Here is a 57,671-nt window from a genome sequence, read left to right on the forward strand (position 1 = left end):
GCTTTAGCGCGGTGGTCCCACCTGACCCCATGCCGAACTCAGAAGTGAAACGCCGTAGCGCCGATGGTAGTGTGGGGCCTCCCCATGCGAGAGTAGGGAACTGCCAGGCATCAAACTGCGATAACCCTGACCTCACGGTCAGGGTTTTTTGCATTGGTGCGTAAGGAAACCTGTTTCTCAGGACAGCACTCTGCATTTGTGCGTCACGAAACCCGCTTTAAATGGCAGTATTTTACATTTGTGCGCCGCAAACCCGCTTCTCTGGGCAGCATTCCGCACTTATGTGTCAGAAAGCCGCTTCTGATAGCGGTACTTTGCACTGGTGCGTCAGGAAATCTGCTTTCTGGGGCAGCACTTTGCATTTCTGCGCAAAAAACCGATGTTTGTATATAAGTTTTGCCGATGCTATCCGGGAGAGCAAAGATCCTGGCCACTAATAAAAGCGGCTCATCTGGCCGCATGCCAGAGCGTATAGCCAGTCGCAGCCCCCGCTATGTCCCAGCTAAAATCTTTCCAGCTCCAGCCCGAGCCGCCTTCACGACTATCATAAAGCTCTTTCGATGCGCCCAGGCTGACGGAAAACAGCAGGCCAAAACTGCCGCTGTGGCTTTCACGCCAGTTCTGACGTTCACCGTATTCGGCACCTGCAGCAGAAAGGAAAGCGGAGGAAAAAAAGTGTTCGGCCTTATCTTTGCCGGTCCAGCTGTCGTGCGCCAGGTGTGTACAGCCAGAACAGCACAGCAGAGGAAGGAGAAGAGAAAAAATGCGCATAAAAAAGCCCTGTCAGGTTAACAAGGCTTAGTATAGAAGTTACAGAATGCGGCTGATCAATCTGTCGATGCGAATACGCCGCAAACGACGGATTAGTTTTCTGACCTTAACCGGATAATCAGCAATACTTTCCAGATCGCGATAATGCTGCACGACGGTCGTATGCTCACGGATCAGACCCAGCTCTTTCTCTCGCTGAGCGGCCAGCTCCTGTAGAGGATCGTGAATGAGTACCGCATTTTCCAGATCCAGCCGCCATGCGCGAGGGTTCAGGTTGTTGCCGGTAATCAACATCCACTCGTCATCCACCCACATTCCTTTAAGGTGATAGCTGTTCTCGTCATCTTTCCACAGCCGCACGGTAAGCTGCCCGCTGCTGACATAGTATTGCAGACGACTCAGAAAACGACGCAGATTGATTTCATACAGGTAGGGAAGTGCGCCAATAATCTTAAATGGCTGATCCTGAGGAATATAGAAGTCGTTCGCTGTCTTATCGCCCACGATGATTTCGACTTCTTTTCCACGGCGCAGCAGCCAGATGATATTACGTACCAGGATAGCAGGCAGGTTGAAGTAAGGCGTACAGAGCGTTAACTTCTGCTCGGCACAGGGCATAAGATGATAAATTGTCTTATTAAGCAGGCTGCGCTTACCTAAACCAACCAGCGGCGTAACCGCCAGCTGCTCGTTATTGGCATCACCCGTAAAGTCATAGTCGAAGCCGCGTAGCTCCTGGCGGAACTGGCGCGTTTCGTTTTTGATTTCCGGGCTTTTAGGGCGCTCGCGCTGGTCGAGACGGTGAACGGCTTCGGCCTGTATCAGGTTAACATCGATCCAGTTCAGCAACGTATCAGCCAGCACGGGATTAGTAATCAGCTGATAACGATCGTAGCGGTATTTTTCATGCTGATGAAGATAGACATCATTCAGGCTCGCGCCGGTATAAAACAGCGTGTCATCAATGACCGAACCTTTAAGGTGCAGAACGCCCAGCGCCTCGCGCGTGTTGACCGGTACGCCGTAAACGGGGATAGCGATATCCGCGTTCTGCTCCGCCATTTCGCAATACCAGTCTGCATTAGTCGCGCTATGTGCGGCACCTATCCGGCCGCGCTGTGCGCGATGCCAGTCCACCAGTATTCTGATATCCAGCTCCGGGCGGAGACGTTTAGCCGCGTAAAGGGCGGAAAGAATGGAACGCCCGCCGTCATCGTTTTCCAGATAAAGGGCAACAATGCAGATACGCCGCGTCGCTGCCGCTATTTTTTCCAGCAGCGTTTGTCGAAAGTCCGCAGGCGAATACAGCGTGGTGAAATCAGCAACCGACTGAGACAGTTTTGGCAGTTGCGCAAGGTGCTGTTGGTGTTTGTTACGTTTGAATTTAGACAGCATCACAGTGCGTTTCTTCTCTGTTCATAGAATGGCCTTTTGCCATAAAATCATCACCATAACCGCTGATAGTATCAAAAGTTTGCCGCGCTGTGGGCAGTTTTACGTTTCCAGACATGATTAGCCTGTTTTCAGAGCCAGTGAAAGCGTGACGATGCCATCTTCAAGCTGAATATTAACGCTAAACCCGAGCTTACGCGCCAGCGCGATCATGCCCCGGTTGCCGGGCATGGTGATGCCGTTAAGCTGCTGCAGGCCGTGCTGGCGAGCGTAATCGATCATTTTTTCCAGTAACTCTCTTCCCAGTCCCTGTCCTTTAAGATCGGAGCGCACCAGTACGGAAAACTCTGCATCTGCGTTATCCGCGTCTGAAATAGCACGCGTCACGCCAACAATCTCCTGCTGCTGTGGACGAACTGCCACAATGGCCATTTCTCGATCGTAGTCGATTTGCGTCATGTTAGCCAAATCGTCATGGGTAAACTCGTTGATCTCACTGAAGTAGCGGTAGTAAAGATCTTCTTTCGTTACCCGGGTAATAAACTGCCGTAGCAGAGGCTCATCTTCAGGCAGAATCGGCCGGAACAGCAGCGACTCGCCGCTTTTTAACTTCACCGTCTCTTCCAGATGATGAGGGTAGGGGCGAATAGCCAGACGCGCTTCGGGGTCGCCATGAAAAGCGGCGAGCTGCATGGTGACATCGAGCAGAGAAAAGGTTTCTCCCGCCGCCAGCAGCGGATGAATATCCAGCCGCACGATCTCCGGGCAGTCTACGATCAGATTGGAAACCTGTACCAGTACCTGGCTGAGTCCGGCGATATCCAGCCCCGAAAGCGAGCCGCGGCTGCGGATCTTACCGTTTTTAATTGCCTGAATAATAAGATAGCGGGCAAGCGCCATATTTAGCGGCGGCAAAGCCATGGCGGCCTGCTGCTCCGTCAGCCATTCCGTGCCGCCTTCACCCAGCATGATGACCGGCCCAAAAACAGGGTCGTGCTCCACCACAATGCGCAGCTCTTGAGCGCCAGCGCGATTAGCCATACTTTGCACCAGCAAGCCGTCAATGCGCGCCTGCGGCAAGGTACGCTTAACCCGATCGATAATAGCTTCCGCTGCCTGCTGAACCTCACTGGCCGACCGTAAATAAAGCATCACGCCCTGAACATCAGACTTATGTGCGACATCGGGGGAACGCAGCTTCAACGCGACCGGATAGCCTGCCTGGCTGGCTATTTGCACCGCCTCGGCGCTATCGCTGGCTATCCATGTCGGCAGCGTGATTAAGCCGTAAGCCTGTAGAATACCGTGTACCTCATGCGTATCCAGTGTGGTAATGCCCTGCTCCAGCGCCTGACGGATAAGCTGATGGGCTTCTGCGGTATTAAGAGCCAGGTCAGCCGGTAGGGCGGGCGTCTCTCGCAGCTGCTTTTGATTGCGTCGATACGCTACCATGTGCATAAACGCCGTAGTAGCGCCTTCTGGCGTACGGTAGGTAGGGATACCCGCTTCGCTAAAATAGCGGCGAGCTTCAGGAGCTGAGAACTCGCCACACCAGTTAGTTAATAGCGCAATTTGCTTACCGCGTGGGTGATCAGCTACGGCGTCGATGACGCGCTGTGCCGTTAGCGTGGCAGGCGCAACGGCGCTTGGCGCATAAATCACTAACAGAGCATCAATATCATGGCTTGCCAGCAGAAGGGAGACCGCCTGATGATACCGTTCCACGGTAGCGTCATCTTTTAGATCCAGCGGATTACCAACACGGATCTCTTCCGGGAGCAGGCTTTGTAACGTTGCACGCAAATCTTCACTTAGCGTAGCCAGCTTGCCGCCACGCGCGTCGAGCGCATCCAGTGCCAGCGCGGCTGGTGCGGCGCCGTTGCTGATAATCATTAAACGCTCGCCACGCAGCGGCCGCATATAGCTCAATGTTTCTACGGCAGAAAAGAGCTCATGCGTATCCTGCACACGTAACAGGCCAGCCCGCTGGATAGCAGCATCCCATGCGCCGTCAAGGCCGCCTGTCCCCAATAGCTGACGGGCCTGGTGCGAACGACCGCTTTTAATCACCAGCACGGGTTTATTTCTGGCCGCGCTACGCGCCGCTGAAACAAAACGTCGGGCATCGCTTAACTGCTCCAGGCAAAGCAGAATGGCGCTGGTTTTACCGTCGCGCGCCAGAAAATCGAGCAGGTCATCCACATCAATATCCAGGCTATCGCCCAGCGCAATAAACCAGGAAAAACCCAGCTGCCGCTGCTGCGCCCAGTCCAGAATCGTATTGGAAACGGCGGCAGACTGGGAAATAAAAGCCAGCTTGCCTTTGCCAATGGGGACGGGAGAAAAGCTGGCATTCAGGCCTTGCCAGGGCGCAAGCAGTCCCAGGCTGTTGGGGCCAAGCAGACGGATCTGCCACTGGCTGGCGCAGGCTCTCAGCGCTTCACGCTGGCTGGCTGGCGAAGAGAGGATAATGCAGGCTTTACAGCCGCACTTACCCAGCGCTTCCAGCAGCAGAAGATTGTGACGACTGTGAGTGCAAATTACCGCCAGGTCAGGCGCAAAGGGCAAGCTGGCGACGTCAGGCCAGGCCATCACGCCGCAAACCGCTTTATATTTCGGCGTCACGGGAAGCACGGAGCCGCTGAAGCCGCCGCCCAGCAGATTACGCATCATCAAATAACCTGCTCGTTCGGGCCGGGGTGAAGCACCGATCACCGCAATGGATTGAGGTCGTAACAGCGCTTCCAGTCCTTGTTGGCTCATAGCGGGCTCCGGTAGAGAAAAATTGAGTTTACCTCCATCCGCCTGGCAGCGCTGTAGCGAAATTGTGATCGACCGCATAAAGCGGCGGGCTGAGCTTTTTCACCCGCTATAAAATCCTGTCTCTGGTCAGCGATAATTGTGGAGCAGTAATCATTCCCTGTAACTTAATTCACTACATTTGGCAGACTTTTTAAATGGCGCTTTACATCTAATTTTTAGCCTGGCCTGTTAATTATTGAAATTGTCTTTGGCTGAATGCCGGTTGATAATTATTCGTCAATTAAAATCAACGTTATTCTTGATAAGGATAACATCGATGATAATAAATACTTTCATAAAACAGGGCGCGCATCTGGCGGTAATAAAGGTAACAGAATGCAATTTATAAAAAGTAATAGCTTGCAGCTTAAGCAACAACAAGAAGCGGCTGAATATTTTAATGGATATAAAACGGTAAAATTAAATAAAACCTTACTGTGCATGCTCCTGTCTCTGGCTATTGCGCCTGCGTCAGGCTATGCCCACGTAAATAAAAAAATAAAAGCCCAGGTAAATAATTTATCTCAGCAAAACGATACGGTTAAAGGCAAGAGTGCCGGTGACGGACTGGTTACTCTACGCAGTGAGAGCATTGAAGAATACAGCACGATAAAAGAACGGTCTGCGGGTGATAGCCTTTGTCTTACCCTCAATGCAGACAATAAAAACGTAGCTTTTTCTACTTGCGAAAATACAACGCGTCAGCGCTGGAAAGTTTCCCCGCAAATGGTTGGTTATTTTAAAATTACCAGTCAGGCACTGGCTGGGGAAAGTACGGAATATTGCCTGGGGACGACCGGCACAACGCCAGCTATGATGGAATGCTCGGGCAGCGGTTATTCATCTTACCGAGCATGGCAGATTACGCCTCGCCAGATCGATAAGCAAACAGATTTATTCTATACGCTAAAAAACAAATATCGTGAAGATCTGGGGAAAAAGGAAGTTCTGGGACATTCTGCAAATCGCCTGGCAATGGTAAGCGAGAGCCAGACCAGTGCGTTTTCATGGCAATTGTCACTCCCGGATATGGTCCACACTCGTCCGGTAACGGGCGCGAAGAAAGTACTTGTCATACATAGCCATTACAGCGATCGGGCTGCTAATCCGCTGGAAAGAATGAAGCTGGCCGTATTTGGTACCGGGCACGATACCAGTTCGCTGGCCAGTGCGGTACGTATCGCTTCTCACGGTAAACTAACGCTAACAGGCGATGTCGTCAGCGATATTAACCTTGGCCCACGTCCGACAACCTGCTCCAGTAGCGTGGTTGAGCAGGCAAAAAAACTGGCAGAGAAAAAAGGCATCAATCTTAGCGGATACGATTACTTTTTTGTCGATCTTCCTTCATCCCCTTGTTCATGGTCAGGACTGGCGTCCATGCCGGGTAACTGGATCATAGGCAATAACAGTGGCGAAAAGCACTGGATGTGGCAGCACGAGTTCGGGCATAGCCTGGGCGCTCCGCACGCTACCTCGCTGGAAAACTGTAGCGTAGATGATCATGGCGTGGTGCAGCTTGACGATAAATGCAAAAGCACTGCAGCCAGCGACCCTTCTGATTCTATGAACGGCGGCGGCCGTCGGCTCTATCCGGCCCCTTACGCTTTATATACCGGCTGGCTAACCGCAGAACAGTTTCCGGCAATTAAAAATGATGGCGACTACACGCTGGCACCGCTTTTTAATAATGATAATAATATTAAAGGGTTAAGGGTTTTGCGCAGCAACGGCAGCTATCTGACGCTGGAATATCGTCAACCTTCCGAAGGTTTTGAGGACTGGGCGACAGACAGCCCGTTCGTTAACGGCGTGATTGTACGCATTGCCACATTTGGTAGCAAAGTTACTAATCAGCTGGTGGATACCACACCGGGCAGCGCTGGCGGAATGAGCGACGCACCGTTAATGCCGGGCAAATCAATTGATGATTTGCTTTCTGGTAAACGCATTACTCTGCTGAAAGTGGATGCTCAGGGCGCACACGTGCGGATCCAGAATATTGCCGATGCGGAAAATGAGGAAGACGTTGATCCGGTAGCCGTTGTGCCGCAGAACTTCACTGTTATTGCCCGTCAAAACGAAGCGACCATTCGCCTGTTGGACGGCAGTGCCAGTAAGGGTAAAGAGATGGTCTGGAAAAGCCTGACGGGTAACGGTGTTTTTGCCCTGCAGGAAGGTGAATCCGGCCCGGTTGTTCAGGAGAGCAAAGTAGCCATAGCCCGTGCTATTTTCCCGGCCGGAGAAACGGGAACGGCAAAGTATGAGCTGACGGCCACCGGCTCTCACGGAAAAACGGACAGCAAGACGGTTACCGTTACCGTGGTGCCAGCCGAAGCCACAATTACCGGTAAAAATAGCGTCGCGCATGGTCAGGTAGCCACCTTCAGCAGCGAAGGAAACTTTAAGCCGGATACCTGGCTATGGGTTCTTCGCCGCAATGGCGAAGCCGTAGAGCTTTCCCATCAGTCAACCTTTACTCTGGATACGCAGCACGTGGCTGCCGGTAGCTATCAGGTAGAGCTTGAAGCCTCCGCAAGCAACAGGCAGTACAGGGCGAACGCTATATTTTCTCTGGCTATCACAGAGGAGAAGCCGGATACGCCACCAGAGCCTGAAAAACCAGATGCGCCGACTTATCCAGCCTACGTCGAAGGTACGCCTTATAAAGCAGGCGACACCGTGACCGCGTCAGGCGGCGTCTACAGCTGTAAACCTCATCCTTACACCGGCTGGTGTGCCGGAGCCGCATGGGCTTACGCGCCGGGAACTGGTTCGCACTGGAGCGAGGCTTGGGACAAGGTAGGTTAATGCCATAAATCAGAAACGGGGCGGCCCTCATCAGGCCGCCCCGTTTTTTGACTGTCTGCGAATGGGCGATCAGAGAGACAAGGTTTTCTGCTGATGAACAGGATGGTGCGGCTTGCCGGCCAGATAGCGCTCGCGAAACAGATCGAAGTGTTGAAAAAGCGCGTTGCCTGCGGCGTTATCGCCCGCCTGTAACAACAGCTCTGCTGCAACCTCTGCCGTACAGTGCTGACCCTCGGCATGCGCCTCGCGGAGTTGGTAATTTGAAGGACGGCTAAGCGTCAGCGACATGACCGGCAGCGCGTCCAGCCAGGGACTTTTACGGAACATCTTCCGGGCTTCCGTCCAGGTGCCATCCAGCATAATAAACAGCGGTGGTTTGCCGCTTAACGGCGGCGTATTCAGCACCGGACGACCAGCGTCGGCGTAAGATTCTGGAAACACCACCAGCGGCTGGACGTCAGGATCGGTAACCGCCGCCAGCAGTCGCGGGTCGGGCTCGGTGCGCGACCAGCCAAACGCCAGGGTATCCGGCAGAATATCGGCGATCAGGCGCCCCGTATTGCTGGGCTTCATGGGTTCGCTGTCAAACATCACCAGACAAAAACGGCTACGCGCCGCCACAGGCTGTAGCGTGGCACACAGACAGTTCTTTTTTGGTAATAAGCAGCGCTGGCAGCGGGGAATTCGGTTGCCGCGAGCGAGAAAAGGGCGGGTGGCGCGGGCAAGGCGCTCGGCACGCAGGCGAAGAACGGCGTTTTCAGTCATCATACTTTGTCTGGGGAAAACGCCATTCTGGCAGAAAAACGGGTAAAACAGTAGGGCCGAACGGCCTTAAAGATTTTCGTCCAGCCATTCGTTGAACGGGGCTTTTGGCATGGCGCCGCTGAGCATATCCACCATCTGGCCCTGTTTGAAGATCATAATGGTTGGAATACTACGAATACGAAAACGCGCGCTGATCTCAGGCTCCGCTTCGGTATTCACCTTCACAAACCGCATTTTACCCGTGCGCTCGCCGGCAACGTCTTTAAATACTGGCGCAAAATTAACGCAGGGGCCGCACCAGGGCGCCCAGAAATCCACCACGACGGGCAGGTCGTCCTGCAAATATTTATCCAGCGTGGCGGTGGTGGCGTTAATGACTTCACCATTAAACAGCTCGCTGCCGCAGCGGCCGCATTTCGCATGGTCCGCAACTCGCTCCTGCGGCACGCGATTAGTTGCCTGGCATGAAGCACAAACCGTATTCATAGCTCTACCTCAGTTGGTGGTAAGTATTTACTTACCTTATTTCGGAAACGATAGCGATAATTATGGTCGTCCTGACGTTCGGCAACAAAGAGATTTGTTCAATGGGTATAATAGGTAAGGACTGACAGGCGGGCACGCAAACCAGGTTTTCTCGGAAGTTAATAGCTAAGCAGTGCCACATCAGGTAATCTGCGCGCTTCGCGCTCAGCCAGGTGGAGGGAAAATGAACGACGAATTTAAAGGTAAAAGCGGCAAAGTCAAAGTGATGTATGTCCGCGGCGAAGAAGAAGGCAGTAAGCGCGGGGAAAATCCCCGTACCGGGAAAGGCGGAGTGCGCCCAAAAGGCGATCGTCGTCCTTCACGAGACGCAGAAAGTAAGCCGCGTGGCGGGCGCGATCGCGACGTAGCACCAGGCGATTCACCGTGGCGCACCATTTCACGTGCGCCTTCAGCGGTTGATGATAAACCGGATCACGGCGGCATCAGCGGCAAGAGCTATATCGATCCGGAGCAGATCCGTCGTCAGCGTATGGAAGAAACGCGCGTGTATGGCGAGAACGCCTGTCAGGCGCTGTTCCAGAGTCGTCCGGACTGCATCGTGCGCGCCTGGTTTGTCCAGGGCGTGACGCCGCGCTTCCGTGACGCGCTGAAGTGGATGGCTGCTAACCGCAAAGCCTACCATGTAGTAGACGAAGCGGAGCTGGCGAAAGCGTCCGGTACCGAGCACCATGGTGGCGTCTGCTTCCTGATCAAAAAACGTTCCGGCATGCCGGTACGTGAATGGCTGGCCAAAGCACCGGCAAAAGATTGCGTGCTGGCGCTGGAAGATATCGGCAACCCGCATAACCTGGGCGGCATTATGCGCAGCTGTGCGCATTTTGGTGCGAAAGGTTTGCTGGTGCAGGATGCCTCACTGCTGGAATCCGGTGCGGCAGTCCGTACGGCGGAAGGCGGAGCGGAACACGTGCAGGCTATCAGCGATGAAAGCTTTGCGGCGGGTCTGAATGCGTTTCGTCGTGCGGGCTATACCATCGTGACCACCTCCAGCCATCAGGGCCAGCTGCTCTCAAACGTTGAGCTGCCGGCAAAAATGGTACTGGTGTTGGGGCAGGAAAGCGAAGGTTTGTCAGACAGCACGCTGGAGCAGGGCGATCTTAGCGTCTCAATTGGCGGAACCGGTAATGTTGAGAGCCTCAACGTTTCCGTGGCCACCGGCATTCTGCTTGCAGAATGGTGGCGTCAGAACGCTTAAGCCATAAAAACGGGCCATCGCGGCCCGTTTTTTTTATGCGTAAAATCAGTGAGCGCCGCCTCCGCCGCCACCTGAACTAAACGGTGGACGAGCAAACCACACCAGCACCAGCAAAAACAAAAAGACGCCTGCCGAAGCCCAGAAAATCTCATTAGCGGAAATAATCAGCCCCTGATTGGTAACCTGCTGCGCAATCCATGATGACGCCTGATCGTGGCTCATTCCCAGCTGCTGTAGCTTGCCGTACATCTCCTGCGAATTATGATTGTAAGCATTCACTGACTCTGTCAGCTGGTTGTGATGCATGGCTTCCCGATCTGTCCACATCGTCGTGGTGATCGACGTACCAATTGAACCCGCCAGCGTTCGCGTAAAGTTTGACAGGCTGGATGCCGCCGCCAGTCTTTCCGGCGGCAGGCCGGACAGCGTGATGGTCGTTAACGGCATAAAGAAGCAGGCCACGGCGAAGCCCTGAATAAACTGCGGCCAGGCCGATGCGCCAAAATCCATACCCGGCTCAAAGGTATAGGCTCGCCAGTAAAAGCAGATGGCATACATGATAAAGCTGAACGTCACCAGCTTGCGCATATCCAGCTTATGCGCGAAGCGTCCGATAATGGGCGAAAGGATAACAGGCAGTACGCCCACCGGCGCGGAAGCCAGCCCGGCCCAGGTCGCCGTATAGCCGTAGACCTCTTGCAGCAGCTGCGGCAACAGCACTATCGAGCCAAAATAGAGCATGTAGGCGAGACTGATGCACAGACAGCCAATGGTAAAGTTGCGCGACTTAAACAGCGACAGGTCAATAATCGGATGGTCGTCCGTCAACTCCCAGACCAGCAGCACCGCCAGCGCGACCACGGCCACAATGGTCAGAGTGACGATCTCCGGCGAACTGAACCAATCCAGCTCTTTACCCCGGTCCAGCATCATCTGCAGGCAGCCGATACCAACGATAAGCAGCACCAGCCCCACCGAATCGATAGGGCGGATCACCGTTGCCGTTTCCCGGTTGCGCAGCGTTTGCAGCGTCAGCATGACCACCGCAATACCGATAGGCACGTTGATAAAGAAAATCCAGCCCCAGTGGTAGTTATCGCTGATCCAGCCGCCCAGGATCGGGCCGCAAATCGGCGCGACAATCACCGTCATTGCCCAAAGCGACAGGGCGATACTGCGTTTTGCCGGCGGGTAATTGCTAAGCAGCAGGCTTTGCGACAGCGGAATTAACGGGCCGGCGACCACGCCCTGAATGATGCGGAAGAAAATCAGCATCCCCAGACTGTTGGACATTCCGCACAGCCAGGAAGCCACGGCAAAAGCCGCCGTAGCCCAGAGAAACAATTTTACCTCGCCGACGCGCTTAGCCAGCCAGCCGGTGACGGGAATCGAAATCGCGTTTGCCACGCCAAACGACGTAATTACCCAGGTGCCCTGAGAGTTAGACGCGCCCAGGTTACCGGCAATAGTCGGAATGGCGACGTTAGCGATGGTGGAATCCAGCACCTGCATAAAGGTTGCCAGCGACAGCGCAATGGTCATCAGGACCAGCGGCGTCCCTTCAAGCGGTTTTTGTGCCATAACGGCCTCAGCCTGCGTTCGCGTGAATAATGTCGGCAATCAGCCGGTTAACCGGAGCCAGATCCAGCGCCAGCGCGCTGCTTTCATAGGCCGGTTTACTGCGAACGCTGGTGGCCAGCACGCTGCCGTCTTTATGGGTGGTATCGATGTTAACCAAAGTAGAGAGACCAATACGCAGCGGATGACGGGCAACCTCATCGGCATTCAGTTCGATACGTACCGGCAAGCGCTGCACTACTTTAATCCAGTTACCCGTGGCGTTTTGCGCAGGTAACAAGGAAAACGCGCTGCCTGTCCCCATATCCAGTCCGACAACCTTGCCGTGGTAGACCACGTCATCGCCATAGATATCGCTGGTTACGGTGGCGGGCTGACCAATGCGAACGTCGGCCAGCTGCGTTTCTTTAAAGTTGGCGTCCACCCAGAGATTTTTCTCTGGCACCACAGCCAGCAGCGGCGTGGTCGTGGCAATCTGTGAACCAACCTGTACGCTGCGCTGGGCGACAAAGCCGTCAACCGGACTGACAATTTCGGTACGCTGTAAGGCCAGCCAGGCATCGCGTACTTCGGCCGCGTTCTGCTTGACCGCAGGCTGGTTTTCCAGCGAGGTATTTAAAATAGCGGCCTGATTAGCATTATACTGCTGCACCGCAACGTCCAGCTGAGCCTGAGCGGTAGCAACGGCATCACGCGCATGCTGTAAATCTTCGCGGCCAATCAGGTTAGCGGCACCTAACGGCTCGCGGCGCTTAAGGTCAGCCTGCGCCTGCGCCAGGGCCGTTTTTTGCAGTTCAATAGTCGCCTGATACTGCTTGCCGTTGATAATCAGCTGATGCGTCTGACGCACGCTGGTGGCCAGCGCGGTCTGCGCTTTTTCAAAAGCCTGTTCGGCGTCGGTCTTGTCCAGCGTGACCAGCACGTCGCCTTTGCGTACGCGATCGGTATTATCAAACCAGACTTTATTTACACTGCCGGAAACCTGGGCCATTACCTGCACCTGATTGCCCGCCACATAGGCGTCGTCAGTTTCCTGAAAATGGCGCAGCACCATAAACCAGTAAACCAGCCAGGCGATGCCGATTACCGCGAACACCACGGCCAGAATGATCAACGCGCCTTTGCGTTTTTTCTTGTTATTGGTGGACTGCTGCGTTTGTTGTGCTTCTGCACTCATGGTTTTCTCCACGTGTTTCCTGCCTGGTCTGTGCCGTTGACGGATTTGAAAATGCCAGCGGATTAGCGCTGGCATAAATTAGGTTGCGGCTAAAATAGCGATTAGCGGCGGAAGTTGCGTCGCACAATATGCTATTAGCTGGGCGTTTAGCGAGAAAGGGCGGTAAGCGCTTCTTCCTCGTCCATTCTGTCAAGACGACCCAGCAGCTTGCGGGTAATACCTTCCAGCTGGCTCTTTTCAGCAGAGCTAAGGGCAGACCAGAGCAGCTGCAGCGACTGGTGCTGAGGCGGCAGCAGCTGGCGCAAAAACTCATTACCCTTTTCGGTAAGATGCAAATGCAGGCAGCGGCGATCGTTATCGCTTTCGCGACGCTCAATCCAGCCACGCTTTTCCAGCTCGTCGGCAATGCGGGTCGCATTAGTACGGGACGAACCCAGCGCCGCGCTGAGTTCAGAAGGCTGAATACTATGATTTTCCTGCGCATCCAGCGTAATCAGCGCCATAAACAGCGTCTCGTTAATCCCCTGCGCCTTGAGCATTTTATTGCGGTTTTCCAGCAGTTTGCTCTGCATATGCATACAGAGCCGCGTCAGCATGATTTCCTGTAAAGGAAAATCTTTCTGGCGGTTGGCGCGGAAATTCAGCATCTGTTCAATGGGGGTAAACGAACTTTCCATCTGGGGGAACCTCATAAGTTGCAACTGGTATTGTAACAATGGCGGTCAGAATAATCCTGCCGGTTAATGCCGGGCTTGCCATCCGTAATGTCCAGGTCATTCCTTAACCCAGGGCGCTATGCGGTATCAAAACGGGATACCGTTTCAGGTTTTTTACCTGTAAAACCCAGCCTTTGAGGCAGGCAAAACGATCGGGCGCGGAGAGCATCAATTTATGCCAGCCATAACGCCGGGCGATCGCTGCAACCGGCAGCAGTGCCGCTCGCAATTTATTAACGAGCGCGCCTGATAGCGAAGCGCTCGTTTCGTAACAAGGCGTCTGATCCAGTTAGAAACTTAATAGTTTCATGAGAAAAAATAACCATTCTGAATAAGTACACTGCTAACCATACCAGACTGTGTAAACGCTTAACAGGCCAGCCGCGCTGAAAATGTTGCAATTTGTTGATGAATGGTTAAGGCACGTTAAGCTCGTAGCGCGATCCGCGCCACCAGTTCAACAGATTAAGTACGGTGATGAAAGCACCGACCGCGCAGACGCCGTGCCAGCCAGCGTGTTGATAAGCCGAAGCAGACAGCAGCGAACCGGCCGCGCCGCCAACAAAATAGCTGGTCATATAGCCTGCGGTCAGGCGGTTACGGGCTTCCGGCATGGCACGGTAAATCACGCTTTGGTTGGTAATATGCACGCCTTGAACCGCCAGATCTAACAGGATAATGCCGACGATCAGCGCCAGTAGCGAATGCGTGCCGGCAGCGGTAAAGGCCCACGAAACCAGCATGATCAGCAGGCCAACGGTAGTCGTCAGGCGTGCTTTGCCTTTGTCGGCCAGCGATCCCGCCTGGCGTGCTGCTAGCGCACCGGCCGCGCCGACCAGGCCCAACAGGCCAATCTGACCTTCCGAATAACCATAAGGCGGCGAAGCCAGCAGAAACGCCATTGAGGTCCACATGATGCTGAAGTTGGCGAAGGCCAGACAGCCGGTGATAGCACGGGTTCTGAGCATCGGCGTGGTGGAGTAGAGCGTAAAAATGGAACGTAGCAGCTGAGGATAGTTAAGCGGTACCGATTGCTTATAGCGGGGCAGATAGTGCCACAGCGCCAGCGCCATCAGCACCATCAATACGCTGGCGACCCAGAAAACGGTACGCCAGCCGCCCAGCTGCGCCAGCGCGCCAGCTACGGTACGGGCCAGCAAAATCCCCAGTAACAGGCCGCTCATGACCGTACCGACCACCTTGCCGCGTTTTTCCGGCGCGGCCAGCGTGGCGGCAAGCGGTACCAGGAGCTGCGCCACTACGGAAAACAGCCCGGTTAATGCCGTACCCAGCAGCATCATGGAGATATCCGTCGACAGTGCGGTAATCACCATACCGCCTGCGGCCAGCAGGCTCATCACGACAATCAGCGCTTTGCGCTCCAGCATATCGCCAAGCGGCACCAGCAGCAGTAATCCTGCGGCGTAACCCAACTGAGCGGTGGTAACGATAAAGCCGGCCTGGTTAATGGAAAGCTCAAAGGTACGTGCGATGGTTTCCAGTAATGGCTGCACATAGTAGTTACTGGCGACGGCAAGGCCTGTGGCGACAGACATCAGGGCGACAAGGGCGGAACTAAGACCGGGCTGAGGGGATTTCATGGTAATAATCAGAAATTTAAAAAGGATATCTGGATAGTAACCTGAAAAACTATTTTATTTACAGAATTATTTACAAAGCTAATCAGTTCAGAAAAATAGTGCGCTGGTGCAGCGGAGAGGAAACTTGCCTGCCAGAGGGAATCTGGCCAGACGATAAAAATGCAAAAAGCATTTTCCTTGATTGTGTAGCTCGCGCCATCCATGGCGCGGAGTACCTTACTTTTCTGGCCGTGCTTCCTGGCGCTTCAGGCGATGAGGTTATCCATCAGCAAAACGAGGCAACCCGCATCTACTTAACCGCCAGCGCATCCTTGATCCAGCCGTCGAACTGCGCCTGGTGCGCTTTAATCCAGCCGTCAACGTGCGCGTTAATATCCGCCTCGCTGGACTGGCCCTGATGCATACGCGCGTTCTGCGCATTGATATCGGCCAGCGGCAGCTTCATCTCGGCAAACAGTTTAGCCGCCGCCGGATTTTTCTCCGCCCAGGCTTTATTGGCCACAATGTGCATGCTGTTGACCGGGAAGCCATAGTTAGCGCCGTTAGGCAGTTTCGTATCCATATCTTTCTGGGTGCCCGGCATTGCCGAGAACGGCACCTGTAACCAGACCACATCGCGACCCGGTACCAGCGTGTCGCTGACCCAGTAAGGTGTCCAGGTGTAATAAAGAATCGGTTTGCCTTCTTTAAAGCGGGTAATGGTGTCGGCAATCATCGCCGAGTAGTTCCCCTGGTTATGTACTACCGTATTGCTCAGGCCATAGGCTTTGATCTGATGGTTGATAACCGCTTCGCAGCCCCAGCCGGGCGTGCAGCCGGTGAGATCCGCTTTACCGTCGTTATTGCTGTCAAAAAGCTTCGCCAGCTTGGGATCTTTAAGCTGATCGAGGCGGGTAATGTGGTATTTCTCAGCGGTTTTCTTATCGATCAGATAGCCCTGGGCTGCGCCCTGAACGTAGGTGCCCTGACGATAAAATTTTGCGTCGCCGCCCGCCGCTTTATACATATCGTCATGCAGCGGCTGCCAGTTAACGGCGGTAAAAGTCGCATCGCCGGACGCCAGCGAGGTATAGCCAACGTTGTAATCCACTTCGCTCGGCTGCTCCACGGTATAGCCCAGTTTTTCCAGCGCGCGGCTGACTAACAGCGTCTGGAAAGTTTCTTCTGTGATGGTGCTTTGAATGGGCTTAACGGTAATGCCTTTTCCCGGCAGATCGGCGGCAAAAGCCGGTAAGGCCAGCGTGGTGAAGGCGGCGGCTAACAGTGCTTTACGCATAGTCGTTCCTTATTTTTTTAAGAGGAAGCTGGCGGCGACGATACGCCGCCAGAAAAGAGTGTTATTTGCTAAAAGGACGAGTGAGCAGGCCCAGCGGGCCACTGGCATACCAGTGACGCGAGCCACGGCTGCGGCTGTCGCGGCCAACGGACTGCGTCAGGCGGTCAAGAATGATGGCGAGTATCACAATGCCCACGCCGCCGACGGTCGCCAGCCCCATATCCAGGCGGCCAATGCCGCGCAGCACCATCTGGCCAAGACCACCAACGGCGATCATTGAGGCGATAACCACCATCGACAGGGCCAGCATCAGCGTCTGGTTAACGCCCGCCATAATGGTTGGCATTGCCAGCGGCAGCTGCACTTTAAACAACATCTGACGCGGGCTGGCACCGAAGGATTCGGCGGCCTCGGTTAAATCCGCAGGAACCTGCTTAATGCCCAGGATCGTCAGGCGCACAATGGGCGGCAGGGCAAAAATGATGGTGACCACTACGCCCGGCACGTTGCCAATGCCAAACAGCATCACGATAGGCACCAGATAGACAAAGGCGGGCGTTGTTTGCATCGCATCCAGCAACGGGCGAATAAATTTCGCCGCCTTATCGCTGCGCGCCAGCCAGATGCCCAGCGGTAATCCGATTATCATGCAGAACAGCAGGGCGGTCAGTACCAGCGCCAGCGTCACCATCGCCTGAGACCAGGCACCGATAGCGCCAATAGCCACCAGCGAAACCAGCGTGGCCAGACCCATGCCAAAGCTGGAAATCTGCCAGGCAATCAGAGCAAACAGCACGATGGCCACGGGTGCCGGCATGCCCAACAGAAAGTGCTGGAAGGCGCTAAGGATGTAGTCCACCGGCACGCGAATGCCCTGAAAAAGCGGACGAAAGTGCGTGACGATCCAGTCGATCCCACTGGTTACCCAGCTATCCAGGGGGATCAGCGTCTTGTGAAAAGGATCGAGCAGGCTAAAGTGTTCCGCTTGCGGGGCTGGCGCGCTGTTTAGCCAGTCGCCGCCGCTTGCTACAGCATCATGCGTGCTGGCCGCAGCGTCATGGCTACCGGCGGGCGTACCCCAGGCGTCCGCGCCGCTGGCACTGTCCGCAGCAGGAGCGCCGCTGGCATTGCTGGCGCTGTCCGTAGCAGGAGTGCTGGTGGCATTGCTGGCGCTGTCTGATGCAGCAGAAGCGCTGCTGGACCAGGGATCGCTGGCTGCTGCGGCATCGGACGGGCTGGTGGTTGCCTGCGCTGTATCCGTCACGTTGGCGCTGCCGTGAACAGCATCCGTTGCTGGTGCACTGGTCGTGCTTTGCGCCGCGGTGTCAGCCGCCGCGCTATTCTGTGCGGCAGGTTGAGCAGAAGCAGCCTGCCACGGGTCGATAACTTGTGTACTCATGGCTGGCTCCCCTCGCGATCTAATGCCTGTAGTAACATGCCTTTGGAAATGATGCCGACATACTGGTTATCTTCTCCGACGATGGGCACCGCACAGGGAGCCTGCGCCACATGCGACAGCAAATCGTTAAGCGAGGTGTCCGCCGGCATCGCGGCAGGCGAGGGCAGAATGGCCTGGTCCAGACCTCCGCCAGCAGCCAGCGCGGCCTTTAGCGAATCCGTGGACACCACGCCAACAAATTTCTGCTTCTCCAGCACGTAACCATATTCGCGGTCTTCGTCCTGCAACAGCTTGATAGCCGAACGCGGGCCAAAGCCCGGCGCTTTACGCATCAGGGCACTGGCGCTGCGGCGGGCGATATCTTTGGCGCTGAAGACATGGCTGATATCTACGCCGCGAAAGAAAGTGCGCACGTAATCATTGGCGGGGTTATTCAGAATTTCATCGGGCGTGCCCACCTGAATCACTTCGCCGCCCTGCATAATGGCAATGCGGTCGCCAATACGCATCGCTTCATCCAGATCGTGAGAAATAAATACGATGGTGCGTTGATGACGGGACTGTAGTTTTACCAGCTCATCCTGCATCTCGGTGCGAATTAGCGGATCAAGTGCTGAGAATGCTTCATCCATCAATAATATATCCGGATTAATCGCCAGCGCGCGGGCTAATCCAACGCGCTGGCGCATACCGCCAGATAATTCGTCCGGATAGGCATGCGCGTAATTATCCAGGCCCACCTGACGCAGCGCCTCCAGCGCTTTTTCCTGTCGCTCCTGCAAGGGGACGCCAGCTAATTCCATGCCGAAGGCGGCATTATTTAGCACCGTAAGGTGAGGCATCAAAGCAAATGACTGGAATACCATGCTGATTTTATTTCGGCGAACCTGACGCAGTTCACTGTCAGATATTTTGGCGATATCGACACCGTCAATAATAACCTGGCCGCGCGTGGGTTCTATCAGACGATTGAGAAGGCGAACCATGGTGGACTTGCCGGAACCGGAAAGGCCCATGATCACAAATATCTCGCCTTCTTCAATGGCCAGACTGGCGTTCTTTACGCCAAGAGAAAGCCCAGTTTTCTCAAGCAAAGCCTCTTTGCTGATTCCCTTTTCGATATGCTTGAAAGCGCGATCGGGATTTTCCCCAAATACTTTATATAAATTCTTTACTTCGAGTTTAATAGCCATGCACTTATTTTATTCCTGATTATCAGTTAATTTTCTTATATATCAGAACGTCCTGGTTAAATATTAGCGGCCTATACCCTAACACACTCTCAGCCTGAGGCAACCCTTTGCGCGGCGCGGGCGCTTTGTCAGTGAGACCTGAATCTCTGTAAATGCCAGAGGGGGTAAGGGATGAGCGGGAATTTCTTTGCGGGAAAAAAGAGTGATATTTCTTGCAGAAAAGAGATCCGGGCCGGGAAATTATTCGTGGAAAAGGAAGGTAAAGCGCTAAATAAAAAAGGCGTAAACAGGGAAACAGGGCGGAATAAATTTTTATTGAACGGGCGATCAATAAAAAACAGTAATACGGAGGGAGAAAGGGAAACTCTCCCTCCGCTTTAGCGCTAAAAATCCCAGTCTGCGTCTTCGGTATCCACCGCTTTACCCATGACGTAGGATGAACCGGAGCCCGAGAAAAAGTCATGGTTTTCGTCGGCATTGGGCGAAAGGGCGGCAAGAATGGCCGGATTAACATCGGTCAAATCAGCCGGGAAAAGCGCCTCGTAGCCCAGATTCATCAGCGCTTTGTTAGCGTTGTAATGCAGGAACTTGTTCACTTCTTCGCTCCAGCCTACGCCGTCATACAGGTCGGCGGTGTAGGCCAGCTCGTTCTCATACAGCGCCAGCAGCAGCTCAACGGCAAACTGCTGCAGTTCGTCACGGCGGGCCTGACTCTCTTTTTCCAGCGCTTTTTGATACTTATAGCCAATGTAATAGCCGTGAACCGCCTCATCTTTAATAATCAGGCGGATCAAATCAGCCGTATTGGTCAGCTTGCCGCGGCTTGACCAGTACATCGGCAGATAAAAGCCTGAATAAAACAGAAAGGACTCCAGAAATACGCTGGCAATTTTCTTCTTCAGCGCATCGTCGTGATGATAATGTTCCAGCACGATGTCGGCTTTTCGCTGCAGGAAAGCGTTATTTTCGCTCCACTGATAGGCCGTATCGACATCGCTGGTATGGCAAAGCGTAGAGAAAATAGAGCTGTAGGAGCGTGCATGCACCGCTTCCATAAAGCTGATATTGGACATCACCGCTTCTTCATGCGGCGTTATCGCATCCGCCATCAGCGCCGGTGCGCCGACGCTATTTTGAATAGTATCCAGCAGCGTCAGGCCGGTAAAGACGCGGATGGTAAGCTGCTGCTCCTCGTGGCTCAGGCCGTTCCAGGCCGGAATATCGTTAGACAGCGGCACCTTTTCCGGCAGCCAGAAGTTAGAGGTCAGGCGGTTCCAGACTTCCAGATCCTTTTCATCTTCAATCTGGTTCCAGTTAATGGCGTGGACGCGTTTTAGTTTCATCATGATTGTCTTCCGGGGCAAATACCTTCGCCCCTTATAGTTAAGTCAGAGCGAACAGGAGACACAGCCTTCGACTTCGGTGCCGAGCAGGGCCATCTGACGCAGACGAATGTAGTAAAGCGTTTTAATGCCTTTTTTCCAGGCGTAGATCTGCGCCTTGTTGATATCGCGCGTGGTGGCGGTATCGCGGAAAAACAGCGTCAGCGACAGCCCCTGATCGACATGGCGCGTGGCTTCGGCATAGGTATCAATAATGGCTTCTGGCCCGATATCGTAAGCATCGCGGTAAAACGCCTGGTTATCGTTATTCATAAACGGCGCGGGATAGTACACGCGGCCGGTTTTTCCCTCTTTGCGGATCTCAATCCGCGAAACGATCGGGTGAATACTTGAGGTCGCGTGGTTGATATAAGAGATAGAACCGGTCGGCGGAATCGCCTGTAAATTCTGATTATAAATACCGTGCCTGATGACCAAGTCACGTAGTTCGCGCCAGTCCTGCTGTGAGGGCAAAGCGATGCCTGCTCTGGCAAACAGCGCGGCGGCTTCGGCAGTGCGTGGCTGCCAGGGTTGATTAACATACTTATCAAAGTATTCACCGCTGGCGTAACGGGAGTCTTTAAAACCGGCAAAGGTCTCGCCACGCTCCTGAGCAATCAGATTTGAAGTGCGCAGCGCGTGATAGGTGATGGTATAGAAATAAAGGTTGGTGAAATCCAGCGCTGCTTCACAACCATACTGAATACCTTCCCGCGCCAGGTAGCCGTGCAGGTTCATCTGTCCAAGACCAATAGCGTGCGACAGCGAGTTGCCTTTTTCGACAGAAGGAACGGAACGGATCTGGCTCTGATCGGAGACCGCCGTCAGTCCGCGCACCGCGATTTCTACCGTGCGGCCAAAGTCAGGCGAATCCATGGTATGCGCAATATTCAATGAACCCAGATTACAGGAGATATCCTTGCCGATATGGCGATAGCTCAGATCGTCGTTATAGTCGGTCGGCGTATTCACCTGCAGGATTTCAGAGCAGAGGTTGCTCATATTGATACGGCCTTTAATCGGGTTGGCGCGGTTAACCGTATCCTCAAACATGATGTAGGGATAACCCGATTCGAACTGGATTTCCGCCAGCGTCTGGAAAAATTCGCGCGGATTAATGAAGGTGCGGCGGATACGCTCATCCGCCAGCATCTCTTCATAATTGTCAGTGATGCTGATATCGGCAAAGGGCACGCCGTAGATTCGCTCTACGTCATAAGGTGAAAAGAGCGCCATGGGCCGGTTCTCTTTCGCCAGCTGAAAAGTGACGTCAGGAATAACTACGCCAAGCGACAGCGTTTTAATACGAATCTTTTCGTCGGCGTTTTCGCGCTTGGTGTCCAGAAAACGCAGAATATCGGGATGATGCGCGTGCAGGTAAACGGCCCCCGCCCCCTGACGCGCCCCCAGCTGATTAGCGTAGGAAAAAGCGTCTTCCAGCATTTTCATCACCGGAATGACCCCGGAAGACTGGTTTTCAATACGCTTGATGGGCGCACCGGCTTCGCGCAGGTTTGAAAGTAGAAACGCCACGCCGCCGCCACGTTTGGAAAGCTGTAGCGCAGAGTTTACCGCGCGGCCAATCGACTCCATATTATCTTCAATGCGCAGCAAAAAGCAGGAAACCAGCTCGCCGCGCTGCTGTTTGCCGCAGTTTAAGAAGGTTGGCGTGGCGGGCTGGAAGCGGCCGGAAAGCATCTCCTCCACCAGCGCCGTCGCCAGCGGTCGGTCGCCTTTGGCCAGCGTGAGCGCCACCATACATACGCGTTCGGTGAAGCCTTCCAGATAGCGCTTGCCGTCAAAAGTCTTCAGCGTGTAGCTGGTGTAAAACTTCCATGCGCCTAAAAAAGTCTGAAAGCGGAAGCGGCGCTGATACGCCTGTTCAAACAGCTGGCTGATAAATTCAAAAGGGTAAGCGTTCAGCACCTCGGCTTCGTAATAGCCTTCGGCAACGAGGTATTGTAAGCGCTCACTAACTGAGGCGAAGGTCAGCGTATTTGGCAGGACGTGCTGCAAAAAATAGTGCCGAATCGCCTCGCGATCTTTTTCAAACTGAATATTGCCGTCAGCATCATAAAGATTGAGCATCGCATTCAGGGAGTGATAATCGGCCTCTGTCGGCGTTATAAGTGTGCTGTCTGTGCTTGCCAAAATTGGGTTACTCCCCTGGATACGTTAGCGACGTCTTCTTCTGTGCCCAACAGCTCAAAGCGATAGAGGCACGGCACGCGGCATTTTTGCGCAATAATGCTGCCGGCCAGGCAATAAGCCTCGCCGAAATTACGATTGCCTGCGGCAATGACGCCACGGATTAGCCGACGATTATCAACGTCGTTCAGAAACTGAATGACCTGCCCGGGAACCGCGCCTTTGGCCGTGCCGCCGCCATAGCTCGGTACGACCAGGATATAAGGCTCGTTAACCCGCAATTGCCCGTCCAGCGGGATGCGGCGGCACGGCAGGCCGGTGCGTAAAACAAAGCGGTGCGTGTTTTGCGACTGGCTGGAGAAATAGACCAGTGACATTCGCTCAGCCTCGCATTGCGGCTTGACTCAGGGCAGAAATCTTATCGGGACGGAAGCCGCTCCAGTGCTCCTCTTCAGCCATCACCACGGGAACCTGGCGATAGCCCAGCGCTTTTAAGGTCTCCAGCTCTGTGGGATCCTGGTCCAGATTAACCAGCTGATAATCGATGCCCTGTTTGTCCATCGCGTTTTTAGTCGCGTTGCACTGGACACAGTTATCTTTCGTGTAAATAATAATGCGCATGATTCGTATTTCCCTTTATGATCGGATGTCTGGCACGAATATTGCTGTCACCAGCTCTGTAAACGTACCGCCAGAATCGCCGCTAAAAGCTATATGTTGCGTTATTTCATTTCTATAGATACTAGATGTAGCGTTAAGCTATTGCAACCTTGCTTCCTGTAAGCGTACTTCAGCCAAACGGCACAAACCCTTGTGGCACCTGAATCTAACCTCATTAAAAAATATTTCGGTTAAATGTTGCGCATGTGCTTTCTGGCAGGACGCTGGAATGGCGATCGGTGCTCTTGCTTTGCCCACAGCAGGAAAAGAGCGACTGCATAAATTGACGTCATAACGGTGTATAACTACAATGACTGCACAAAGTGACTTCAAGGGATAAGGGAATGAAAGGATTCGTTTCATCGCTCAGGAAGAAACAAAGAAATACCCTTGAGCAGGTATTTAAAACACCTGTCTTATCAGGCATCAGATGGAGTGATATTGAAGCGTTGATTAAAGCGCTGGGTGGTGAAGTAAAAGAAGGGCGCGGATCTCGCTGCAAGTTTATTCTTAACGGCAGCATAGCCAGCTTCCATCGTCCCCATCCTTCGCCGGATACAGATAAAGGCGCAGTCGAAAACCTACGTGACTGGCTTGAAAGCACAGGAGTAAAACCATGACCAAAGCACTGCCTTTAAACACCATTACGATTGCCGGGCAACCCGCTATCGTCAGCTATGTTCCTGAGCTGAAAGCCTTCAGAGGACGCTTTTTGGGATTAACGGGTTATTGTGATTTTGTGTCGGATAACGTTCAGGGATTAACTAACGAAGGTGAGATTTCGCTGCGTGAATATATCGAGGATTGTAAATCAGCTGGAATTGAGCCCTTTGCGCAACAGGAAAAAGTGAAAACTTTTACTTTACGCTACCCTGAATCCTTTGGAGAGCGTCTGAATCAGGCTGCGGCGGAGTGTGAAACGTCTGTTAACGCCTTCATTATTGAAACGCTGAAAGAGCGAATGAAACACGCATAGTTCCGAATATAAGATATCAGGCGGGAAAATAGCTGTGGAATAGCGTAAAGATAGTTCTGTTTCAATAAGTCAAATCCCCGCCTGGGCGGGGATTAGTCGTTACGGTGTAGTCAGAAAAATCAGTCGCGGGAAGCGCTGGTGGCAATCAGTGCGCCAAGGAATACGCCGATAGCTGCGCCAATGCCTACGCCGTGCCACGGATTATCACGTACAAAAGTATCTACATGCTCGCCTGCGTCTTTAGCGACGCGGGTCACGCGATTGCCGCCGTTAAGTTTTGCGCGCGTCTCTTTCAGCAGGGTCTGTGCCTTGCTGCGAGCATCATCAATTTCTTCTTTCGATTTGCTGCCGTAAGTTTTTAACAGGCCGTCAAGGGTATCGGCCAGCAGAGTGACGTCCTGGTTAATATCAACATCTTCATTATTTGTTGTCCGGTTAAACATTTAGCTCTCTCCTGGAAATGATACGGACTATTTACTATAGACTATCAGAGAGATATTTCTTGTGATGGTCTGGGCTACACCCTGTTTCTGGACAATTCCGAAAGCCCTGCGCCCTGGCGCTAAGGTAAGGTGTCGGGGTTGGCAAGTATTAGAGGATTAAGCATGTATCTACGCCCTGATGAGGTCGCTCGCGTACTGGAAAAAGCGGGATTTGAAATGGACGCCGTTACCGCAAAAGCTTATGGCTACCGCCGTGGCGACAGCTATGTGTACGTTAACCGCGAGGCGCGTTTAGGCCGGACTGCGCTGGTGATCCATCCCACGCTAAAGGAAAAGAGCCATAGCTTTGCGGAGCCGGCAAACGAAATAAAAACCTGCGAGCACTACGTGCAGTTTCCTATGTATCTGGTTGGCGACAGCCGCGATCATTATGGTATTCCTCACGGCTTCAGTTCACGCGCGGCGCTGGAACGCTATCTGGAATCCGTGTTCGACTGACCGTTTTCCGTGCCTTTATCCGCATCGATCGCAGGCGCTGAAAAGCGCCGATTTACGCTTCCTGACGTTGCAATACCGTGGCAGACCAGGTATAACGCTTGTCCTATGTAGAAGTTTAGACGTCTATACGGATGACGGCATGCAGCAGACTCAGCAGGACAGTTCGCAACAATTTAAACGCAGTATGAAGGCTCGCCATCTGGTGATGCTTTCATTAGGCGGCGTTATCGGCACCGGTCTATTTTTTAACACCGGCTATATTATCTCCACGACCGGCGCGGCCGGTACGCTGCTGGCCTATCTGATTGGCGCGCTGGTGGTGTATCTGGTGATGCTCAGCCTGGGCGAGCTTTCCGTCGCCATGCCGGAAACCGGTGCTTTTCACGTCTATGCGGCGCGCTATCTTAGCCCCGCGACAGGCTACACCGTTGCCTGGCTTTACTGGCTAACCTGGACTGTAGCGCTCGGCTCCAGCCTGACCGCCGCCGGTTTCTGTATGCAGTACTGGTTTCCGCAGTCGCCTGTCTGGCTGTGGTGCCTGCTGTTCTGCACGCTGATCTTCCTGCTTAACGTCATCTCTTCCCGCTTCTTTGCCGAAGGGGAGTTCTGGTTCTCGCTGATTAAAGTGGTCACCATTCTGGCGTTTATCGTACTGGGCGCGGGCGCGATGTTCGGGTTTATTCCGCTGAAAGACGGCAGCAGCGCGCCGTTTTTCCATAACCTGACCGCTCACGGCTGGCTGCCGCACGGCGTACTGCCGATTCTGATGACGATGGTGGCGGTTAACTTTGCGTTTTCCGGCACGGAACTGATCGGCATTGCCGCAGGCGAAACGGAAAATCCGCATAAGGTATTGCCGCTGGCGATAAAAACCACCGTGGCGCGGCTGATTATTTTCTTTGTCGGCACCGTGCTGATCCTGGCGGCGCTGATCCCAATGGATCAGGCGGGGATCGTGAAAAGCCCGTTTGTGCTGGTGTTTGAAAAGATCGGCATTCCTTACGCGGCGGATATCTTCAACTTCGTCATTCTTACCGCCATTCTGTCGGCGGCAAACTCGGGTCTTTATGCCTCTGGCCGCATGCTCTGGTCGCTATCAAACCAGAACACGCTGCCGCGCTGCTTCGCAAAGCTGACGCGTCGCGGTATTCCGCTGACGGCAATTTCGGTAAGCATGCTGGGCGGACTGCTGGCGCTGTTTTCCAGCGTTATCGCGCCGGATACGGTATTTGTCGCGCTCTCTGCGATTTCTGGCTTTGCCGTGGTAGCCGTCTGGCTGAGCATCTGCGCGGCGCACTTCTTCTTCCGTCGTGCCCATTTGCGTTCAGGCAAGCCGCTGGCCGACCTGAAATACCGGGCGCCGTGGTTCCCGCTGACGCCGATCCTGGGCTTCGTGCTTTGCCTGCTGGCCTGTGTTGGCCTGGCTTTCGATCCGGAACAGCGTATCGCGCTCTATTGCGGACTGCCTTTTATTGCCGTTTGCTACGGTGCTTACTATTTCACTCAACTGCTGCAAAAACGCCAGGAGGTTCAACGTGTCACCGATTGATTCTGTGCAGAAACTGGTTGCTGCTGGCCTGGTGCTGGACGGCGCGATGGCAACCGAACTGGAAGCACGCGGCTGCGACCTTACCGATACGCTCTGGTCGGCAAAAGTACTGATCGAAAACCCCGAGCTGATTTACCAGGTACATTACGACTACTTTGCAGCGGGCGCGCAGGTTGCCATTACCGCCAGCTATCAGGCCACGCCGCAAGGCTTTGCGAAGCGCGGGCTGAATGAAGCCGATTCGCTGGCGCTGATTGCCATAAGCGTAGAGCTGGCCATAAAAGCGCGCGCGGATTACCTTGCCGCCGCTAAGCAAACCACGCCGCTGCTGGTCGCCGGTTCCGTCGGCCCTTATGGCGCTTATCTGGCAGACGGCAGCGAATACCGCGGCGACTATTCTTTACCGCAGGCGGAGATGATGGACTTCCATCGGCCACGCGTTCGCGCGCTGGTAGACGCGGGCGCGGATCTGCTGGCCTGCGAGACGCTGCCTTCTTTTGCCGAAATCGAGGCGCTGGTTGCTTTGCTGGCCGAATTCCCGGCTACCCCAGCCTGGTTCTCCTTTACGCTGCGCGACAGCGATCATCTGAGCGACGGGACGCCGCTGGCCGACGTGCTCGCCTTTCTGGACAACGTTCCTCAGGTTGTGGCGCTGGGCATCAACTGCATCGCGCTGGATAAGGTGACGGCGGCGCTGAAAGTGTTTTCCGCGTTAAGCGCAAAACCGCTGGTGGTCTATCCCAACTCTGGCGAGCAGTATGATGCCGCCAGCAAAAGCTGGCACAGCGACGCTTCTACCTGCACGCTGGTGGATAACCTTGCCGAATGGCAGGCGGCTGGTGCAAAACTGATCGGCGGCTGCTGCCGCACCACGCCAGCCGATATTAAAGCTATTGCCCAACGCTGCCGATAACCCTCTCAGAGCTTTACGCGATCGCGCTCGTTATCGGGCGCGATTAATAAATCTCGCCTGACTCTGCGTAAACTATTCTCAATATTTAACCTGGCAGGAAAGCTTATGAGACTCGTGTTACTGGCGCTGGCTTCGGCGTGGCTTTTGAGCGGATGTGCAACCATCGTGGGCGACAAGACCCAGGATGTGACCATCCAGAGCTGGCCGCAAGGCGCAAAATTTGTTGTTCAGGATGAAACGGGCAGGGCAGTGGCGGAAGGGTTCACCCCAAAAACCGTGACGCTGGCAAAATCTGACGGCAGCTACTTTGGCAAAAAGAAATTCCTGCTGATGCTGGAACAGCCGGGCTTTGTCCCGCAAACCATCCCGCTGAACGAGAAGGCTAACCTCTGGTATCTGCTGGGTAATATTCCGCTTGGCGGCTTCCCGGGCTGGCTGCTGGTCGATCCGTTTAACGGCGGCATGTACAACATTGAGCCGCCGCCCGCGAAGATTATTATGAATCCGATTGGCGCGCGCAGCTAAATCCGTAAGCCGCCGGCGCAGAACCGGCGGCTGAAAAGCATGGGGATTAGAAGTTGTAGCCAACCACCAGGTAGTAACCCCAGCCGGTCGATTTCACTTCAAAATCACCGCTACCGAAATTCAGCTCCTGGCCGTCAGCCCACTGGCCGCCGTTGTGGAAGTAGCGCGCCACCACCGAGTAGTGCCAGTTATCGTAAGCCAGCGACAGAATGTGGCTGGAGGCGATAGAGTTGCTGGTACGGGAAGCGTCGCTCTTGTCGCGCAGATCGGAACCCCAGTCAAAGTTGGTAAAACCAACGTAGCTCAGATTACCGCCCCACAGCGTAGTCAGCGGCACAAAGTATTTCACCTTGAAGCGATAGCCGTCCCAGCTGTTCTCGTTCGCTGCGCCATAGTTCTGCCACTGGTATTTGGCATAGACGTTCAGCGACAGGTTAACCGGGGTATGCGTATCGATATCGGTGCCCAGACCCATATACCAGGTATTCTGGCGGCTGCTGCTGTTGCGGCCCATATCGTAGATATAGTTGTTGGCGAAGTACCACTCTTTAATCGGCCCGATGCTCAGGTCGGTGTTGGTCAGCTTGTCGATAGAGAAGCGAGGCTCAATCTCCATAAACATCGGCGAACCGTGGTCAAAAATGCCGTTAGCGTTAGAGTTGCCGGTCCCGAAGAAGTTGGTCAGATCCAGATAGCCATAGAAATCGAACCAGTCTTTTTTAGCAAAGGCTTCATATTCCAAATAAACATCATTATTGAACTGCGGCCCGAAGCGAGTGTGAGTACTGCCGACGACGTTCACGCTCTGGTGCCACCAGTCGGAAACGTACTGCGGCTGTTCAGGTGCAGCAAAAGAAGCAGCGCTGTAAGAGAGAGCAACCAGAGCGCCAGCCATCAGAGATTTATATTTCATTATATTACCACATGCTTATCGACCATTTTCTGCAGCCCGCGCGATGGTCTTATCAGTCATTATCCGGAACGGAACAGGAAGGCGGTTTTCAGTACCGAAAACACCCGTATCGAATGCCGGAGCAGTGTGCCGTCATCCGCTGCTAAGGAAATAGAGATCGCTCACAGTTGTCAAACTCTGTTTCATTTCACTTTAATTAAAGTGTGATGTAGATCACACAAAGGACGGAACTTAAGCGCCGTAACCCTTGTCACCGCACAAAGGCTGTTTTTCATCCGGGGTAAACGTTTGCCTGGCCGCTCAGGGGCAAATATGTGCAAAGTGGAAGCGGAGACCCCGAAAAAAGCAGCGGGTAAAGCACGGTAGGCTATAAGTAATTCTTATGTTTTGAGCGGGAAAAGCACGGTGTCGGCTTGCGTGCATTAATACCGATATGTAAATGTTTATATATCGTTTTTAAGGCTGTACGATCGCCGTTTTTTCGACAGTTAACGGAGCCAGTATGCAGCTGTATATGTTTTATGTAGGCGGCAACGCCGGAAAATCGAATATCGAAGTACATGACATTCAGTTTGTCGCCGCCAACGAGCCGAAAGAGGCCTGGCCAGCGCTGCGTGAAGCCTGGTTCGGCGACGCGGATAAGATCCATATTGATGGCTATGCGCGAATTAACTGGGCCGATGGCTACAGCATTACGCTTGCCGATACGCCGCCGAAGGATAAAAACCGGCTCTTTTTTGTTAACGCGGGCGCTTATCATCCTTCAACGCTGGCCGAGCTGCACGCCTTCGATCTCTTTGTGGCGACAAGCGTTAAGGAAGCAAAGGCAAAAGGCCTGGCTTCGCTGCTGAACGGCGCGCTAAAGCAGCATAAAGATAATCTGACCGACGTGGACGACTGCCTGCTGCTGGATAAAGTCGGCAATCTTTACGTGCATCTTACGCCTTGTGAAAAGGGAACGCCTTTTCGTCCGGAGTGGCAGGGCTATCAGCCGATTGGCCTGTGAGTTATCGTAACCTGCTGACCTGCTGACCTGCTGACCTGCTGACCTGCTGACCTGCTGACCTGCTGACCTGCTGAAATCTATGCGGGCTGCACCGTCTTAAGGTTGCCTTAATCTTTTTCCGGGAGACTCTCCTTATCACGATAAGGAGAGAACCATGCAACAGCAGCGCGTAAGGCCAGCCAGTGAATATGCCACGGTGATATTCAGCGTTATCGTTATTCTGACTTTCCTGAAAATCTGGTTCAGCAGCTAAGTAAGGTTCAGGATGTGAATTTGATCGAAGCCCGGCAGCCGCTGGCCTGCTGTCGGTTTTCCAGAAAGAACTGCGCTTTATGTAGCTGAGCGATACGGCTGACGATGCTCAGCCCCAGTCCGATGCCGCCATAACGGCTGTCCATACGCACAAAGGCGCGGCTCAGCTCGCCGCTTTTACTCTCATCAATGCCTACTCCCTGATCTTCTACCGCCATCACCGCGCCGGAGTGATTTTCCACGCGTACGGCGATCACCGTGTTGGTCGGGCTATAGCGATGGGCATTCTCGATCAGGTTTCTTAATAAAACGCGTAACAGCGTCGCGTCGCCGCGTACCGTTGCGTCGTCCACGATGGTTATCTCCAGCTGCTGCCCGCGCTGTTGCAGCATTGATTGCATCTCCGCACTCATTGGCGCAATCACATCTTTTGCCAGCGAAACCCGCTGATAGTTACCGGCGGTAAAAGATTGCCCGACTCGCGCCAGCTGGAGCAGTTGCGCCACGCTATTGGTCATTTGATCCAGCCGCTGGATCAGTGGCTGTACGTTGATCCTGTGCTTCTTTTCCAGCAGTTCCAGGTGCAGCCGGAGCCCGGCCAGCGGCGTACGTAATTCGTGCGCTACATCGGCGGTAAACAGCCTTTCACGCTCCAGACTGGTGGTCAGTCGCGTAATCAGCTGGTTAACGGCCAGAGTAACGGCATCGATTTCCCGTACCGATCGAGGACAGTTGACCGGAGAAAGGTCATCTTCGCTACGGTTTTCCAGCTGCTTTTGCAGCTCTGACAGCGGCCGCGTGATCCATTTCACCACCTGAAAACAGAGCAGCAGCGCGAGCGTAATCATAATCAGGCTCGGCACGGCCAGGCTGGCGACCGCCTCGTGTATCTCTTTTTCCACGTGTTTTCGCTGGTCATGGTTATGCAGCGCCGCGTCTACCAGCAGCTGGATCTGCTCCTGGCTTTCATGCCATAGCCAGGCCACGCTGATCACCTGACAAAGTAACAGGATCAGGCCAACCGCCATCAGCAGGCGAAAACGCATCGTATTACCGCGATGCTGGAAAAAAGATTTAATCATCAGCGCGTTCTGTCCCGTCCTTCATCAGCGCATAGCCAAAACCGCGTACGGTACGGATCGCCGTTCGACCAATTTTGTCGCGCAGATTGTGAATATGGACCTCAAGCGTATTGGTAGAAGGCTCGGTTTCCCAGTTATAAATATCGTTATAGAGAATTTCGCGGTGCACCGGCTGGCCGGCTTTCAGCATCAGGCGCGCCAGAATGGCGTACTCTTTTGGCGTCAGCTCCAGCAGCCGGTCGGCAAGGTGTATTTGCCGATGGGTCATATCCAGCGAAAGCTGCCCAAACACCAGACGGCTGTCGCCCTGGTTAACGTCGCGGCGGATCAGCGCCCGGATACGCGCCAGCAGCTCGTCCAGCGCAAAAGGTTTAATCAGATAATCATCTGCGCCCGCATCCAGCCCGGTAATTCTGTCGCCGACCGTGTCCCGCGCCGTCAGAATCAATACGGGCTGCATTTTTTTCTGGCGGCGCAGACGCAGCAAAAGGCGCAGGCCGTCTTCATCAGGCAGGCCCAAATCCAGAATCAGTAAACTGTACAGTCCGCCCGCCAGACAGGCTTCAGCATCGCGGCTGGTGGTTACGCCATCGCAAACATAGCCTTCGCCTTCCAGCGCCATTAACAGGCCCTGCAGCAGCAGGGCATCATCTTCTACAACCAGAATTTTCACTGATTTTTACTCCGACAAGCCGTCAGGATATCGTCGCCAGGGGCATATTCATGCGTTACGGTGCCGGTCAGGCCCAGCATCGTGGAAAAAAGATTATCCTGTGACCAACTTTTTCCGCTCAGTTTGTTCATACAGCCCATATCAACCGCATGACGCTGCTGATAATCAGGCGACAGCCAGATGAGCATAGGGACATGTTTTTGCTCTTCAGGGGCAATGGCATAAGGCATGCCGTGCAGATAGACCCCGTTTTCACCCAGCGATTCCCCGTGATCGGAAAGATAAACCAGACTGGTGGTAAAACGATCCTGGTGTGATTTTAATACATTAATCGCTTTATCAACGATGTAATCGACGTAAAGCAGCGTGTTGTCATAGGTATTGACCAGCTGCTGCTGCGAACAATCCTGAATTTGATTGGTATCGCAGGTCGGCACGAACTGCCGGAAACGCGGCGGGTAACGATTGTAATAGGTCGGGCCGTGGCTGCCGATGGTGTGCAGCACGATTACGCCGTTGCCTTTCAGCTGGTTGATGTAGTCGTCCAGTCCGTGAAACAGCACGTCGTCATAGCATTCGCCGTCGATACACATACCGGGCAAATTCAGGTGCGTCATATCCTGGTGCGGTACCCGGTCGCAGGCGCCTTTACAGCCGCCGTCGTTTTCGTTCCACAGTACGCTGATGCCCGCACGCTGCACGATATCCAGCAGGCCTTCGCGATGGCTGGCCAGCACGTCGTCATAGTGCGCGCGCGGCATTCCGGAAAACATACAGGGCACCGACACTGCCGTAGAAGTGCCGCAGGAAATCGTCTGCGGGAAATAGGTAACGTTATCTTTTGCCAGCAAAGGGTTAGTCTGGCGCGAATAGCCAGAAAGCGAAAAGTCCGCCGCGCGCGAGGTTTCACCCACGATTAAAATAGTCAGGCTTTTTTTATCGCTGTTTTGCAGCTGGGCGCTTTGATGCGCATCTTCGCCCATTCTGACCAGCGGCAGATGCGTTAGCTGATTGTGTTTATACCAGGAAAGGGAAGCCACAATGCTGTTAGAAGGGCTGAGTGACTTCACCAGCTCTTTATTGTTGCGGAACAGCGAGGCGTAGTCTTTATAGAAAAACAGCGCTACCAGCAGGATCAGCAAAACGGAAACAACCATGCTGACAGCGCGCATCAGTAGGCTTTTCAGCAACGAAGCGGGTACCTTAATACGGATCCAGAACGCCAGCGCGGCGGCCAGCACGCCGGACAGCAGCAGGCTGACCACAAACTGCGGCGTCATCAACGCAAAGGATTCCGACGCGGTGGTATCCAGCATATTCACAATCATCGACCGGTCGAGGACGATATTGTAATTCCAGATAAAGTACTGCGCGGCAGCGGAAATCAGGCAAAACAGCGCGATAAGCAGCTTGTCCAGCCAGAAGAACGACGCCAGCGTCAGGACAATATTGATGACGCTGAACGCGACGATCGGCATAGAAAGAAAGACCAGCGTGCTGTGCAGATCGCTGAGCGGCATCGCGGCGATAACCTGCCGATAAAAGGCAATATTAAGAAACACAGCAATGTAAACGGAGAAGATTATCAGGAAAAAGTGCCGACTCAGCGAAGCTCTTTTTAATTTTATCAGTGACATACCAGCGTTCCGGGCAAAAAAAGATCTGCCAAGAGTGCCAGTGAAAGGTTAGGAAAACCTTAAGAAGCTAAGGTTCGACAGACGCGATAAATGCTACAACCCGTGCGGCACAACGTAAGGCTAGCTTCATTTACTTTTAAGCTCGCCCGTTAGCCAGAACTTCTTATAACGGGCAGGCGAAATGCCTACCAGGTTTTGCAGTGGTGGAAGGAGTTCTTCTCTGTGCTGCGCATGACCGGTTATGACGGCTACGTATCGCTGGAGATGGAAGATTTGACCATGAGCGTTGAGGCAGGGCTGCAAACCTCTATCGATGCGCTGAATGCGAGAATTAGTCGGTAATTGCCGGAAACAGGTTTCAGAATGAAGTATCAGAAGCCTGGCCTTGATACCAGAAAACTGGTGTAAGGACGTTATAAAACAAAAGGCCGCAAACGCGGCCTTTAGCTTACAGAAAGTGAACGATTAGTCAGTTACTTTCTTTTTCAGATCGCTGGCGCCTTCTTTGGTCTTATTCCAGCCTTTCTGCGTACCTTCTTTGGTTGCATCCCAACCTTTTTCAGTACCTTCTTTGGTTTTATGCCACGCTTTCTGCGTGCCTTCGCTCGCTTTGCTGGTGGTGCTGTGGCTTTTGCCTTCAGCAGCGTGTTCAGACTTCAGCTTCAGCTCTTTGCCTTCATCCTGCGCCTGATGCAGTTTCTCTTTCGCCGTGTTGGCGTTTGCATCCGCAGCAGCTACGGTGTCATCAGTTGCGTGTGTGGCAGCGAAAACGGGAGAAGCCAGCAGAAGAGCTGAAAGTGCGATAATCGTTTTTTTCATAATATCCTCACCAAACGTTATTGATCCATTGTGTAGTTAAGCATGGCACGGCTTTTTACATCGCGCCTTAGGAATAAACTGTATTTGAGCATAGTGCAATTGAGTGATTTTGCTTCTTTAACCAGGGTATTAACGGTGAAAAGAAGAAAAAAATGAGTAACGCAAGGGGAGGTGCGCAGCTTCCGAATCTGTGTGAAAAGGCATCTCAGAGACGGGTTTTTATTGCCTATGGCTTGTTTTTGCGTAGCGGGTTCCGGTTTTAATACAGGACCACAAATGAGTGTTGATGAACAGAAATTAAGCGGCGTAAACTGCAACGGCACCGGCAAAATCCGGTGGCGGAATTGGCGTTCTGCTTAATGAATCGGTGGCATTTTCAGGTTGTCGTATTATCTGTAATGCCAAAACCCGGTACGTGCTTATGTATGAGAAAACATTTTCATGCATAATCCATGGCGGACTGGGTAGGGGCTTCTTCGGAAGCGCCGGATCCGATTCACCGGTACGCCAACCCTGCTCAGTCCACCTCCTTGTGAAGTTGGCGTTTCCCTGGTGGTGGTATCCTCATGAATCGGAGATACATTATGAACTACCCAATGTTTGACTATACCCCAACCGATACCGAAGAACTTTGCGACCAGTGTCTGGCGCTTGCCTGGACAATCACTGAACTGACCAATCCGCAGGTACGCGATACGCTGCTTTGGGTGCTGCTGGAACGCATCCAGATGCTGAGTGCCTGCTTTGCCAGTGAAGAAGAACTGTTGGAAGTATAAAGGAGGGGAGCCGCCCACTTTGCGACCGGTGGGCGGTGATGGATAGCCTGCAGAACGTTTTATTACTCATGTATAGCTGGTGCAAGCCAGGCAAGTGGGAATGATTTTATTACTGTCGCTACGCAAGGACGGTAACCTAATCAGCCCCGTCTTTTACTATTTTTCCGTTTTTCCTCATGCGATATATTTCATCATGAGTAGTAAAAGAAAGTCCCATGTTTTTACTGTCGCTAACAGAGAAAACTCTGTTTTTCTCTATACAATTTTTAGGTGGCTTCATGTCGTTAAAGCACCGCCGGTCATATTTTCCTTCTTCTTTATAACCATCGCCAAAATCCCAAAATACTATGGAGAAAAACCCATCATTTGCGGGTTTTGGAATATTATATTTTGCTTTCAATATGTCCTTATTTTTTAGCCACCAGTTTATTTTACCTCGATCGGTAAAAGGAAAGTTTCTTACAAGAACAGAAGTAAACTCTCTATCCTCATGAACTGCCACAATCTCTACAGAACGTACCGACAACCACAGAAGGACGCCTGACAGAGTGCAGCCAATCAGTAACAGCGCATAAAGCATTTTTCTACTTTTTACTTTCACTACGGCCTCCGGTAATATCAATAGTGGCTTCCATATTGGTCATGAACGGTTTAAAGCCAAACTGATTGTACCGCTGGAGAACAAACCAGATACGAAAGAAATGAAACTGACTAAATTTTTATTTTTGAATATGGTGTAGAAGAGCTGTAGTGCGATCATCGTGAAACATTCCTTGTATCATCGTCCGTCAGAAGAGAATACGCGGCGGTAAGTTGGAGTGTAAACTTAGCGCATCTCTGGAAAGGCAAGGGAAAGCAGTTCTATTCTTTTTTGAATTTTACTATCTTTCCATCTTTCCCCATGCGATATTCCCCATCATCTACGGTAAATATAAGCCCTCTGTTTTTACTGGAGCTGATTGAAAATACTCTGTCTTTTTCAATGCAGTTCACAGGTTTTTTCATATCTTTGAAGCAAAGTCTGTCATATTTCCCTTCCTCTTTATAACCCTCTCCAAATAACCAGAATGTCAGGTAAAAATAACCATCTTTATCAGGTTTTGGAATGTCATATCTGTCTTTTATCATATCCTTATTTTTTAACCACCACTTAATTTTGCCTTTATCAGTCGGTGGAAAAGTAGTGACCAGGACATCACTAAAACCACTACTTCTGTGATGAACGGCTATGATATCCACGGGACGCAGAGACAACCAAAGCCAGTAGCTAAGTAGCACGCAGCCCGTTAGAAAGAGCAAGGCAATTATTTTCTTATTTTTCAATTTCATTTGTGAGTCCCTGTAATTTCTATGGTGGATTCCATATTGGTCATAAATGGCCTGAAGCCAAACTGATTGTACCGCTGGAGAACAAACCAGATACGAAACAAATGGAACTGACGGAATTTTTCACTCATAATATCATCACCATCCAGACCAAAATGATCCTGGACTTTGTAATGCACCATTGCCCGGAAATGGCCATTATCAATATGTAGTGATTTTATAGTGATATGCGTTGCCCATGTATCATGAACGGTGATACCCATGCCATTAAAATTATCCTGGAATCTGTCGAATTTAGGTAATTTACCACCAGATATAGCTTCATATAGCTTTGCGTTTTCAATAGACGGATAAATGTTATTTTCCCAGTCTATATTATCTTCGAACGCTTTCTGTAATAACAGACGTGTACTATTTTCCTGCGAATCATCCTTAATAATATGATCCTTTAAAGCTCTATCCAGCGAAATGTCGCGGAAGGGTGTACCGCTGCTGTTCTGCATATGGGTGATCATCTTTTCGATCAGGTGACTGTACGGCCCGTGAAGAGAAAATTTATGGGATAACCAGCGGAATTCATCAAACAGCATTGCGGCACACTGCTGACGGGTAATCTTTTTACCCTGGCCGCGCAAATTACAGCAGAACATGGACTGAGGACGATCCATTGAAGAACGCCGGGTAAGCGTCCAGGGATCTACCTGGTCAGAAATGTAATCCAGCCGGTATTGGGATTTTAACTGCGCTTCGGTCAGATCCCCGTAGCGCATATCACTGGCGCTATAGTCGTCCATCCACTTTTGGGTTTTGAATATGGTGCAGGGGAACTGTAGTGCGATCATCATGAAACATTCCTTGTGTCATTGTCCGTCAGGAAATAATACGCGTTGATGGGCTGGAGTGTAAACGTTGTGTATCCTAAGCCCGTAATTTTTCCAGGTTTAGGACAGGGATGTGGGCCAGGGAATACGGTAACTAACTATAATTATTAAAAAATTATAGTTTTATGATTTTTAGTTGGTGAGTTTTGGAAAATGTGAAACAGGCATGCGGTGATGCGCTGGCAGAAACTGGTTTTTTTCTGTCAACTTTATGTTTTTATCTGATTTTATGAGTTCCAATTTTATTGGTGTACCAGTACCTTTTTGTCTTACAGTTTTATCGTCTGTTCAGGCGATAAAGTAGCAAGGATGCAGCCTGATTTATCGGCTACCGTCAGCCCTGGCCGGAGCAGGGCTAGCAGAGATATCGATGTATTTCCTTAATGCTACTGGACGGCTTACCCCGCGAGGATCCGAGAATGGTAGTTTAAATGTGGGAGATGCAGATATTTTACTGTCCATGTAGTATCACCAATGAAGCTGAAGCTTGCGGAGTGGGGCAAAACCTCCAAATCTCGAAAGTGACCTGAAGTATAAGCGCCTCCGATAGTCAGTTCTTCTACGACACCTTGAGAAATATCCAGCAGCAGGATCGTCAGCATTTCTTCAAAAATGACGTCATCCGTTACGAATAAAAGATAGCGACGCGCATCAACTTTTACCGCAGCCTCAAGCACTTTTCCCGGAACGGTAATTCCCGTTGAGTTGCCGTCAATCAGCACTTTAGACCGGGCCTGGGTGATATCTGTTGCTTCATTTACTTCCGATAACGATAGTGTCGTAACTTCTTCCATCTTTATTTCCACCAGTTGCCCATTTCCCATGCCGCTAAAGCACCACCGACATTGAATCAGATAAAACGCTGCATCAAGTGTTGCACGAAAATCACAACTTTCAGGCTATCTCAGATACAAAAAAGCCCGCAAGGCTTTCAAGCTGGCGGAATCTGATTTTTTTCTTCAATCATTTTTTTTTTAATGATTTTTATAAGTTCAACTTTTGTTGGTATACCTAAGTGTATACCAATGCCGTTTCGTCTATAGGTTTTCAATACGTTAAAAGGTAGCGGTCAGGGTCGGACAGTCCCACCAGTTATCGTCGTTATGTAAGGCTAAAATTAAATAAGATGTTGATGTGATCCCTTAGCATGAAAGAGCAATTTTTGGATCTGATGCTCAGTAAAACGGGCTTTACGCATAGCGATCTCCTTTGTTGGAAAAATGATTATGCCGGAGGATCTCTAAATGTGAATGGCACGATTATGCGGGATACTTACACTGGCAGGTTAGCTGTCTCAGTTAACACGAACCTTAGCCCTCTGTGTTGGTGATTACATGCAGCTATTAAAAAGCGTAAGATGTTCCCGGTAGACTACTCGACCTATAAGGTGATTTTTCTGGCTATCAAGGATGAGTCGAAGAAATGGATTATGTCGATCCACAACTGGCGGCTGGCAATGAACCGTTTATTATCGAGTTCGGTGATCGTCTGAGTGCTCACCTTTAATATGGTGGCAATTGCATAGAGTAATTTACAGGGCCCGCTTAAAAAGCAGCGTTGTTACGCGCCATCTTAGCCATGCCTCTATACTATTATCAATTACAGTCCCTGCATCAAACTTCTGGCTGCTGATTCCAGCATCCGGGACTTTCACTGTCAAAAAACTCTATCAAAATGTTTTTCCCAAGATTATCTTTGATTAATTGGTTGGCTCTATTGCAATACGTTTGGTCTCTTCTGAATACAGATACTGCGACTTTTTTTATGCCTGCACCAGCCATTCGTTTTAGTAGATGCACATCATGCTCTCCCATTCCCCAGCCTAGAATCACAAGATTTTCACGCTGTTCGGTAAGTACTTCCCGGTAAACCGTTGAAAGATAAGAGCTGCTCTGAATCGAGTTTACTTTTTGTTCATGCGTTCCTTCACTAACAAACAGCGGAACAACTTCCTCGCTTTGCCACCGCCTGAGAATCGATTCAAGTAAACCTGCATTCTTAATATGAATTTTACTCTCTTGTTCAATACGATTACGGCACAATATGAGGCTGCCATGTGGATAAAAAACAAGTGTATTAGATTGTTCATTTCCAAGCATTCCTCTTAACCGTTGCCAGTCCTGCTCAAAAAGGCCTCTGGCAAGAAAGCAGTCCTTAAACCGATGATGATCGTTGAGACCCAGACCATATGTCATTGTCCAATAGACGATCAGATCGTAGTTAAGCGAAATGACTGTGTTAAATCTTTTCAGAAACTCGTAAATATATGGCAGCTGTTCATCAACTTCATCATGCTCAGGATGCACATCTCGTACAGCTTGAATAAGGCATTCACGTATTCGGAGGTAGGCCTCATGAGTGCGGGCATCTTCAATTTCTAATGATTTGTTGACGTTTGACGCCTGCCAAACAATACGCAGAATGAGTTCGAAATCCTTAGTTTGGAAAAAGTCAAAAAGTTTTCGTACATCTGCCTCCAGACTCTCTTTTTGGGTGACGTGTTCAAGAAGAGAGCCATATGCAAAACGAGGACTGACGGCGATGCTTGCGCCATTACCCAGCAAAATTGTCCCATCATATCGTGGTGCCAGCTCAGACCAAGGGAGAATGGTAAACGACATCTTAGTTATCTGCTCCAATAGTGAATTTTTCTAAATAAAAAACAATTTACAGCACAGATGCTGACTGTTTGCATTTTCAACATTGCCGGTTCAACAGTCTTGCTTGATGGTTTTAAGAAAATATTTTATTTTTCAGTTGATTGAGTACGTTCTCGCATGACCGATACAATTATCCATATAGATATTATCTTCCTGATTTTATAAACTATCTAGCTAAGAATACCCCTTTCAGGAAATTGAACGATGCCCCGATTCAGCAATACTATTTTATGGTCAGGTCATGAGCACTGAGGCTGTCATGAGTGACAATCATTTAACAGAACCTCACGAGGCAGGGTTTACTTTCTATGAGTTTTTCGCGGGTGGCGGTATGGCTAGGGCTGGGCTGGGAAAACAGTGGCGATGCCTTTTTGCCAACGACATGGACCCGATAAAAGCATCGACTTACATCGATAATTGGGGGGACGAACATCTCGACATGCGTGATGTTCGAGAGGTTACCTCCTATGAACTGCCGCTCCACGCTGATTTAAGCTGGGCGTCATTTCCTTGCCAAGATTTGTCTTTGGCCGGTAATGGCTTGGGAATTGGCGAAAGAGATTCCAGTGCCGATAGAACCACGCGTTCCGGTGCGATATGGCCGTTCCTCGATTTAATAAGCAGGCTCGGCGAGGAAAACCGTAAGCCGCCGATTCTTGTGCTTGAAAATGTTCTTGGATTGCTGACGCTGGATAAAGGGAGCCATTTCGCCGCGATCTGCCATCAGCTAAGCAAAACTGGCTATCGGTATGGCGCAATAATCATTGATGCAAAGCACTTTTTACCACAGTCCCGACCCCGCGTATTTGTCGTTGCGATTAGTCGCCGTGTTCCCATTCCTGAATGTTTGGTTTCAGAAGAACCTTTGTCGCAATGGCATTCACCTTCGCTCCTACGCGCCTGCGATGCGCTGGAGAAGGAAGCTCGTAATGACTGGATCTGGTGGTCGCCTGGCAATTTACCAGGCACCAGAATGAGGGAACTGGACGACTTAATCGATTTTGAGCATGAAAACGCGCTATGGCATTCTGCCGAGGAAACACAACGGCTTATCAGTATGATGGCACCGGCTAATCTGGCGCGTCTGGCTAACGCGCAGACATCCGGAGAGACAATTGCAGGCAGCCTTTATTTACGCATGCGCAAAGAAAAAGGCGTCAACCGGCAACGGACAGAAATAACGTTCTCGACAGTTCTTGGTTGCCTGAGAACGCCAAAAGGCGGAGCTTCTCGTCCTCGTATTATCGTTGTAAAAGGCAGCCAAGTGAAAACGCGTTTGTTGTCGGTCAAAGAAGCGGCGGCGTTAATGGGGTTGCCGGATGATTTTATCCTCCCGACTGCGTATCAGTCAGCATTTAAAGTGATAGGTGACGGCCTTGCCGTTCCTCCAGTTCGTTTTCTGGCAGAACGTATTCTGGAGCCACTGGCGATAGCAGTCCGAATCAATAGTAAGCGGACGGAGGATATACGTGAATGAACTGGACGTCTCTCGTTACGCCCGATGATTGGGAAAGTAAACTGATTGATTATTTTCTCCGGTTCGGTGCCGGCGGCGACGCGCAGGATATTCGCTGGTTTGAAGTTACGCCGTCGACGCTTGCGGCAGCATTCGCCGACAGCAGTGCTAGTGCGAATGAAATTGAAGAAGCGTTTCGAACCTGTATGTCAAAAATACGGGATCTGCCGCAGCGCCTTGAATACGGTATGATAGAAAAGTCAACTCGTGATACGCCCGGATTTTTTACTTATCTGGTCATGACTTTGCTTATTAGCAGCCAATTCGACGCACAGGAAAAGCGCAATGACTTTCGTCTGAAGCTACAGAACTGGCTGCAGACCTCGCATAGTTTTCAGAACTTATCTGGCGTCAACCAGATGTGGGAGGCATTAGCCGACTGGCTTAACCAACGTGTTCAGGAAGGTGAGTCTTACAGGCATCTTGTCTTGCCGCCGCGGAATGGCTGGGTTCAAATCGGTCACACCTTGCGGTTGGCATTCCCTAATAAAGCCGATCTACGCCTGATGAGCGAGTGCTTGGAACGTTATCCGCAATCGGCCACTGATCCGCGCCAGTTAATCAAGTATTTTCAGATTGTTATTCAAAGACCTGGCGTTTCTTATGCGCTGAAGGAGGCTTATGCCGAATTCAGAGATGCGTGGTTACTAGGGCACCGCGCACTATTCGATATGCCTTTCTGGCACCTGCGTCAACGGGCGTTCGAAATATCATCCGGCGCACCGAATCATCAAATCATTATTGATATGTATGTCGACTTTGACGGTTCACGATGTTATTTCAGTAGTGTAGGTGAGACAGACGAAACCGTTTTTCATCCTGTGTTATCCAAAGCTCTTAAAGACCGTGGTGCCGGGAGCAGCGAAAATCTGGGGAAGGCGTCGCAGGCCGGCTTGCTATTTTTTGATGAGATCGGGCACGGGCGCTGGAGAGCGAAACCGTCTCCTGACGTAAACTCGCAACGGTTTCATATTGCCTTATCCAGTAAACATTCTGTACAGATAAGCAAGCGTCTCAACGGTTATATTGTAGAGGGCGATTGGATTTTAACGGCTCAGCCTCTGAACCTGGTTTCGGCGATGGATATATTTCGCTTACTAAGACCCTCTTGGGGCACCCAGGGTGATGAGGTCACGCGTCCTCAGTTATACGGTGGAATACGCCTCCCCGGCGGATGGCTGGGATTACCCGCATTTCTGCCTTTTATTGAGTCAGATACCCTACGCTACAAAATATATTCATCCGGGAATGATGAAGCAGGAATCAACGTTTCTGTTATTGATGGCCGTTTGATTTCTTCTGTACCTCTTAACTGTGAACTTTACATCGAGCCAACGCTTAAAACGGGAGAAAAAACTCCGCCGTGGCGGCGTCGCGCGCGTTTTTTTACCTACGCTGTACCGCACCCGACTTTAGGCGAAAGTGCAAGATACCGGTTTGAGCCGTTTTGCGACTGGTCGACGTCTTCACTTAAGGCGCCGACATTTAATTTCGAAGAGCAGTTTCAGTGGGAAGATAGCGAAGTATGTTGCGATCATCTTCTAGAGGCGATATACGCCAGCGGAGCAAGCGGCTGGGAAGAAGCCGAGTTAATCGCTCTTCTAAGGCATGTAGACGGAAAGATCAACGTATGGCATTTGATTCGTTGTTTACAAAATGCGGGTCTGATCGAGCCACGCTTGCGTCCCGGATGGAAAGGCCGAGTATGGACGCTGGTTAAATCTTCATTGCTTCATATTCGTAACGGAGAAAATTCTCTAATTGTTGTGGAAGGCGCAGTCTGCGCAAGACTGATGGATGATTTTCAAAAAGTGGTCGCTGGGTTGGGCGGAAAAAGTTTTCGTCGTTGCGGCGTTAGCCTTTGGTCGCCCCCTGTGTTTGGGGCTGTACTCGCTGATCCTGTTGCGTTATCTCAGCGTCTAGGATGGCCGCTTATCGAAGCCTCATCGTCATCCGATACAATACCGCTTTCACTAGCCACGACAGAACGCGCTGCTGAACTACATGATCTAGCTGCGGTCTGGGACTGGCATTCAGGGCGATTTCAGCAACATGGTTTCCAGGATAAAGAATCTGCGTCGCTGTCACTGCATATTCATCCTGGCGGGCGAGATCATGATATCTATCGGGTTGTTTCCGGAAGAAAAACAACACATTATCTTTCCCGAACCGCAGCTATTATCGCCGCTGGCGCAAATAACAGGGAACCCATGTTTGAACGCGTCGCTAAAAATCATCTGCTGTGTCTTATCAATGATTGTGGCCTGCCCGACGTATTGGCTTCGGGAATACGGCGTCACGCGCTCAGAAACGGAGGTCCGATGGACTCCGGTTACACCTATCCCGTCGATGACATATCTTTCCACTGGCTAGAGTCGCTACTTCCGGGATGTTTTTATTCTCTCTCGTCAAATGGCGAGGACGATTCAAGCCGAGTAGTTTCAGTCAGTCGCCATTCTGGCGGAAGAATACGTCCGATATGGAGAAACGGTCGGCTAACACTGACGCTGCGATAATAAGGAAAATTAAAAATGGGCAACATCCCTTTGTATCTGGGTCAATATGATCGCAGAAATTATCAGTCCTACCTTACAGCTATTGCGCAAGAAACACCTGATGGCTGGCGTACGATCGAGAACCCTAAGAAACTATTTCCTCGTACGGGTGAGGTTGAGTTTAACGATTCTGATGCTTTGCCGCTCCGTAAGGGCGAATGGGCCGCTTTTCATGTTGGGCCAGGTACTCGTAACAGAGCGCAGGCGAAACGTGCTCGGCGTATTTATCCTTATTATGATTTATCTTCCGGCCAGTCGCTGCTGGAAGCGCGTCGCCAATTAAGCTTTGATGGCATAACGACAGATGGCGAACCGGGGTTGTGGGCTATTCGTTTTGGGCCGGATGGCTTGATTCTGGCAAATCTGGCTGAGTCGAAAACTGGCTGTCTGATCATTTCCAGGAGCCAGAACGTTTATGAATATGATTTCCGTGAAGGCGGCGTGATTTCCGTATCAGGCATATCTGAAAACGGAAAATTGTTTTATATGCCCGATGCCGATGCGCTGCCTACCCAGATCCATGACTGGACGCCGGATAAGCAGTACATCGAATACGTCATTCAACTTCTTTCCTGCGCTGATTTGACGGTCGAGATCTCTTCATGGCTTCGAGTGCATACAGACGAGCAAAACGGAAAATTATCTTCCGGCGTCGATGCTCTTCTGGCTGCTGCTCAAATGCTTCGGGCAGGAGAGTTGGCTAAGAAACTGGAAGAGGAGGATTCTCTGACTCGTCAATTTACCGAAGCTGTATTGAAGGACCAGCACATCACCCGCCTTCTCGAGCATCAGATACAAAGCATCGCGGAAGAAGAGCGAGCCACGTTGCGCGCCCAACAGCATAAGGCGCTCGATAATGAATTTTCGGCGGAACGGCTGCGACGTCGTGAAGTTATTGAAATGGAAATGACCGTTTTTGATAAGACAAGGAAAAGTGAAATCGAGGAGGAGATTGCACAATTATGGCAGCTCAAAAAAGAAAAGTTACAGACTGATTTTGCAGAAAATAAAGCAGATTTAGAACAAATGCTCAATCAGGAAAAAGAGTATCTCGAAAGCGAAATTAGCCGTCTGAAAGACGCCAACAATGAGTTATGCGCCCAGAACGAAAATCAGCATCATATATTGGCTTCCTTAACCTACGATCATGAAGCATGTTTAACATCTTTAAGAGAGACCGAGGAACGTACTGCCCAGGCAAAAATTGAACTCGAAAAGATGGATATCGCGATTGCTGAGAAGTTTCGTCATATGGCTTATTCAGTGTTCCCCAAAGTATGTCTTCCGATGCAAGCGAGAGTAGTATCATGCGAAGAATTCGGTCAGCTCGTAAGAGAGAACAAATTGCTGACACCTAGCGGAAAAATATTGATGACGCAATTTCTTGCGTTGATGTTGGCCGGTGAATGTCCGTTGTTATTTGGTCCGGAAACACAAGATTTCCTTGCTGTTGCTGAATCGCTGATTTCTTCAGGCCGCTCAATTCGACAGATTGCCGATCCAACGATAATTTCCTGCGAGGATCTATGGGTTCGTGCGGGAAATAATATGGCAACGCCGCTTTACCAAGGATTATTGTTGAGTGAGGCTTCTTGTCCCCGAACGATCCTCGCCGTGATTGAACGTGTCGAATCTTCCGCCGCGCGTTTCTGGTTGCCAGCGCTGAAAGATCGATTGTACCGAGGTGATTTACACCGACGCTTTCTGATTTGCGGCACTATTGAAAACGAAGATTGTGAAGAAATGGAAGAAATTAAGGGACAACATCTTCGCCTACGAATGGAAAATGTCGTCATTCGGAATGCGATTGCGCTATCTCCTTTATATCTTTCTTCAGAAAATCATAGCGAACTGGACCCCGGTCCAAAATCGCAAGATTCTTTCCCTGACAAGCTCGCTATCGCGGATGAAATGTCAGCTGGACGTTTGGATCTAGCAAATACACTACGGGCGATGAGAACGGCACATGAGGTGGTGCCGCTTGATACTGAAAACAAAGCAATGCATCAAAAATATTTAGTCGATTTATATGCAGATTTAAAGAATGACGAGATGTATGCCCAATAAATTATAGGAGAAGGAAATCATGTTAGACCCTATTGGCGGATTTCGCCGTATTCAGGACTTCTTCATTTCATATATAGAAACTAGCTTTCGAATTGCCGATCCTTCAGTCGCGGCCTCAAGACGCAATCTTCTGAATAGTAGCGGAGAATTTGCCGCGGAGCCTTACATTGAACCTGTTTTGCGGTATGAGTCTTCTGATAAAACGCTTGAAGCTCTGGCCGAGATGGATGGTGGACCGCTAAATAGCTTGTCTCCCAAAGGCCGTAAGGCGTTCGTTGAACTAGCGTTATCCGGTCTATTTGATTCGAAACTAGGTGACGAAGTCTGGTCGCGTCGTTCAGTCCATGCACCGTATAGCCACCAGACGCAAATGCTGGAGCGCGGTATTCTTCCCGGTAGACCCTGCATCGTGACATCGGGTACAGGTTCGGGAAAAACCGAAAGCTTTATGTTGCCTATATTGGCTGCATTATCGAATGAGGCTGTCAGCTGGGCCGCGCCTTGCGAAGGCTATCTGCAAAATCGGTGGTGGGCTGGCGAAAAAACAAACTGGACTACTCGTCGAGAAGGAGAACAACGCCCGGCGGCCCTCAGGGCGATGGTGCTTTACCCGATGAATGCTCTGGTTGAAGATCAAATGGCGCGTTTGCGTAAAACGCTGGATTCCGAAGGGGCGCGTGGGGTTATGGAGCAGCATTTCTCCGGAAACAAGATATTCTTTGGGCAATATACCAGCGCAACACCGATTACAGGCTATGCCAGCCATCCACGTCTTTCCGGAGTCAAATCGGAAAAAAGTCGCCGTGCTCGTAATCTTGAAAAGTTACGTAAGGCATTGAAACGGATTGATAGCGATCAGCAGGCTGCACGCGCGTTCGATGAAAAAGAAAACACTGCGGAAAAGACTCGATATATATTTCCTTCGACAGACGGCGGGGAAATGATGTCTCGCTGGGATATGCAGGCTGCTCCGCCTGACCTCCTCGTCACTAACGCCTCAATGCTCGGGGCAATGCTTTCGCGCGAAGTCGAAAACGGTATATTTGACGCTACGCGCGAATGGTTAATGAATAACAACGACGCATACTTCTATCTGGTATTTGACGAGTTACATTTATTACGTGGTTCTGCTGGAACTGAAACCGCGATGTTGATTAAGTCGCTAATTGTAAGACTCGGGCTTGACGACCCGAAACATCGCTACAAACTGCGTTTACTCGCGTCTTCAGCATCGCTGCCGATGGATGGCGTGGATGGAGAGCAATCTCGTAAATACCTACGCGATCTATTTTCGCCCTTCGGTACTTACCGCGATTCTCTCGATCCCGGTAGTGATGATCCTGATTTCTGGCGTAACTGCGTCATTAAGGGAATACCTTATGTACCATTGAAACCAGAAGGAAAAATCGCTGTACGGCCTTTCGCCGCATTGATGCGTGTTGCCCTCGAGGGGCAGGAAAATGTCGTACGCAATCTGAAAATGACGGACGCGCTTAGTCAGGCCTTGTCTAATGTCTTCATAGCTCTAGACGTGAAAGCACAAAATAGCATGCAAGCCATTAAACAAGCAGCTGAGAAAGCAGCAGCGTTGCTGACCAATGCTTGTATAGAAGATGGCAGCGAGTTGCCGCGAGCGATGCCGCCGGGAATAATCATTGATAAGGTTTTTCTGAAGGAAGACCCAAGTAATCAAGGTGAATTGGAATTAGCATTACGCGGATTAATGCTGGTGCGTGCGCTGCCAGAATCGGAGATAGATTGCGATAAACCCGCCAACGTCACACCAGCTTTTCGCGTGCATACATTCGTCAGAAATATTGAGGGTTTCTTCGCCTCCGTATTGCCGGGAGAGCAAAAGGCGAAATTCTCCGATTTTTGTTTGGAGCGTGGTTTGTCGCACGCTCCAGCAGGCCAGGGGGAGAAACGAGGTCGCCGTTTATTCGAGATGTTGTACTGCGAGGCATGTGGAGAATTACTGATCGGCGGTCAGAAGGGACAGAAGGGTGGTAAGACAATCGAATTATTACCTTCGGCGACCAATCTGGAAAATCTTCCAGAACGCCCCGGCGCTGAATATTACGACGATATGACGTTGGATGAATTTGCGGTTTTCTGGCCTGTCGATACTACTCATTCAAGCCCGGTAGGCTGCGAAAAAGGTTGGGATGTCTGGGATAAGGCGGTGCTTAATCCTGTTACAGGCATTGTGACTATCGGGCAGGAAATATTTCCGACAAATACTGACGCGGTTCACGGATATCTATATTTCCAAAAAACAATTCCGGGTAAAAAAGGCGAGCCGACAAAGAGACCCTCCGCGCAGCCTTTCTGCTGCCCTAACTGTGGCATTGACTACTCCAGCCGGCCTGCCAGCAATCGTACCAGAACGCCCATTCGCGCATTTCGTACTGGTGTGACTAAGTCATCCCAGCTTGTGGCGACAGAATTATTTGAATTGCTACATGCGATCGGTGCGGAAGCAAAGAGTATTGTTTTTTCAGATAGTCGGCAGGATGCGGCATCTATGGCGCTAGAAATTGAACGATTGCACTTGCGCGATCTACGCAGGGAAATATTGGTCGCAGCAGCCAGAACGATGCTTAAAGAAGCAGAAAAGAATTATATATCAGAAGATATTCTTAAAGATAAGATGACCAAAGCCATGCTGGCTAATGATGATAATGAGTACGGCCGACTATATGCTATAAAAAAAAATCAAGAGGACATTGCTAATCTTTGTAAGTATAAACGCATAAAAATAGATAGGCTATTAGAGTCTGAAGGTGATTCAATCGGAAGGATTACATCTGAGCTGGTTGGGTTGGGAATATCACCATATAAGTATCGTTCCAGTTCAGATGATGAGGATAGCAATGTTTGGCATGCTAATTTTACTAAAGAAGATACGGTGGTTAAATATAGCGATGGACTATCTTCTCATGAAAAAATGAAGATAAAAACAAAAGTCGCCGGCGATCAATTTGAGCTGATAGATGATGTTATTTTTGCTAATACCTTCTTCGCGCTAGAGGAAACAGGTCTGGCATATCCATGTATATCAGATAAAGATGATTTACCAGAGTTAGATGCATGGTTAAGGGTGTTTTCAGGGGCGTATCGCGTTACAGATAATAAATATTTTGACTCTACACGTACTCGTGATTGGTATGAAGGCAGTCATGTTGAAAAAGAAAAAGTTAAGCGCGTTGCCAGAGTATTATTCGGTGATAGAGGGTATCAAGAAGGTTTGACACGTATTTTAAATCAATTCTCTCAGCTTGAGCATAAGGCTGGGCGAATTAAGATCGGTAAATTGTTTCTCAAAGTTAGTAAGCCAGGCGATAGTTATTGGCAATGTAGAAAATGTGGGCGAATTCACTTACATTTGGGTTTTAAGAATTGTACTCGCTGCTTAACCCCACTTGAAGTTGAACCCAGCGGAGCTGTCGAAAAGCTATGGAAAGAAAATTTTCTTGGTAAACGCATTGTTCGTGGAGAGCAAGACGGAGTTAAACGTTTCAGGCTGAACGTCGAGGAATTGACGGGGCAGACAGATGATTTCTCTGATCGCCTACGTAAATTTAAGGGCATTTTTGTTGATGAAATGAGTGAACTCGAAAAATTAGATGCGGAAATCGATATGCTTGCCGTTACCACGACAATGGAAGTTGGAATTGATATCGGTTCACTTCAGTCGGTTTATCAAGCCAACATGCCTCCTCAGCGGTTTAACTACCAGCAGCGTGTCGGCCGCGCTGGGCGACGTGGACAGGCTTTTTCTTTCGTTATCACATTTTGCCGCGGAAGAACTCATGATGCTTACTATTTCGCTCATCCTCATGCGATCACCGGAGATCCACCACCGCCGCCTTTTTTGGCAGTAGATCACGATGCCATTCCATTAAGACTTATGCGGAAAGTATGGCTTAGAGCTGCATTTACTCTTTTACGTGAAGAGGATCATAAAAAGGGAATAGCTTTCCCTGGAGATAAACTAGTTCCGCCTGATATTCATGGCGAATATATTTCTACGCATGATTACTATCATAGCGATGAAACTAATTGGGCTGAGCGGTTGCTGGGAGCGTTGAAAGCAACTCAGAATATACATAATCGATTTATTAAAGCAGCAACGTTCGATCCAGAACAAAAACAACGTCTTAATTCAAGATTAAATGCGGAAAACATAATTGATGAAATCTCTGAACTGAAAGTTTATGTCACTGAAGAGGATATAGGGCTTGCACGTTTCCTCGCCGAGCACGGAAAATTACCAATGTATGGAATGCCGACTCGGGTGCGCAACCTTTATTTGGGATTGAGGAAAACAAAAGGTCTAAACGCGCAAGAAGAATACGAATGGTCGACGATGGATCGTGATCTTGATCTCGCAGTTTTCGAATATGCTCCTGGCTCAGTATTGATTAAGGATAAGAAAAAGCATGAGGTAATAGGTTTCACCGGTAATTATCAAGAACCGCAGGTCAAGAATAACCGAATGTCGGATCTTTCGACGGTAGGCTCGTGGCAGGAGTCATGCAGCCATGTAGCAGTTTGCCCGGCATGTGGTTCAGCCAAGCTAGAGCTACATAAACCTGACAACGACATTAATTGCGAGGATTGCTGCACGCCGATTAGCCCTAACGAATTCAAGCTTTATATCACACCAGCTGCTTTTCGTACGGATTTCAAACCCAAAGACGATATGGATAGCTTTATTCGCATGTCGTTGAAAACTACAGCAACAGTATTACATGAAGGCGTTCCAACAGAATGCGGTTCCTTCACGGTGCAACGCGGCGAAGTGACCATTCTACGTCTCAATGATGGTCCCATTAATGGAGAAAAGGAAGGCGAACGATTTAATGTTGACTTGGTGAACGATCAAAAAGCACCAATGCCCTTTTCTACATATTGCCCGCCAGTTAATGGCGAGCAGGCTATCGATTCAGATTGGCTAAAATCGCACGATAACCCACGTTGGCAGTTTCGCGGCGAGAATAAAAGTTTTGGGCTTGTATCAAGCAAAGAGACAGAGTCTCTTCATCTTGAAATAACGAAATTCGATACTCGCCTTAATATGGATATGGTTGCCAGATACGGCGAGTACATGAATTTACCTTCGCGCGCTGCGGCTATTAGTGCGACCCAGATCTTGACGCATAAGGCAGCGCTCTATCTGGATGTTTCGCCAGATGAATTTGAAATGCTTGAACCTCGACTGCATCTTGGTAAACCCAGACTGCAAATCGCCGATGCGTTAATCAACGGTTCAGGACTATGCAGACGGCTTGCCGAACCAGCTACTGCTAACGGCTTCCCTCTGATAGTCAAACTATTACATGAGATTCTCGAAGAAAATAACAAATGGCCGATGATTGATTTTTTAAACAAAGATCACCCGATTCAATGCCAAACCGCGTGTTACAAGTGCATACAGCGCTATGGTAATCGCCAGTATCACGGTTTACTCGACTGGCGTTTAGGTTTGGCCTATTTACGTGCGATGGTTATGCCCGAATTCGCATGTGGTCTGAATGCCGCAGACTGGAACCAGCCGGAAATGAAGGGATGGCTAGAAAGAGCATTTCAGTTAGCGGAAGACGTCGAGGCTCTACGACCAGCAACAATCAAATTGTTGAAAGAGTATTCGTTACCTGTTCTTATCGAAATTCAGGATGGAAAAGAACTCTGGCGTGCAGTTGTTACACATCCCCTATGGCAATCCAAGGAACCTGAGCGAAATGCTCTGATTGATTCCATGAGGCTAGCTGATGGGAGATCTTCACTTAAGTTTATTGATACATTCGAGCTGGAAAGACGACCATTACGTGCTCTTGCTAACCTTAAGTCTTGTTAAAATATAGCAATAGTGCTGATAATTGTTGATTGATGTGGTTTTATTGGATGCGCTTTCAATATGAAAGCGCATTATATATAATCACAAGACATCGCCGGATATTAATTTACAAACTTTATACGACTATTATCCAGAGTTAAGGATAGATATAACAATGCAGCGCGAGTAGTTTGATGCTTGGTTTATTAATTTATATTCCCCTTACAGTGCAGAGATTACAGGTGAAGAACTTTGTTCTTTTTAATAGTGTTAAGTTATCTTAATGCATGTGCTACTTAATCCGGGGGTGATGGTTCTATTATGTACTATTCTAAGTTAAAATAAGGAATGTTTTTCAGTTGGAGAACACAAAGTCAGATATCCTATACACTCATTAAATCTACATTTAATGCTCCGGTGATATTGATATTGATATTGATATTGATATTGATATTGATATTGATATTGATATTGTAGAAACTATAACTTAAAATAGTTGAGGAATTTAAGGGGGGATAAGTGTTGAGTTGGAAGTGATGCTGCTTTGAGTGTCGTTTTCGGTAGTTAAAAATAGTCATTAGTTAGTTTTTTTACTGTGCTATTTTTATTTCTTAAACTTAACAAGCTTAATGTCGAAGGCGGCCTTGGTCAGTGTAATTAAAGTTAAATTAAACTCTTCTCAATTTCCTAATGTAGGCTTCCCGCATAATTTTTCCATTAAGGTATCTTATTAAAGAAAGTAGGGGTATACTCACTTATCAATTGAATAGCAGCTGGATAGCATTATTTTTAATAATAATTTCATATTGCTAGTGGTAGCTAGCATTTACCATAAAATCTCAATAAGATAAATGCGATGAAAATTTTTGATAATGATGGTACTGAACTAAATGCAGAGTGCTCTGTAGTTGAAGAAGATGGGGTTTATGGATTAATCCTTGAATCTTGGGGGCCAGCACACAGAAATAAAGACTACAATATAGCCCTCGATTGTATTATTGAGCGGATGATTAATTACGGTGTGCAAAACGTCGTTGTCTATCTTGCCTCATCGACAGCCAGAAAACACATGCCGTCCATAGCTGAAAGAAAAATCCATCCAGGTGAATATTTTGCTTTAGTCGGCAATAGCCCTAGAGATATTCGCCAAGAAATGTGTAGCTATCAATCTCATTTCAGTAGTACAGGCAGAAAAGAAGTACCTTCAGGTAATAGGACTAAACGAATAATAATATGTATTCCTACAGTCAATAGTGAAAAGTTTTGGGACCGTGTAATATATGGTGAATCATTAGATATCTTGCAGCCTACAGATGATGAAATAATTTTGAACACAAGGGTTAGCCGACTCTTAAAGAAACCTTTGGCCGAACCAGACGGATATAAATCACCAAGCTCGATAGAGCGACTTCAAAAGGTCTATGTTAGAGATCCAGCGGTAAAAGCTTGGATCTTGCAGCAAAGTAAAGGCATTTGTGAAAGTTGTGGTGAAAAGGCACCATTTTATTTAAATGATGGCAGTCCGTATCTGGAAGTACATCACGTAGTACCTCTTTCATCAGCCGGAGCGGATACCACAAGCAACTGTGTTGCAATTTGTCCTAATTGCCATAGGGCCTTACACTACAGCCAAAATGCAAAAAAACTAATTGAAACTCTTTATGTTAATATAGGCAGATTAAAGAAATGACTTCGTTCTTTACTAAGTGAATCGTTGCAGTGTACTTCCGCTTTTGGGACGCAGCGTACAGACTGGGAGGATATCAGGTCTGCTATGAATGAAGAATGGGCATCGTTGCATGGAAAGAATAACTGTTATGATAACTAATTGATGAAAAGGCATTCAATAGATAGAAAGCGGCGAAGGTAATAGAAGGGAGGTGTAATGAGGTATTTAGAGAGTTTCTACTTAAAGCCACGCACAGCTTGGCACTCACGTAATCAACAAAGTGTCGTATTGATTACCGTATTGTCAGAATATCCCATAGACTATTTTAGTTTTAATTGCACATTCAAACTTGCCGGGATGCCGCTGATATCAGGAGACAATCAATCCTGACCTAGCCTTGGTCATACAAGCATCTGAGTAGGTCATTACCATCATCCGGGACGACGGTAATAGTATTGTCTGTGTTAGTCAATTGGAGAAGTAAAATAATTAGAGTAATTATAAAAACCGCATATAATATTACCTCATAATTCCAGTGTGTTGCATTCCCCCTCATTCCTATTACTTCTTGGATCTTACATATCCGTAATTCAAACTATAAACATTAAATGGTTGCGGGTACCTAGTGAGTACCTTAGAAATAACTTTACTTGTTTTTTCAGGGGGTAACCATTTAAAGATAATTATTGTATTTGTCGTGATGTCATAAACGGAGTTGCTCAATGACAAGATTTTGATGTCAGAATAGTGAGATACACAAAAAGCCTGAGAGCGACCACCCAGCATATAAATGTCTTTGTGAGTAACTACTTTCTTCTTTAATACTACTTCAGACTGGCTATCTTTATAGCGGTCGATGCCTAGCTTAATATTCTTGATGTTATTCCTGTGTTGATTGAGGGCATTATGAAAGTAACACGATTTGTAAACTGCTATAAGATTAAGAATGACCTCATTTCGAGCTGGATTAGTTTGATAGATAAAGGATTGTTCGCCGATTTTAAGTGATACCCCATTCTTAAAACTCTTCACGACATCAACGGAAGAAGACCATGAGGAAATTCGTTCCGGAAGACTATGACGCGCAAACACGCTAAACACACCATCCTTCTTCAAATTTATTTTCCTGTAACAAGGGAAGTCAACCGTTCTATATTCTGCAGGGAGTTGTACACATAGTTTTTCTAATTTTTTTCCTCGAGCTGTAGTTGTACTTAGCTGCCAATCATTGATAGCTTGAAGTATTTCCAATGTAAAAGGATTATTCATGTGGCATCCATATATCTTTAGTTGCGGATTGAAGTTTAATTCTATATTTTTTAACTTGTTAACACATCATTTTTTGCCAGTTCCATCATCATTGAGGTTGCATCTTATTGATAAAATTCTACCTATCTTTGCGAGGTTCGCCTTTGGTAGGGAGCAGGCATGCCCGTACGGCAGAGTAAGCTGTGAGCGAAAAGTGGAAGCTCGCAATTAAGTCGCCCCGGCTATTGCTAGTATGGTCGTGTGTTAATCAACGGGAAATAGGCTACCGAGACTCTCCGCTTAGAGGCATGCCCACATTACGTGGGTAGGATCACCCTGCATCTGACTTAGTCATTTCAGACCAGTTGCCATGTGTTTATCTTCCATAACACCGGAGAGTTCATGAAATTTCATCACAATTCTCCATTATGATAAGACAAAGAATTTATAATTCACGAGGAAGGAACACTCTCCCCGCAAGATTGATACCGATAATATTGCAATCAACTTTCACTCTGGCTCGCAGCAATTATGCCCTCTGGGCAAGGCCCGCTGTGAGCGACTTGTGGGAGTGGCGCTCGCATTCTCGATTGTTTTGAAGCGCAGCAGAAAACTAGTACGACGACATGTGCTTGTTAGGCATTTTTTAAGTAATCCTGCTGAAATTTGTTTGTAAGTTCAATCCTTTTTATCTCGCTTGGGGTAAATAGCAATTGTACGAAACTCTCTTGTGCTGCGTGTAAGTTTCCAGTGTTTTCTATTTTCCCTTCCGACTTTAACTTATCTTCTAATTCATGAATGAGGCGTACCAATTTTTTACCTCTTGATGTCAGTGGCGCCATAAATGATGGCAGCATTTGACGATCATGCCAATCAATCATACAGTCAGAGAAATCAACATCAGCTATATGCTGGTGTACGATGAACTTTATATAATCAAACAGAAAGTTATGTTCTGAGTCGCCCATTCCGACACCAAAAGGTGAATTTTGATTTTCCAGCTCTGTTTCTGCTATAGTCAATGCTACATCCATACTAAAATATAAAGAGCGACAGATATTAGTCAGCCCGGAGCAGAAAAGATTTAAATATGAGACTGGGAACGAGGCGTTTTTACTTTTTGCCCTAATCAAATAGTCAAGAACATCTTCGACCGACATGAAGTCTTGATCTATAACTGCAAACCCTTCAAAGAGTGTTTTAGCACTTGTAGATTGTAAAATATTTGATTTGGGTATAGTAATTCCCTTTGTATCTGTTGGCTTGGCAACTCTTAAAGCTTGGCGAGCATCTTGCCAATAACTTAAATTTGTATCGGGGTTGTGGATAATTATGAGTACAGGCAACGGGAATCTTTCCCAATAAAATCGGTGCTTCTCTTCTGGGTGGAAAAACCAATCTCCGTTGCTTTCCTTAAAAAAGGAAGGACCTGACTTTATTTGAACAGCAATCAACCTTCCTGTGGCAAACCCCTCAGGGCTAACATACTCAATCTGGCCATCAATTCCAACGTCAGCCATTGGATTTTCACGCCAAATCTGGCCCATTTTTGCCATAGCTTCTGCTACAGCATTTACACCTAATCTTTCTTGAGAATTAGTCTGGTTATATTTGGGAAACATAATTTCCTCGATTGTCTAATGACGACTACAGTGGCCGCAGGATCTGGTACGGAATTGCCCAAGAATTTAAGTGACTAGTTTTTCGGTCCGTTGCTTTTTTCAACCGGTTTTTACTCAAACCGAGAAAGCACTTCCGACAAATATGTATTGTCTATTCATCAGTTGTTTGAAATTAACTCAATGTAGTTGCTATTTTTTCTTCAGTAAGTTATAGGATTTTTGGGGAAACTGTAAAGCTATATTAGACAGTGTTTGTCCGCTTTTGGCACTTAGCGGCCGATGAGTCTGCATCGTGCGCAACGTTTGGACACGATGTAATTATGCCATAGCAATTAATTTGATACCTTTAAACCCATTCTCAATAATACTTCCTCGGTTTGCCGCTGTAACAAAATTTGCCCACCATTGCATCATTGGACGTCGCTGCTCTAGGTAATCGCTGCGGTTATAAGCACGCCGAACCTCATTCTTATCCACATGAGCAAGTGCTGCCTCAATAACATCAGGCGGAATGCCTTGTTCATTAAGAGCCGTACTTGCAATTGATCTCAGCCCATGCGAAACGAGCACTCCATCAAAACCTGCACGTTTTAGCGATGCGTTAACGGTCTGGCTATTCATTGGCTGGTTGAGCTTGATACGGCTAGGAAAGATAAATTCTCGGTTCCCGCTTAACGGCTTCATCATCTCCAGTATCGCAATTGCTTCATCTGACAATGGAACAGTATGGTCGCGGTTCATTTTCATGCGTGCTGCGGGAATCTTCCACTCTCGTGCTTCTATGTCTACCTCTTCCCAGCGAGCTTCAGCCGCTTCG

The 57,671-nt window shown here is 49.9% G+C and carries 45 protein-coding genes, 1 rRNA gene and 3 pseudogenes (1 of these 49 running past the window's edge); 18 read left to right on the forward strand and 31 right to left on the reverse strand.

The features are described 5' to 3' along the window. A 5S ribosomal RNA gene (gene rrf / locus KUE00_RS14470) occupies window positions 1-109 on the forward strand; the annotation flags it as partial. Window positions 110-447: 338 nt separating this feature from the next. Here the strand turns inward: rrf and KUE00_RS14475 are convergent. From KUE00_RS14475 to KUE00_RS14485, 3 genes are all read right to left on the reverse strand, one after another. Continuing rightward, complete coding sequence (locus KUE00_RS14475) at window positions 448-771, reverse strand: YfiM family lipoprotein (RefSeq protein ID WP_246760604.1); 324 nt, start codon at window positions 769-771, stop codon at window positions 448-450. 39 nt (window positions 772-810) lie between these two features. Next, on the reverse strand, window positions 811-2,166 hold the full coding sequence (pssA, locus tag KUE00_RS14480) for a CDP-diacylglycerol--serine O-phosphatidyltransferase (protein ID WP_246760788.1): 1,356 nt from the start codon (window positions 2,164-2,166) through the stop codon (window positions 811-813). Window positions 2,167-2,283: 117 nt separating this feature from the next. Next, window positions 2,284-4,926: a bifunctional acetate--CoA ligase family protein/GNAT family N-acetyltransferase gene (locus KUE00_RS14485; protein WP_246760605.1), complete on the reverse strand. Its 2,643-nt coding sequence runs from the start codon at window positions 4,924-4,926 to the stop codon at window positions 2,284-2,286. Between the two features lie 765 nt (window positions 4,927-5,691). Between KUE00_RS14485 and KUE00_RS14490 the strand changes: the two genes are divergently transcribed. Continuing rightward, window positions 5,692-7,776, forward strand: coding sequence for a hypothetical protein (locus KUE00_RS14490; RefSeq protein WP_246760606.1), 2,085 nt, complete (start codon window positions 5,692-5,694; stop codon window positions 7,774-7,776). A gap of 69 nt (window positions 7,777-7,845) precedes the next feature. Here KUE00_RS14490 and KUE00_RS14495 read toward each other — a convergent pair whose 3' ends face one another. Next, complete coding sequence (locus KUE00_RS14495) at window positions 7,846-8,541, reverse strand: tRNA-uridine aminocarboxypropyltransferase (RefSeq protein WP_246760789.1); 696 nt, start codon at window positions 8,539-8,541, stop codon at window positions 7,846-7,848. A 66-nt stretch (window positions 8,542-8,607) separates the two neighbouring features. Next, complete coding sequence (gene trxC, locus KUE00_RS14500; RefSeq protein WP_246760607.1) at window positions 8,608-9,027, reverse strand: thioredoxin TrxC; 420 nt, start codon at window positions 9,025-9,027, stop codon at window positions 8,608-8,610. Window positions 9,028-9,250: 223 nt separating this feature from the next. Here trxC and KUE00_RS14505 point away from each other — a divergent pair, with 223 nt between their 5' ends. After that, complete coding sequence (locus tag KUE00_RS14505) at window positions 9,251-10,279, forward strand: tRNA/rRNA methyltransferase (RefSeq protein WP_246760608.1); 1,029 nt, start codon at window positions 9,251-9,253, stop codon at window positions 10,277-10,279. 45 nt (window positions 10,280-10,324) lie between these two features. Here KUE00_RS14505 and emrB read toward each other — a convergent pair whose 3' ends face one another. The 11 genes from emrB to nrdH form a co-directional block, all read right to left on the reverse strand. Further along, on the reverse strand, window positions 10,325-11,860 hold the full coding sequence (gene emrB, locus KUE00_RS14510) for a multidrug efflux MFS transporter permease subunit EmrB (RefSeq protein ID WP_246760609.1): 1,536 nt from the start codon (window positions 11,858-11,860) through the stop codon (window positions 10,325-10,327). Window positions 11,861-11,867: 7 nt separating this feature from the next. Further along, a complete protein-coding gene (gene emrA, locus KUE00_RS14515) occupies window positions 11,868-13,034 on the reverse strand; it encodes a multidrug efflux MFS transporter periplasmic adaptor subunit EmrA (RefSeq protein WP_246760610.1) in 1,167 nt (388 codons plus the stop codon). 146 nt (window positions 13,035-13,180) lie between these two features. After that, window positions 13,181-13,711, reverse strand: a complete 531-nt coding sequence (mprA, locus tag KUE00_RS14520; RefSeq protein ID WP_246760611.1) for a transcriptional repressor MprA — start codon at window positions 13,709-13,711, stop codon at window positions 13,181-13,183. A gap of 455 nt (window positions 13,712-14,166) precedes the next feature. Continuing rightward, window positions 14,167-15,351: an MFS transporter gene (locus KUE00_RS14525; protein WP_246760612.1), complete on the reverse strand. Its 1,185-nt coding sequence runs from the start codon at window positions 15,349-15,351 to the stop codon at window positions 14,167-14,169. Between the two features lie 289 nt (window positions 15,352-15,640). Continuing rightward, a complete protein-coding gene (gene proX, locus KUE00_RS14530) occupies window positions 15,641-16,627 on the reverse strand; it encodes a glycine betaine/L-proline ABC transporter substrate-binding protein ProX (RefSeq protein WP_246760613.1) in 987 nt (328 codons plus the stop codon). Between the two features lie 61 nt (window positions 16,628-16,688). Then, window positions 16,689-18,026, reverse strand: a complete 1,338-nt coding sequence (gene proW / locus KUE00_RS14535) for a glycine betaine/L-proline ABC transporter permease ProW (RefSeq protein WP_246760614.1) — start codon at window positions 18,024-18,026, stop codon at window positions 16,689-16,691. Continuing rightward, a complete protein-coding gene (proV, locus tag KUE00_RS14540; RefSeq protein ID WP_246760615.1) occupies window positions 18,023-19,219 on the reverse strand; it encodes a glycine betaine/L-proline ABC transporter ATP-binding protein ProV in 1,197 nt (398 codons plus the stop codon). Before proV ends, proW begins: the two co-directional genes overlap by 4 nt. 383 nt (window positions 19,220-19,602) lie before the next feature. Continuing rightward, window positions 19,603-20,562, reverse strand: coding sequence for a class 1b ribonucleoside-diphosphate reductase subunit beta (nrdF, locus tag KUE00_RS14545; protein WP_246760790.1), 960 nt, complete (start codon window positions 20,560-20,562; stop codon window positions 19,603-19,605). 45 nt (window positions 20,563-20,607) lie between these two features. Further along, a complete protein-coding gene (nrdE, locus tag KUE00_RS14550) occupies window positions 20,608-22,752 on the reverse strand; it encodes a class 1b ribonucleoside-diphosphate reductase subunit alpha (protein ID WP_246760616.1) in 2,145 nt (714 codons plus the stop codon). Beyond that, complete coding sequence (gene nrdI / locus KUE00_RS14555) at window positions 22,725-23,126, reverse strand: class Ib ribonucleoside-diphosphate reductase assembly flavoprotein NrdI (protein ID WP_246760617.1); 402 nt, start codon at window positions 23,124-23,126, stop codon at window positions 22,725-22,727. The genes nrdE and nrdI overlap by 28 nt, the downstream gene beginning before the upstream one ends. 4 nt (window positions 23,127-23,130) lie before the next feature. Further along, entirely contained in the window at window positions 23,131-23,370 is a 240-nt protein-coding gene (gene nrdH / locus KUE00_RS14560; protein ID WP_246760618.1) for a glutaredoxin-like protein NrdH, read from the reverse strand. A 383-nt stretch (window positions 23,371-23,753) separates the two neighbouring features. On the opposite strand from nrdH, the gene KUE00_RS14565 reads away from it, so the two are divergent. Both KUE00_RS14565 and KUE00_RS14570 read left to right on the forward strand, forming a co-directional pair. Beyond that, a complete protein-coding gene (locus KUE00_RS14565; RefSeq protein WP_246760619.1) occupies window positions 23,754-24,029 on the forward strand; it encodes a type II toxin-antitoxin system HicA family toxin in 276 nt (91 codons plus the stop codon). Continuing rightward, window positions 24,026-24,385, forward strand: a complete 360-nt coding sequence (locus KUE00_RS14570) for a type II toxin-antitoxin system HicB family antitoxin (RefSeq protein ID WP_246760620.1) — start codon at window positions 24,026-24,028, stop codon at window positions 24,383-24,385. The genes KUE00_RS14565 and KUE00_RS14570 overlap by 4 nt, the downstream gene beginning before the upstream one ends. A 119-nt stretch (window positions 24,386-24,504) precedes the next feature. Here the strand turns inward: KUE00_RS14570 and KUE00_RS14575 are convergent, their stop codons facing one another. Next, a complete protein-coding gene (locus KUE00_RS14575; protein ID WP_246760621.1) occupies window positions 24,505-24,828 on the reverse strand; it encodes a DUF883 family protein in 324 nt (107 codons plus the stop codon). Window positions 24,829-24,990: 162 nt separating this feature from the next. On the opposite strand from KUE00_RS14575, the gene KUE00_RS14580 reads away from it, so the two are divergent. The 4 genes from KUE00_RS14580 (at window position 24,991) to KUE00_RS14595 (ending at window position 28,313) form a co-directional block, all read left to right on the forward strand. Beyond that, on the forward strand, window positions 24,991-25,326 hold the full coding sequence (locus KUE00_RS14580; RefSeq protein WP_125289393.1) for a DUF2002 family protein: 336 nt from the start codon (window positions 24,991-24,993) through the stop codon (window positions 25,324-25,326). A gap of 139 nt (window positions 25,327-25,465) precedes the next feature. Then, a complete protein-coding gene (mmuP, locus tag KUE00_RS14585) occupies window positions 25,466-26,875 on the forward strand; it encodes an S-methylmethionine permease (RefSeq protein WP_246760622.1) in 1,410 nt (469 codons plus the stop codon). Next, entirely contained in the window at window positions 26,862-27,788 is a 927-nt protein-coding gene (gene mmuM, locus KUE00_RS14590; RefSeq protein WP_343215887.1) for a homocysteine S-methyltransferase, read from the forward strand. The genes mmuP and mmuM overlap by 14 nt, the downstream gene beginning before the upstream one ends. Before the next feature lie 105 nt (window positions 27,789-27,893). After that, entirely contained in the window at window positions 27,894-28,313 is a 420-nt protein-coding gene (locus KUE00_RS14595) for a hypothetical protein (RefSeq protein WP_246760623.1), read from the forward strand. 46 nt (window positions 28,314-28,359) lie between these two features. On the opposite strand, the gene KUE00_RS14600 is transcribed toward KUE00_RS14595, so the two are convergent. Continuing rightward, window positions 28,360-29,226 carry a nucleoside-specific channel-forming protein Tsx gene (locus KUE00_RS14600; protein WP_246760624.1) on the reverse strand — a complete coding sequence of 289 codons (867 nt, stop codon included), beginning with the start codon at window positions 29,224-29,226 and terminating at the stop codon, window positions 28,360-28,362. A 502-nt stretch (window positions 29,227-29,728) separates the two neighbouring features. Between KUE00_RS14600 and KUE00_RS14605 the strand changes: the two genes are divergently transcribed. Next, the gene (locus KUE00_RS14605) at window positions 29,729-30,232 is read left to right on the forward strand and encodes a DUF1543 domain-containing protein (protein ID WP_246760625.1); all 504 of its coding nucleotides are present in this window, start codon (window positions 29,729-29,731) and stop codon (window positions 30,230-30,232) included. Window positions 30,233-30,492: 260 nt separating this feature from the next. Here KUE00_RS14605 and pmrB read toward each other — a convergent pair whose 3' ends face one another. The 3 genes from pmrB to eptA are packed head-to-tail and all read right to left on the reverse strand — an operon-like array spanning window position 30,493 to window position 33,876. Further along, entirely contained in the window at window positions 30,493-31,566 is a 1,074-nt protein-coding gene (gene pmrB / locus KUE00_RS14610; RefSeq protein WP_246760626.1) for a two-component system sensor histidine kinase PmrB, read from the reverse strand. Further along, complete coding sequence (pmrA, locus tag KUE00_RS14615) at window positions 31,559-32,239, reverse strand: two-component system response regulator PmrA (protein ID WP_246760627.1); 681 nt, start codon at window positions 32,237-32,239, stop codon at window positions 31,559-31,561. Before pmrA ends, pmrB begins: the two co-directional genes overlap by 8 nt. Then, on the reverse strand, window positions 32,236-33,876 hold the full coding sequence (gene eptA / locus KUE00_RS14620) for a phosphoethanolamine transferase EptA (RefSeq protein WP_425523587.1): 1,641 nt from the start codon (window positions 33,874-33,876) through the stop codon (window positions 32,236-32,238). Before eptA ends, pmrA begins: the two co-directional genes overlap by 4 nt. A gap of 189 nt (window positions 33,877-34,065) precedes the next feature. Here eptA and KUE00_RS14625 point away from each other — a divergent pair. Then, window positions 34,066-34,218 (forward strand): annotated as a pseudogene (locus tag KUE00_RS14625) (sugar phosphate isomerase/epimerase); the annotation flags it as partial. A 123-nt stretch (window positions 34,219-34,341) separates the two neighbouring features. Here the strand turns inward: KUE00_RS14625 and KUE00_RS14630 are convergent. Next, entirely contained in the window at window positions 34,342-34,695 is a 354-nt protein-coding gene (locus KUE00_RS14630; protein ID WP_246760628.1) for a hypothetical protein, read from the reverse strand. A 584-nt stretch (window positions 34,696-35,279) separates the two neighbouring features. Between KUE00_RS14630 and KUE00_RS14635 the strand changes: the two genes are divergently transcribed. Continuing rightward, entirely contained in the window at window positions 35,280-35,471 is a 192-nt protein-coding gene (locus KUE00_RS14635; protein ID WP_246760629.1) for a hypothetical protein, read from the forward strand. A gap of 136 nt (window positions 35,472-35,607) precedes the next feature. Here the strand turns inward: KUE00_RS14635 and KUE00_RS14640 are convergent, their stop codons facing one another. From KUE00_RS14640 to KUE00_RS14660, 5 genes and pseudogenes are all read right to left on the reverse strand, one after another. Further along, on the reverse strand, window positions 35,608-36,072 hold the full coding sequence (locus KUE00_RS14640; RefSeq protein ID WP_246760630.1) for a DUF943 family protein: 465 nt from the start codon (window positions 36,070-36,072) through the stop codon (window positions 35,608-35,610). Further along, window positions 36,056-36,190: pseudogene (locus KUE00_RS14645) on the reverse strand (DUF3289 family protein); the annotation flags it as partial. The gene KUE00_RS14640 and the pseudogene KUE00_RS14645, both read right to left, overlap by 17 nt. 142 nt (window positions 36,191-36,332) lie before the next feature. Next, window positions 36,333-36,800 carry a DUF943 family protein gene (locus KUE00_RS14650; protein WP_246760631.1) on the reverse strand — a complete coding sequence of 156 codons (468 nt, stop codon included), beginning with the start codon at window positions 36,798-36,800 and terminating at the stop codon, window positions 36,333-36,335. After that, a complete protein-coding gene (locus KUE00_RS14655; protein ID WP_246760793.1) occupies window positions 36,797-37,639 on the reverse strand; it encodes a YPO3983 family protein in 843 nt (280 codons plus the stop codon). Before KUE00_RS14655 ends, KUE00_RS14650 begins: the two co-directional genes overlap by 4 nt. Before the next feature lie 437 nt (window positions 37,640-38,076). Next, window positions 38,077-38,472 (reverse strand): hypothetical protein, encoded by a 396-nt coding sequence (locus tag KUE00_RS14660; protein WP_343215888.1) that lies wholly within the window; start codon window positions 38,470-38,472, stop codon window positions 38,077-38,079. 536 nt (window positions 38,473-39,008) lie between these two features. Here KUE00_RS14660 and KUE00_RS14665 point away from each other — a divergent pair. Further along, a pseudogene (locus tag KUE00_RS14665) lies at window positions 39,009-39,184 on the forward strand (IS256 family transposase); the annotation flags it as partial. Between the two features lie 107 nt (window positions 39,185-39,291). Here the strand turns inward: KUE00_RS14665 and KUE00_RS14670 are convergent. After that, window positions 39,292-40,299 carry a DUF4917 family protein gene (locus tag KUE00_RS14670; RefSeq protein ID WP_246760632.1) on the reverse strand — a complete coding sequence of 336 codons (1,008 nt, stop codon included), beginning with the start codon at window positions 40,297-40,299 and terminating at the stop codon, window positions 39,292-39,294. A gap of 298 nt (window positions 40,300-40,597) precedes the next feature. Here KUE00_RS14670 and KUE00_RS14675 point away from each other — a divergent pair, with 298 nt between their 5' ends. The 5 genes from KUE00_RS14675 (at window position 40,598) to KUE00_RS14695 (ending at window position 54,005) form a co-directional block, all read left to right on the forward strand. Beyond that, on the forward strand, window positions 40,598-41,815 hold the full coding sequence (locus KUE00_RS14675; RefSeq protein ID WP_246760633.1) for a DNA cytosine methyltransferase: 1,218 nt from the start codon (window positions 40,598-40,600) through the stop codon (window positions 41,813-41,815). Then, on the forward strand, window positions 41,812-44,370 hold the full coding sequence (locus tag KUE00_RS14680) for a hypothetical protein (protein WP_246760634.1): 2,559 nt from the start codon (window positions 41,812-41,814) through the stop codon (window positions 44,368-44,370). Before KUE00_RS14675 ends, KUE00_RS14680 begins: the two co-directional genes overlap by 4 nt. 15 nt (window positions 44,371-44,385) lie before the next feature. Then, window positions 44,386-46,476, forward strand: a complete 2,091-nt coding sequence (locus KUE00_RS14685; RefSeq protein ID WP_246760635.1) for a hypothetical protein — start codon at window positions 44,386-44,388, stop codon at window positions 46,474-46,476. Window positions 46,477-46,495: 19 nt separating this feature from the next. Further along, on the forward strand, window positions 46,496-52,336 hold the full coding sequence (locus tag KUE00_RS14690; protein ID WP_246760636.1) for a DEAD/DEAH box helicase: 5,841 nt from the start codon (window positions 46,496-46,498) through the stop codon (window positions 52,334-52,336). Between the two features lie 835 nt (window positions 52,337-53,171). After that, window positions 53,172-54,005, forward strand: coding sequence for an HNH endonuclease (locus KUE00_RS14695; RefSeq protein ID WP_246760637.1), 834 nt, complete (start codon window positions 53,172-53,174; stop codon window positions 54,003-54,005). A 540-nt stretch (window positions 54,006-54,545) separates the two neighbouring features. Here the strand turns inward: KUE00_RS14695 and KUE00_RS14700 are convergent. The 3 genes from KUE00_RS14700 to KUE00_RS14710 form a co-directional block, all read right to left on the reverse strand. Then, window positions 54,546-55,253 (reverse strand): hypothetical protein, encoded by a 708-nt coding sequence (locus tag KUE00_RS14700; protein WP_246760638.1) that lies wholly within the window; start codon window positions 55,251-55,253, stop codon window positions 54,546-54,548. A gap of 614 nt (window positions 55,254-55,867) precedes the next feature. Further along, a complete protein-coding gene (locus KUE00_RS14705; protein WP_246760639.1) occupies window positions 55,868-56,854 on the reverse strand; it encodes a DUF4365 domain-containing protein in 987 nt (328 codons plus the stop codon). 318 nt (window positions 56,855-57,172) lie between these two features. Continuing rightward, window positions 57,173-57,671, reverse strand: the 3' end of a protein-coding gene (locus KUE00_RS14710; protein WP_246760640.1) for an integrase domain-containing protein. Its footprint extends 758 nt past the window's final position; 499 of the gene's 1,257 nt are visible here — the last part of the coding sequence; the start codon falls outside the window, past its right edge — the gene reads right to left on this strand; it ends in the stop codon at window positions 57,173-57,175.

Origin of the sequence: Erwinia phyllosphaerae, from assembly GCF_019132875.1 — a bacterium.
Classification (GTDB): domain Bacteria; phylum Pseudomonadota; class Gammaproteobacteria; order Enterobacterales; family Enterobacteriaceae; genus Erwinia; species Erwinia phyllosphaerae.

Bases quoted from the DNA above. Each gene is read 5' to 3' on its own strand.
- KUE00_RS14680 (WP_246760634.1), top strand. From the start codon at position 41,812: ATGAACTGGACGTCTCTCGTTACGCCCGATGATTGGGAAAGTAAACTG.
- KUE00_RS14695 (WP_246760637.1), top strand. From the start codon at position 53,172: ATGAAAATTTTTGATAATGATGGTACTGAACTAAATGCAGAGTGCTCT.
- KUE00_RS14595 (WP_246760623.1), top strand. From the start codon at position 27,894: ATGAGACTCGTGTTACTGGCGCTGGCTTCGGCGTGGCTTTTGAGCGGA.
- KUE00_RS14575 (WP_246760621.1), bottom strand. From the start codon at position 24,828: ATGTTTAACCGGACAACAAATAATGAAGATGTTGATATTAACCAGGAC.
- KUE00_RS14660 (WP_343215888.1), bottom strand. From the start codon at position 38,472: ATGGAAGAAGTTACGACACTATCGTTATCGGAAGTAAATGAAGCAACA.
- mmuP (WP_246760622.1), top strand. From the start codon at position 25,466: ATGCAGCAGACTCAGCAGGACAGTTCGCAACAATTTAAACGCAGTATG.
- KUE00_RS14655 (WP_246760793.1), bottom strand. From the start codon at position 37,639: ATGATCGCACTACAGTTCCCCTGCACCATATTCAAAACCCAAAAGTGG.
- eptA (WP_425523587.1), bottom strand. From the start codon at position 33,876: ATGTCACTGATAAAATTAAAAAGAGCTTCGCTGAGTCGGCACTTTTTC.
- pssA (WP_246760788.1), bottom strand. From the start codon at position 2,166: ATGCTGTCTAAATTCAAACGTAACAAACACCAACAGCACCTTGCGCAA.
- KUE00_RS14650 (WP_246760631.1), bottom strand. From the start codon at position 36,800: ATGAAATTGAAAAATAAGAAAATAATTGCCTTGCTCTTTCTAACGGGC.
- KUE00_RS14600 (WP_246760624.1), bottom strand. From the start codon at position 29,226: ATGAAATATAAATCTCTGATGGCTGGCGCTCTGGTTGCTCTCTCTTAC.
- proX (WP_246760613.1), bottom strand. From the start codon at position 16,627: ATGCGTAAAGCACTGTTAGCCGCCGCCTTCACCACGCTGGCCTTACCG.
- KUE00_RS14705 (WP_246760639.1), bottom strand. From the start codon at position 56,854: ATGTTTCCCAAATATAACCAGACTAATTCTCAAGAAAGATTAGGTGTA.
- emrA (WP_246760610.1), bottom strand. From the start codon at position 13,034: ATGAGTGCAGAAGCACAACAAACGCAGCAGTCCACCAATAACAAGAAA.
- KUE00_RS14670 (WP_246760632.1), bottom strand. From the start codon at position 40,299: ATGTCGTTTACCATTCTCCCTTGGTCTGAGCTGGCACCACGATATGAT.
- KUE00_RS14605 (WP_246760625.1), top strand. From the start codon at position 29,729: ATGCAGCTGTATATGTTTTATGTAGGCGGCAACGCCGGAAAATCGAAT.
- pmrB (WP_246760626.1), bottom strand. From the start codon at position 31,566: ATGATTAAATCTTTTTTCCAGCATCGCGGTAATACGATGCGTTTTCGC.
- KUE00_RS14505 (WP_246760608.1), top strand. From the start codon at position 9,251: ATGAACGACGAATTTAAAGGTAAAAGCGGCAAAGTCAAAGTGATGTAT.
- KUE00_RS14700 (WP_246760638.1), bottom strand. From the start codon at position 55,253: ATGAATAATCCTTTTACATTGGAAATACTTCAAGCTATCAATGATTGG.
- KUE00_RS14475 (WP_246760604.1), bottom strand. From the start codon at position 771: ATGCGCATTTTTTCTCTTCTCCTTCCTCTGCTGTGCTGTTCTGGCTGT.
- nrdI (WP_246760617.1), bottom strand. From the start codon at position 23,126: ATGTCACTGGTCTATTTCTCCAGCCAGTCGCAAAACACGCACCGCTTT.
- mprA (WP_246760611.1), bottom strand. From the start codon at position 13,711: ATGGAAAGTTCGTTTACCCCCATTGAACAGATGCTGAATTTCCGCGCC.
- proW (WP_246760614.1), bottom strand. From the start codon at position 18,026: ATGAGTACACAAGTTATCGACCCGTGGCAGGCTGCTTCTGCTCAACCT.
- KUE00_RS14635 (WP_246760629.1), top strand. From the start codon at position 35,280: ATGAACTACCCAATGTTTGACTATACCCCAACCGATACCGAAGAACTT.
- KUE00_RS14685 (WP_246760635.1), top strand. From the start codon at position 44,386: ATGGGCAACATCCCTTTGTATCTGGGTCAATATGATCGCAGAAATTAT.
- nrdH (WP_246760618.1), bottom strand. From the start codon at position 23,370: ATGCGCATTATTATTTACACGAAAGATAACTGTGTCCAGTGCAACGCG.
- KUE00_RS14495 (WP_246760789.1), bottom strand. From the start codon at position 8,541: ATGACTGAAAACGCCGTTCTTCGCCTGCGTGCCGAGCGCCTTGCCCGC.
- KUE00_RS14485 (WP_246760605.1), bottom strand. From the start codon at position 4,926: ATGAGCCAACAAGGACTGGAAGCGCTGTTACGACCTCAATCCATTGCG.
- KUE00_RS14525 (WP_246760612.1), bottom strand. From the start codon at position 15,351: ATGAAATCCCCTCAGCCCGGTCTTAGTTCCGCCCTTGTCGCCCTGATG.
- KUE00_RS14580 (WP_125289393.1), top strand. From the start codon at position 24,991: ATGTATCTACGCCCTGATGAGGTCGCTCGCGTACTGGAAAAAGCGGGA.
- KUE00_RS14675 (WP_246760633.1), top strand. From the start codon at position 40,598: ATGAGTGACAATCATTTAACAGAACCTCACGAGGCAGGGTTTACTTTC.
- trxC (WP_246760607.1), bottom strand. From the start codon at position 9,027: ATGAATACGGTTTGTGCTTCATGCCAGGCAACTAATCGCGTGCCGCAG.
- emrB (WP_246760609.1), bottom strand. From the start codon at position 11,860: ATGGCACAAAAACCGCTTGAAGGGACGCCGCTGGTCCTGATGACCATT.
- KUE00_RS14565 (WP_246760619.1), top strand. From the start codon at position 23,754: ATGAAAGGATTCGTTTCATCGCTCAGGAAGAAACAAAGAAATACCCTT.
- KUE00_RS14630 (WP_246760628.1), bottom strand. From the start codon at position 34,695: ATGAAAAAAACGATTATCGCACTTTCAGCTCTTCTGCTGGCTTCTCCC.
- KUE00_RS14690 (WP_246760636.1), top strand. From the start codon at position 46,496: ATGTTAGACCCTATTGGCGGATTTCGCCGTATTCAGGACTTCTTCATT.
- proV (WP_246760615.1), bottom strand. From the start codon at position 19,219: ATGGCTATTAAACTCGAAGTAAAGAATTTATATAAAGTATTTGGGGAA.
- KUE00_RS14570 (WP_246760620.1), top strand. From the start codon at position 24,026: ATGACCAAAGCACTGCCTTTAAACACCATTACGATTGCCGGGCAACCC.
- KUE00_RS14490 (WP_246760606.1), top strand. From the start codon at position 5,692: ATGGTTGGTTATTTTAAAATTACCAGTCAGGCACTGGCTGGGGAAAGT.
- nrdF (WP_246760790.1), bottom strand. From the start codon at position 20,562: ATGAAACTAAAACGCGTCCACGCCATTAACTGGAACCAGATTGAAGAT.